Here is a 57,671-nt window from a genome sequence, read left to right as displayed (position 1 = left end):
GTCTTCGTGAAGAGGGATAATGCCGATGGGATTGAGTTCTTTTACCTTGGTCAAGCGACATCAGAAGATGCCGAAGAAAAAACCATGGCGGACAAGCGAGGGAACCAACTGCCCGTCGTCCGGATGATGTTGCGCTTCAGTGAACCGGTGCCACGCAGCCTCTACGACTACTTCCACCCCACACTGACCGCTTAGACCCCGCCTAGGACGAGTACGCCGCATCGAAGAAAGCCCGTTCGATCGCGACAATCCGCTTCCACCGTGCGACCAATCGCGCGCCGTCGTCGGACTCCAGCGGCGGGGCCACCCTGTTGAGCTCATCGATCAGGAATTGGGTCCACGCCCGGAAATCCTCGCCCCGGTGCAGGTCGATCCAACCCCGGTGCTTCGCCTCCTCAGGCAGCGGCAGATCGCGCTGGCCCCAGTCCAGATACAGCCACTCCGCGATCACCAGCACCACCAGCAGGTCCGCGTAGTCCCGGGACCGTGCCACCTCCCACATCTGCGCGATGAACTCCGCCGTGGGAGCGGCAAGCTCCGGACTGTCGACATCTGACGCGGGCACTCCGAGCTCGGCGAAGCTCTGCTGGAAGTACCCGTCCTCATCGGCGGCGAGCATGCCGAGCTGCGCGGCGAAGCGCAGACGGGCCGGCTTGGAATCAGTGGTGGCCACGCAGGCGCCCAGCATCGCTACGAAGGCGTCGAAGAACTGATAGTCCTGCACCAGGTATCGAGCCAACACCTCATCGCTGAGCATCCCGGCGAACAGCTCGTCGATGAACCGATGATGCACCGAGGCATCCCAGTGCTCAGCCGTGGCCAGCCGCAGCTGTCCTGCGAAGCTGTCCGCGGCGACGTCGGCGGTCGTGGAGAACGTGGTGGGGGAGCTCATGGACTCAGCCTACGGGCCTCACGCAGTGGGCTGAGGAGCAGCAAGCGCTCAGATCGCGACGCGCGGGGTCTTCATCTTCCGGGTCAGGTGGATCGCGTAGAGCGCCACGATGACACCCAGCACGGCGGCTCCGGCGCCGACATAGCTCGGGGCGCGGAAGCCCATCTCGGCGGCGATCACCTGGCCGCCCACCAGGGCGCCGAGCGCGTTGGCGGCGTTGAACGCGGAGTGGTGCAGCGAGGCTGCGAGCTGCGGTGCATCCGGGGCGGTGTCTATCAGGTGGGTCTGCATCGACGGGCCCAGCGCGCTGGCCGAGAGGCCGACCAGGAACAGGAAGATCAGCATCAGCACCGGGATGTGCGCGGTGTAGGCGAAGAGCACCATGAACACCGCCACCAGGGCCATTGCGACCACCACGGTGCCCAGCACGGACTTGTCCGCCGCCCAGCCGCCTACGAAGTTGCCGACCACCATGCCGGCACCGAAGAGCCCCACCACCCAGGGCAGCGCGCTCTCTGGGAAGCCGGTGACCTCGGTGCTGACCGGGGCGATGTAGGAATAGAGCGCGAACATCCCGGAGAAGCCGACCACGGCGAGCATGATGCCCACCCAGAGACGCTTGTTCTTCAGGCCCTTGATCTCGGAACGCATCGTGGCCTTCGCCGGAGGCATCTGCCGCGGCGCGTAGCGGGCCACCGCGACCATGGTGATCAGCGCGAGCACGATCACCGAGATGAACATCCAGCGCCAGCCGAACTGCTGACCCAGCGCGGTCACCACGGGTACGCCGAGCACGTTGGAGATCGCCAGACCACCCAGGACGACGGCGATCGCACGGCTGCGCTTGGCAGGGCCCGCCATTTCGGCCGCCATCAGCGCAGCCACGGCGAAGTATGCGCCGTGGGGGAGTCCGGAGAGGAACCGGGCGATCAACATGATCTCGTAGTTCGGTGCGAAGAAGCTCAGCACATGGCCGAACACGAAGACGCCCAGCAGCAGCAGGGCATAGGCCTTCCGCTCCCGTTTGGCGCCCAGGATGGAAAGTATGGGCGCGCCGATGACCACACCTATGGCGTAGGCGCTGATCAACATGCCGGCCTGCGGGATGGTGATGCCGAGATCGGCGACGGCCTCAAGCTGGAGCCCCATGATCGCGAACTCGGTGACACCCACGGCGAACCCGCCGATGGACAGTGCCACGATCGCCAGCGCCACCTGTCTGCGGGTGTACTTGGGCTTCGCGGGGGTCGCGCTCGGAGAGGTCGTGCCTGCTGAGGTCTGTTCCGCCGTGGTCATATCGTCATCCTGTGCTGCAGCCGGTCAATGGTGGGGTGCACCTGTCAGAGCGCGCGTGGAGCCTGCCAAATCCGAGAAGCCGGGAGAAGACACTCATCCGACAACTGCGCCACGGCGGGGATCATTCCCGGGGCGGCGCCGCACCTCGACGTTGAGGGCCTGACGTGCAGGGGTCCTGGACAGGCCTCTCCTCGGCGGTGAGGAGGCCGAACCAGGAGAATCAGGCGGTCGGTGGGCGCAGGCCCGGGTGCCGCTGATAGATCGACTCGTTCCCGCCCTCGGACTCTTCCGGGGAAGGGGCGGAGTCGGCAGACTGTGGTGAGTCCGGGGACTCAGGTGAATCGGGAGATTCGCCTTGCTCCGAGGAGGTTGCTGTTGCCGGCTGCACGGGGGGCATCGGCTGCGCAGCCGGCACAGACTGCGCAGAGGATGTCGACTGTGCCGAGGCGGCGGACTGGGCAGACTCGGCGGAACGTGCCGACTGGGCCGAAGATGCAGACCCCGTGGAGGCCGCCGAAGTCGCCGAGGCGACCGCGGGGAAGAAGTGCTTATCCTTCGCCCGACGCTCCGAGGCCTCATCGGGGTGGATCGGGAGGTCGCCCTCGTCCTCCTCATCGAAGATCACGTCGGGAATGGGCTCCTCGGCAGGGGGCTCGTTCGCGATGACCGGAATGGAGCCGGTGGGCTCATCCCCGGGCAGCGGGCGGGGCGCGAACGCCGGGACCTCGCCGGTGGCGCCGGCGTCCTCGGTGAGGTCTTGGTGGTGGCTGGTCTGGGTGGCGCCGGCGTCGGTGATGACGGCGGGCTCGTCGTCGTCCTCGCCGGAGTCCGCCCACTCGCCGGTGTCGGCCACGGTCGCCGCGGCACCAGCGCGGGCCACAGGACGGGAGTCCTGTTCCTCGGCGGGCGCGGCGGGTTCATCGCCCGCCACCGGGGTCAATGCGATCGGCTGTCCGCCGTAGGTCTCGATGTCTGTCTTGAGCTGTTCCAGGAGACCCCTCGCCTCCGCGATCATCTCCGGGTTCTCACTGGCGTGCCCGCGGACCAGCCACTGGGCCAGCGCGAACTCCGCGGTCAGGGCGGCGCGGCGCATCAGGTGCTCGTCGACCTCGCCGGTGCGGTGGCGGCGGTAGGCGGCGAGGACCTTCTCGGTGAACTCGGCATCCCCGGCAGCGGTGAGCCAGGCGAAGTCATCCGCCGGATCGCCGCTGTGCAGGTCGGTCCAGCCGGTGACGGCCATGACGCGCTTGCCCTCGATCAGCAGTGAATCCTCGTGCAGGTCCCCGTGGGTGACGGCGGGGGTGAAGCCCCAGAGCTCGCGGTCCTCCATGGCGTGCTCCCAGCGGCGCAGCAGCAGGGCCGGGATCTCCCCGGTGGTGGCAGCCTGGTCCAGTTCGTTGAGTCGACGCTGGCGGTATCGCTCGGCGGAGTATCGGGGCAGGTCGGCGTTGTCCACCACGGCCTCGTCGAGGTCATGGATCGCGGCGATGGTGCGCCCGATGTCCTCGATGACGGCCTGCGGCTGCATGGAGAGCTCGCTGAGCTCCAGCGAGGTGCCGGGCAGGTGGTTGTAGACGAAGGTGCGCATCTCCCCGCGGCGCACGGCGCCGGCGACGGAGGGGACCCGGAAGGGCAGCTCGGCGCGGATGCCGGTGGAGAAGCCGCGCAGCACCTGCAGCTCGGTCTCCAGGCGCATCGCCGCTTCCTGGTGCTGCGGAGAGCGGATCCTCCAGCGGTGACCTTCAGAGTCGATGACGACGGCGGACGTGAAGTCGCGGGCGTCGTCGGCCGCCGCGGCCACGCCGGTCGGGGAAAGGCCCGGCACTGCCGCGGTCGCCAGGGCCGCAAGTTCCATCGATGTCCATCGCACGAGGACCAGCGTATGGGGTCAGACCCCATACGCGCGGCCGGGCCACGCTGAATTGATGAAATCACACGGGATTGGCACTCATGCGGTCCTCTCGGTGCGGCGATCCTCACTGTCCACATAGGTCCTGCGGGTGCTCCCCGCGGTCTCGGGCCCGGTACGGTGGAGGATATGCATATGCACCTCCGGGACCCTGGTGAAGGCCTGCTCGTCCTGCCCCAGGACGGGGCCCGGATCGACCGCCTCGACGCCCAGCGCAAACGCCCCGAATGGCTCAGCGAAGTCTGGGCCACCCCCGGCACCCGGGTGCTGCGCCTATACGGCCGTCGCGCCCGGCTCAGTGGGAACCGGCTGGACTACGAAGAGGCGACCGGCCCGCTGCCCGAGGGTGCTGTGGCGCTCGGTGCCGTGGATCCCGCCGAGCTGCCCGACGGAGCTGCCAGCAACGGTGTCTCCGGCAGCCGCGGTGGCGCGGCCGCGCTCGTTCACGTGGTCACGGTGGCGCACCCCAAGCCCGCCGATGAGCACGTCGCCGCCGGGACCACCGGGACCACCTGGGCTGACCTTGCCTTCGCCGGATCTCAGCTGACCCCGCTCGACGCCGCCCTGCTCACCCAGGCGCTGGCGATCACCGCCTGGCATGTCGGCACCCGCTTCTGCGCCTCCTGCGGAACCGCCACCGAGGTGGAGGTCTCGGGCTGGCGCCGGGTGTGCCCCCACTGTGGGGCGCAGACCTTCCCGCGCACCGACCCCGCCGTGATCACCGCAGTGCTGGACTCTGATGACCGGATCCTGCTGGGCTCGGCCCACCGCTGGGACACTTGCCGCTATTCGACCTTCGCCGGGTTCGTCGAGGCCGGGGAGTCGGTGGAAGCGGCACTGGCCCGTGAGATCGAGGAGGAGGCCGGCGTCGTCGTCTCCGATATCCGCTATATGGGGTCACAGTCCTGGCCCTTCCCGCGCTCGCTGATGCTCGGGCATTTCGCCGTGGCCTGTGATCCCTCCGTGGCCCGGCCCGACGGCGACGAGATCCGTGACGTCCGCTGGTTCACCCGCGCAGAGCTCACCGAGGCGGCCGAGGCCGGGGAGGTCACCCTGCCGACCCGCTCCTCGATCTCCCGGGCGCTGATCGAACGCTGGCACGGAACATTGATCAACGCGGTCTCCGATGCCCAGCCGCGCCCGGCCCCCAGCCGCGCGAATACTGGCAGCACAAACGGCCGGCCCGGTCAGCGAGGACAGCAGCCCCGATGAGTCAGCCCGCCTTCTCCTCCAGCTCCTCCACCGGACACACGCTCTCCGCCACCCAGCTGGCCGCCGCACCGCCCGAAGCGATCCTCGACGGACTCGACGAGGAACAGCGCCTGGCCGCCTCCACGCTGAAGGGTCCGCTGTGCATCCTCGCCGGGGCCGGCACCGGCAAGACCCGCGCGATCACGCACCGGATCGCCTACGGCGTCCGCGCCGGGGTCTATGACCCGCACCGGCTGCTCGCCGTGACCTTCACCGCCCGCGCCGCCGCCGAGATGCGCTCGAGGCTCAGCGCGCTGGGCGCCCCCGGGGTCCAGGCGCGCACCTTCCACGCCGCCGCGCTGCGCCAGCTGCAGTACTTCTGGCCGGTCGCCATCGGCGGGACCATGCCGCAGATCCTCGACCACAAGGTCCGGCTGCTCGCCGAGGCCGCGCGCCGGCTGCACGTGACCACCGACCGTGCCGCGCTGCGCGACCTCGCCAGCGAGATCGAATGGGCGAAGGTCTCCACGCTGACCCCGGAGTCCTACCTGGAGGTCGCCACCGCCGAGGGCGCTGGCCGGCCCGCGCCCGGGGGAGTGGACCACCGCACCTTCGCCAAGCTGTATCAGTCCTATGAGGACGTGAAGCTGGACAAGCACCTGATCGACTTCGAGGACGTGCTGCTGCTCAACGTCGGCATCCTGGAGGACGATGAGCGGGTGGCCGCCCAGGTGCGCCAGCAGTACCGCCACTTCGTGGTCGACGAGTACCAGGACGTCTCCCCGCTGCAGCAGCGGATGCTCGACCTCTGGCTCGGTGGACGCGACGAGATCTGCGTGGTCGGCGACGCCGCCCAGACTATCTACTCCTTCACCGGCGCCACCCCGGACTACCTGCTCGGCTTCAAGCGCCGCCACCCCGAGGCGAACCTGGTCAAGCTGGTCCGTGACTACCGCTCCACCCCCGAGGTGGTGAAGCTGGCGAACTCGCTGCTGGCCGACCGCACCCGAGAGACGGTTCGCCTCACCGATCCGGCGCCCTGGCCCGAGCCGCTGCAGCTGATCTCGCAGCGCGAGCGCGGCCCGGTCCCGAAGCTGATCCAGCACGCCGATGACGACACCGAGGCCGGGTGGATCGCCTCCGAGATTAAGGCGCTGCAGGAACAAGGGGTGCCGCTCTCCGAGGTGGCCATCCTCTACCGCACCAACGGACAGTCCCAGGCCTTCGAGCAGAGCCTGGCCACTGCCGGGATCTCGTACCAGCTGCGCGGCTCCGAGCGGTTCTTCTCCCGCCGGGAGGTCCGCGAGGCGCTCGCCGCCCTGCGCACCTCCTCACTGGTCGACGACGCCGGGGACACGGTGTCCAAGAGCGTGCGCGACATCCTCTCCTCCCACGGCTACTCCGCGAAGGCCCCCGAGGCCACCGGCGCGGTCCGCGAACGCTGGGAGTCCATGGCGGCTCTGGTGGGGCTCGCGGACCAGCTCTCCACCGAGCGCGAAGACTTCACCATGCGCAGCTTCATCACCGAGCTCGAGGAGCGCTCCGCCGCGCAGCATGCTCCCACAGTGGAGGGCGTCACGCTGGCCTCGCTGCACTCGGCCAAGGGCCTGGAATGGGAGGCGGTGTTCCTCGCCGGACTCTCCGAAGGGCTGATGCCGATCACCTTCGCCAAGACCCAGAAGGAGGTCGACGAGGAGCGCCGGCTGCTCTACGTGGGCATCACCCGCGCACGGAAGTTCCTCTTCCTCTCCTCCGCGGCCTCCCGGCACACCGGCGGCCGCGGCCGCCGCACCCCCTCGCGCTTCCTGCGCCCGCTGCGCAAGGAGATGGGCATCGAGGAGCCGGGCCGGAAGATCATCCCCTCGGCGGGCGGGCTGAGCCCCAACGCCGCGGCGCGCAAGAAGAAGGCCTCCACCTGCTCGACCTGCGGGAAGATCCTCACGGTGGCCACCGAGGTCAAGCGGCGCCGCTGCGAGAGCTGCCCCGCCCGCTACGACGAGGCGCTCTTCGAGAAGCTGCGCGCCTGGCGCAGCGACTACGCCAAGGAGCTCGAGGTGCCCGCCTTCGTGATCTTCACCGACGCCACCCTGGAGGTCATCGCCGAGCTGAAGCCCACCTCGGACGCGGAGCTGCTGAAGGTCCCCGGCATCGGCGAGCGCAAGCTCGAGAAGCACGGCGACCGGCTCCGCGAGATCCTCAAAGAGGTCTGATCAGGGCTCAGTCGGCGTGGTGGTCGGCCCAGCTGACGCCGGCAAGGAACGCATCGGCCTCGCCGGTGCGCGGATACTTCGCGACCAGTGCCTTGAAGCTCGGCCCGTGCCCGGGCTCGATCAGATGCGCCAGCTCGTGGACCAGCACCGAGTCCTGCACCCAGACCGGCATCTCACGCAGCCGCGAGGAGAGTCGGATGGTCCCGGTGGTCGATGTCGTGGAGCCCCAGCGCTGGTGCTGCTGGGTGGACCAGCTCACCGCCTCCGGCTGCGGGACGCCGTCCAGATAGCGGGCCGAGAGCGCGGATGCCCGTGCCAGCAGCTCCTCATCGCTGCGCGGTCGCCGTGCCGCGCGGCGGCTGAGCTTCTTCTGAAAGGCTCGGGCGTGGTCTTCGATCTCGCGCTGACTCAGCCGCACGGGAACCCGGAGGCGCAGAGTCCCCGCCACCTGATCAGCCGAGATGGTCCGGGTGCGCCGAGCCGAGCGGACCACCAGCACCTGCTGGCCGTCCACCGTGATCTGCTGCTGAAGCTGCCTCGACGCCATGAGAAGGAGCCTAGCCCGGCCCAAGACTGTGGAAAACTCAGCCCGACCATCCCGGCCTTGGCACGATAGGGAGATGGATCCTGGGACACTGCCCGCGGAATGGAAAGACGTCTTCGTGCTCGATGCGCGCACCATCCAGCTCGGCGCCGGTGACCGCGCCGTGCGGATCATCGGCCCTGCCCGGCAGACCCTGAAACGCCTGCAGGAACCGGTCAGCGTCACCCGCGGCCAAGAAGCTGCCGACGACGGAGACTCCTGTCCCGAGCAGGGCTGCCCGCGCCCCGCCGAGGGCTGCCCGCCCACCGCCGCAGCGGCGATCCGGGTGCAGGCGCGACGCCAGCTGGCGGCGGTGCTGATCGATGGGCTGCCCCGCCCGGCTGCGCTTCTCGCCGAGCAGCTGACCCGCCTGCCCCTGGGCCTGCTGCTGCTGCGCGACGATCATCTCGTCGACCGGGCCGACGTGGCGGCCGGGTATCCCGCGGCCGCGGTGGGCCTCACCCGCGCCGTCGCGGTGCGCCGGTCCTGCCTGCGGCAGGACCCCGAAGCAGCAGTCATCACCTGCTCGGCGCCCGCCCTGCAGACCTCGGCGTCCGCCGCGAACACCTCGCTCCCGATCCCGCACATCCCGCCCGCGCTGCCGCAGGAGCCGGTGGACATCCAGGTGATCTTCGCCTGGCGCGCCGTCGCCCCGGCGCGACTCTCCGCTGCAGCCACCCGGGCCCAGCTGGTGCTGCCGGTGGTTCGGCACCCGCTGGGCACGGGCCCCGACCAGTGGCAGATCGGTCCGCTGCTCAGCCGCGACCACGGCCCCTGCCCGCAGTGCCTGCAGCTGCACGGCGCCGCAGCAGACCCGCACTGGGACACCGTGCAGACCGCGCTCGCAGGACAGCATCCGACCGCGAATCCGCCCCTGGATCAGGAGGACCCGCAGTCTGCGACGGTGGTGGCGAGCCTGCTCGCCCGCGAGGTCCAGCTCGCCATCGATGGCGAGGTCACGCCGCAGACCGCCTCGCGGATGATCGGTCTCTCCGCCTCGACCGGGAAGCTCAGCCTGGAGCAGGTGAGCCCACACCCGGAATGCGCCTGCCGGCTGAACACCCCCGTCTCCGGGTGATGAGGGCAGGGATCAGAACAGGCGAGCAGGACAGCTGAGAAGCGGCAGCCCCACCGTCAACATCACAGCCCGACTTCATCCTGTGGCGAACTGACCGCGCCCATACAGACATCACCGAGCCGCGCTGGATACGCTGGAGTCTCTCAGGCCGAACCAGGATCACCACAGGGAGCGTCCGATGAGCCAGAACAACTCCGGCAGCAACGACCAGGGCAACGGGGAAGACCCACGTGACCCCATGGAGGAGTTCTTCAAACAGCTCTTCGGCGGGCAGATGCCCGGGCAGACCCCCGGTGATGACGCCGACAAGGACGACGCCGCCAAGCGCGGCCCCAGCATCGGCTTCACCGGCACCCCCGGCGCAGGTGGCGGTGCAGGCGCCGGTGATCAGGGCGGAATCCCCGGCCTCCCTCCCGGATTCGACCCCTCGCAGATCCCCGGCATGGCCGATATGAACCCGCAGATGATGCAGCAGATCATGGGACAGGTCCAGTCCATGTTCTCCGCCATGCAGAACCCTGCCGACGAGGACAAGGGCCCGGTCAACTGGTCCATGGCGCGGCAGGCCGCACGCCAGGCCGCCGCCGGCGATGACCCCAGCGTCTCGGCCGCCGAGCGCAAGGAGATCGACGACGCCCTGCGCCTGGCGGACATGTGGCTCGACGGGGCCACCACCTTCGAGACCGCCGGGCAGATCGGCCAGGCCTGGTCCCGCGCCCAGTGGGTCGAGGAGACCTTCGACTCTTGGAAGCGGCTGACCGAACCGGTCGCCGAATCGGTCTCCAAGGCCCTCGGCAGCGCCATCAAGGACCAGCTCGGCGAGGAAGGCTCAGGCCTTCCCCCGGAGCTCGAGTCCATGATGGGCGGAGCCGGCGCACAGCAGATCACCGGCATGATCGAGTCCATGGGCGGCATGGCCTTCGGCATGCAGCTCGGCCAGGCCGTGGGCGCACTCGCCAAGGAGGTCGTCTCCTCCTCGGACACCGGACTGCCGCTGGCCGGCAACACCACCGCGCTGCTGCCCAAGAACGTCCGCGAGTTCAGCAAGGGCCTCAGCGTGGACAAGCGCGAGGTGCTGCTCTACCTGGCGCTGCGTGAAGCCGCCCGGATGCGCCTGTTCAACAACGCCCCCTGGCTCGAGCAGGACCTCTTCAACGCCGTCGGCCAGTACGCCGCCGGGATCCACATCGACATGGACCGGATCGAAGAGGCCGCCAGCCAGATGGACCCGAACAACCCCGAGGCGATGAACTCCATCCTCGGTGAGGGCCTCTTCCCGGAGGAGCGCACCCCCATGCAGGAGGCCGCGCTGAAGCGCATCGAGACCACCCTGGCGCTGGTCGAGGGCTGGGTGGACGACGTCGTCACCCAGGCCGCCGAGCACCTGGAATCGCTGTCCCGGCTGCGCGAGACGATGAACCGCCGTCGGGCCTCCGGGGGACCGGCCGAGGACACCTTCGCCGCACTGGTGGGACTGGAGCTGCGTCCCCGCCGGCTCCGCGACGCCGCCGCCCTCTGGGCGCACCTGCGCGAGACCGAGGGGATGTCCGGACGCGATGACGTCTGGGGCCACCCCGATGTCCAGCCCGACGAGCAGGACCTCGACGATCCGACCGGATTCCAGCAGCGCCGCGCGGAACGTCAGGAAGAGACCGCCAAGATCGACGAGGAGCTGCAGAAGCTTCTCGACGGCGGATACGACGGCAAGTCGCCGGGGGCCTGACGTCATCTTCCGGTGCGGCTGGTCACAGATGAGATGATGAGTGACGATCATCATGACTGAGCACACCCCGAAACCGAAGAGGCTGAGTCTGCGGAGAAGCCTGCAGGCGGCGGCCGGCACGTCAGCGCTCATCATCGGACTGCTCAGCCTGCTGCTTCCCAGCCCCTACCTGGTGGAGAGCCCTGGCCCGATGTTCAACACCATCGGCGAGATCGAGGACCAGGCCGTCATCTCCGTCAACGGAGAACCGACCTACCCGACCGAGGGTTCGCTGAACCTGACCACCGTGTTCGTCGCCGGGGCACCCACCTCCACGGTGCGCGTCCCGGAGGCCGTCACCGGCTGGCTCAGCCCCGGAACCGACATCCAGCCGCACGAGCTGATCTACCCCTCCGGCACCACCGCCGAGCAGGTCCAGCAGCAGAACACCGCCGCGATGACCAGCTCCCAGGATCTTGCGGTGGCTGCGGCCCTGGAGGAGCTCGGCATCGGGTATGACCAGGAGCTCTCCGTCATCGACTTCACCGCCGAGGCGGTCCAGGTCGGCACCAACGAGCAGCTCCAGCCCGGGGACCGGGTCACCGCGGCGGCCGGGAGCTCCATCACCGGACTCGAGGGGCTGCGTGACGCAGTCAACACCGCCGCAGGTCAGCCGGTAGCATTGACAGTGCTTCGCGATGGTGAGGAGCTCGACTACGAGGTCCCCACCTACCAAGAAGCGGATGGCGACTACTACGTGGGAATCATGCTCGAGAACGAGTTCGCGTTCCCGGTGGAGGTCGACATCCAGCTCGACGGTGTCGGCGGTCCCAGCGCGGGGCTGATGTTCACCCTCGGCCTCGTGGATTCCATGACGGAAGAGTCCATGACCGGCGGGGAGAACTGGGCCGGCACGGGCACGGTGGACCCGGACGGCACGGTCGGGCCCATCGGCGGGATCGCCCAGAAGGTCGTCGGTGCACGCTCCCAGGGGATCGAGAACTTCCTCGTCCCGGCAGCGAACTGCGCCGAACTCGACGGGCGGGTGCCCGACGGGCTGTCGACCTACGCGGTCGATGACGTGTCCGAAGGTCGCGCGATCGTCGAGGCGGTCCGCGACGCAGACGAAGACTTCCTCGCGGGGCTCGAGCCCTGCGGAAGCTGAACCGGTGCGCCGGTCCAGCCGGGTCAGCTGCCTGACCCACCAGCAACACCGATGTATCCAAGCACATATATAGAGACGAGGGTTTATCCGTGAGTTTCTCTCAGGGATTCGGGTCCGCGAACCCGTTCGGCGGAGGCCTGTTCGGCTCCGGTTCGGGCGGGGACGACGGCGACAACTCCGGCGGGTCCGGTTCCGACCGGCCAGCTAGGAGTTCCGGGCCGCGGCGGCCGTCAGCACTGGTGCTGACGATCGTCATCATCGCCGCGCTGATCGGCATTTTCGTGGCATCTTCCGGCTTCTACGCCGAGATCCTCTGGTTCAACCAGCTGGGGTATGAGGATGTCTTCTGGACCGAGCGCATCGCGCGCGGTGTGATCTTCCTGATCGCGTTCCTGGTGATGGCAGGCCTGGTCTGGCTCAGCCTGTTCCTGGCCTTCCGCACCCGCCCCAGTTCGGTGCAGAGCCAGATGAACGAATCGGTGATCCGCTACCAGCGCACACTGAACTCGATGCGTCGCCTGTTCATGATCGGCCTGCCCGTGCTGATGGGCCTCTTCGCAGGCACCGCGGCCCAGGGCAGCTGGGAAAACGTGATGCTGTTCCTCAACCAGCAGCCCTTCGGCATGACCGATCCCGAATTCGGGATGGACTTCGCCTTCTTCGTCTTCACCCTGCCGTTCCTCGGATTCATCAACGGCTTCCTGATCTCGGCCGTGCTGGTCGCCGGCATCGCCGGCATCCTGACCCACTACCTCTTCGGCGGCATCCGCATCGAGGCCAACGGCAAGTTCGTGGTCGAGAAGGCAGCCCGCTGGCACATCGCCGTGACCGCGGCTCTGTTCCTGCTGCTCCAAGGTGCCAACTGGTGGCTCGATCGCTACGCCACCCTGCAGAACCAGAGCGGAACCTGGGCCGGCGCGCTCTACACCGACGTCAACGCCGTCATCCCGGCGCAGGCGATCCTCGCCGTCGCCGCGGTGGTGGTGGCCGGCATCTTCATCATCACCGCCGTGACCGCCCGCTGGCGCTTCTCCATCATCGGTTCTGCGATGCTGCTGATCACCGCGATCATCGGTGGCGGCCTGGTCCCGTTCTTCGTCCAGGAGTACCAGGTCCAGCCCTCGGAGCGGACCCTGGAGACGCCTTATATCGAGCGCAACATGGAGCTGACCCGCTACGCCTACGGCCTTCATGAGATCGAGCAGGAGAGCTACGAGGCCGACGCCTCGGCCACCCCGGGCGCACTCGCGGAGGATGCGGCCAACACGCAGAACATCCGCCTGCTGGACCCGAACCTGGTCTCCGCCGCGTTCGGTCAGTTCCAGCAGTTCCGCCAGTACTACTCCTTCCCCGACACGCTGAGCTTCGACCGCTACGAGATCGACGGCGAACGCCGCGACACGGTGATCGCCGCCCGCGAGCTCAACGTGCCCACCGACGCCTCCTGGGTCAACCGTCACCTGATCTACACCCACGGCTACGGCCTGGTCGCGGCCAACGCCAACACCGTGACCCCCGAAGGACGCCCCAGCTTCACGCTGCAGGGCATCCCCACCCGCGGCGAGCTGGCCTCGGATGAGGACTATGAGCCGCGCATCTACTTCGGTGAGAACTCGCCGCAGTACTCGATCGTCGGTGCGCCCGAGGGTGCCGATCCGCTGGAGCTCGACCGTCCGGCGGCAGCAGACTCCGAGACCGAGACCGTCTACACCTTCGAAGGTGAGGGTGGCCCCGCCGTCGGCGGCCTGTTCAACCGGCTCGTCTACGCCATCCAGTTCCAGTCCCCTGAGATCCTGCTCTCCGGGGATATGAACGAAGAGTCGCAGATCCTCTACGACCGCGAGCCGCGTGAACGTGTGCAGCAAGTCGCACCGTTCCTCGACGTCGATCAGAACATCTATCCGGCGATCGTCGACGGCCGGGTGAAGTGGATCGTGGAGGGCTACACCACCTCCAACGACTTCCCCTACTCGGCCCAGCAGCAGCTGGAGCAGGCCACCACGGATGCGCTGACCCAGGGAGCCCCCATGCTCACCGGACAGGTCAACTACATCCGCAACTCGGTGAAGGCCACCGTCGATGCCTATGACGGCTCGGTGGACCTCTACGCCTGGGACACCGAGGATCCGATCCTGCGCGCCTGGCAGGAGGTGTTCCCCGACGCGCTCCAGCCCTACGAGAACATGTCGGCGGAGCTGCTGGATCACGTCCGCTACCCCGAGGACATGTTCCGGGTCCAGCGCGAGCTGCTCGGTCGCTACCACGTGACCGATCCCGGCACGTTCTACGAGAACAACGACGCCTGGTCCGTTCCTGCGGATCCGACCGCCGACGACGAGAACTCCGTGGCGCAGCCGCCGTACTACATGACGCTGCAGATGCCCGACCAGGAGGAGCCTTCCTTCTCGCTGACCGGTACGTTCATCCCACAGATCGCTGAAGGTGCACAGCAGCGCAACGTGCTCTACGGCTTCCTCGCCGCCGCCGGTGACGCCGGCACGGGTGAGGACGGGGTGAAGGCGGAGGACTACGGCCAGCTGAGGCTGCTGGAGCTTCCGCGTGACACCGCCGTGCCTGGCCCCGGCCAGACCCAGGCGAACTTCGACTCGAACTCGCAGATCTCGCAGGAGCTGAACCTGCTGCGTCAGGGCGCTTCCGAAGTGATCAACGGCAACATGATCACCCTTCCCGCCGGTGGGGGCATCCTCTATGTCCAGCCGGTCTACGTGCAGTCCACCGGTACTGCGGCCGCCTACCCGGCGCTGCGCAAGGTGCTGGTGGCCTACGGCGAGGAGGTCGGCTTCGCTGACACCCTCGACGAGGCTCTCGACCAGGTCTTCGGCGGCGACTCCGGAGCCGCAGTGGCTGATGGTGCAGGCGTCACCGGCGACGCTGTGGACTCCGAGCTCGATGTCCCCGAGGGTGACGTCCCCGCTGAGGACGATGCCACCACCGAGGATGAGGCGCCTGCTGAGGAAGAGGCCACCACCGAGGACGAGACCGACGCCGATGAGACCGACGGTCCCACCGCGCCGTCCGGTCCCGCTCAGGAGCGTCTGAACGACGCCCTGGATCGCGCAGGCCAGGCGCTCCAGGATTCAGAGGCGGCACTCGCCGAAGGTGACTTCGCCGCCTACGGCGAAGCCCAGGAGCAGCTGCAGCAGGCCATCGATGATGCCCTGCAGGCCGAGGCTGACCTGGACGAGTGATCACTCGGAGCTGATCTGAGACCCGCAGAATCTCCCCGTCCGGACCCTTGTGGCCCGGACGGGGAGGCGGGTGTCGGAGATCACACTCCGAACAGTTCATTTCGATTTTGCACTCAGGAAATGTGTGCGTAGACTAAACAAGTCGCAACGCGGGGTGGAGCAGTTCGGTAGCTCGCCGGGCTCATAACCCGGAGGTCGCAAGTTCAAATCTTGCCCCCGCAACGAGATAAGGTCCCGGACCTGGGGAACACCAGGTCCGGGGCCTTTTGCTTGCCCTGGGGGAGTCTCAACTCCGCTCTGACTTTGAGATTCCTTCGTTCTGGCCGAGTCATTGGATGAGCCTGCCTGCCGTGCCGCGGAGCCCCCGCTGAGAAAAAGCGGGACGCCGTCGACCTGGGGCAGTGCGGCAGGTTCGTCAGGGTGCCAGATTCCGCGGACCAGGCTCTCCTCGGCGGTCGAGCAACCCCATCGGATATCGCTGGACATCTGTGCCGGTCAAGACCGCAGAAGCCAAGGTCCCGCGGAGGGCCGCCATGGGGTGCTCCCGGTCCGTGAGCGGATCGGACCCTCAGCTGCTGCTCGTAGGGCCGCAGACCCCGGAGGGCACTCGGTCACTGGAGTCCAGCCGAGGCTGGGCTCCGGTGACTCTCACGACGGCGGTTCTTCGCGCTTCGACGACGTTCGGCCCGCCCTCGAGCCTCACCAGTGGGCGGGGCCTGAACGAACGAGAGTCGACCAGGAACGCGCGTCACTCACTGTTCGCCTCATCCTGGAAGAACTTCATTGCCATCCAACCATGCGTCACAGCGCCACCTGCCCGAAGTGCTGCGGAGACCATCACGGCTTCGGACACTTCCTCTTCGGACGCACCAGCCTTATACGCACCCCTGGAGTGAATCTCGACGCAATGTGGGCACTGCGTTGTGGTCGCTACTGCGATCGCAATGAGTTCGCGGAGTTTCTTGGACAACACATGATCGTTTTCGGAGAATACGGCGCCATCAAACGCCGCGAAAGCCTCGAATCCTTTCGGGGATCCCTCCTTTATAGTCTGCATGTGTTTTACGTCAGACGAGTCGTAATGCATCATATTATTGCTCTTCCACGTTTCTATTTTTGTATGCAGTGTTCATCCACGGGATCTTCGACTGGCGACGTGTGTGGCGTCTTCCGTTCCGCGCTTCGTGCGCGACTCGGTCAGCGCTGCGGGGCAGCGCTGTAGTCCACCACCACACGCCCCTCGATCTTGGCGTGCTGCATCTCGTCGAGGATCGCGTTGATGTCCTCGAGTGGACGGCGACTGCAGGTGGGACGGATCTTCCCCTGGGCGTAGAATTCCAGGGCTTCCACCATGTCCTGGCGGGTGCCAACGATCGATCCGCGGATGGTCAGCCCCTTCAGCACGATGTCGAAGATCGGGGCGGGAAAGTCTCCCGGAGGCAGGCCGTTGAACACGATGGTGCCGCCGCGGCGGGTCATGGCGATGGCCTGACCGAAGGCCTTGGGGTGCACGGCGGTGACCAGGACGCCGTGGGTCCCGCCGGTCTTCTCCTGTATCTCGATGGCCGGATCCGTCATCATGGCGTTGACCACGATCTCGGCACCGTGCTGCTTGGCCAGGGCCAGCTTGTCGTCGGCGACGTCAACCGCCACGACCCGCATGCCCATGGCCACTGCGTATTGGACAGCGATGTGGCCCAGCCCGCCGATGCCAGAGATGACCACCCACTGGCCCGGGCGGACCTCCGTCTGCTTCAGCCCCTTGTAGACGGTCACACCGGCGCAGAGTACCGGTCCGACCTCGTAGGGGTCTGAACCATCAGGGATGAGGGGGGCGTACTTGGCGTCCACGATCATGTATTCGCCGAACGATCCGTTCACGCTATAGCCACCGTTGTTCTGAGACTCGCACAGAGTTTCCCATCCGGTACGGCAGTATTCGCAGGTTCCGCAGGCACTCCAAAGCCAGGCATTGCCCACCAGCTGGCCCACGGAAAGCTCGGTGACGCCTTCCCCCAGCTTCTCCACGGTCCCCACGCCTTCGTGGCCGGGGATGAACGGCGGACTGGGCTTGACCGGCCAGTCGCCCTCGGCGGCATGCAGGTCGGTGTGGCAGACGCCGGAGGAGATGAGCTTGACCAGGGCCTGGCCCGGCCCTGGCTCGGGAATGGCGACCTCTTTGATGACGAGGTCCTGCCCGAAGGCCTCAACGACTGCTGCCCTCATCGTGCCTTGGTGGGCCTGTTGGGTGTCCGAGTCCGTACTAGTGGAGGAAGCGGTGACATTGCTCATGATGGCTCCTTGATCGTGGCGGGTCTTCTCTTTGAGGTCCGGGTCGAGATGGAGGCCGCCTGCTGACGCCTGTTCCCGGACCAACGTCCAAGTACCAGTCGGGTCTGCGTCTGGACCATGCCGACTCCACGGAGCGGGCTGTTGTTCACGCGGCCTCTTAGCGTGACTCTAGTCACATTCGAGTTGCATCCACGTTGCATCCGCAGGGGCGCTCGCGTCTGCTCGGCCGTGGAGGGAGATCATCCTGATCGCGCTCCCACCTCTGTTCTTCCACGCGCCTGACGATGCAGCGGCTGTGATCAGAGGTCACCAGGTCGACGGGACCGCAGGAGGCTTTCCTTGCGCCAGGGTTCAGATCAGCGGATCACATTGACTTGACCAACGTCCCTGGTCAGTCCAGCTAGTGGGACCAACGGCCCTATCTGCCGTCGTTTCCGGACCACATAGTGGATTCGGGCTCGGGAGACCGGGGATGGGATCGGCGAAAACAGGCGGAGGCAGGGCATGCGGGTGGCCGTTTACAGTGCAAAGCCGTATGACGAGCAGTTCCTGACGGCCGCCAATGTCGCCCATGGGCATGAGCTCTCCTTCCTGGAGACCCGTTTGTCGCCTGAGACCCTTCCGCTGGCTGCAGGCGCTCAGGCGGTATGTGTCTTCGTCAACGACGACGTGGGCGGGCCCGTGCTCGATGGCCTCAGCCGGCTAGGTGTCCGCAACGTGATGCTGCGGTCTGCGGGTTTCAACAATGTGGATCTGAAGGCGGCAGCGAAGCTCGGAATCTCGGTCTCCCGCGTCCCGGGATACTCCCCGCACGCCGTGGCGGAGCACTGCGTGGCCCTGGTGATGTCGTTGAATCGCCAGATCCACCGGGCCTACAACCGGGTCCGGGAAGGCAACTTCGCGTTGAACGGTCTGATGGGATTCGATCTCCACGGCAGGACGGTGGGAGTCGTGGGCGCTGGCCGGATCGGGACCTGTTTCGCGCGGATCATGCTCGGCTTCGGCTGCCGGGTGGTAGTGAGTGATCCCCACCCCAGCGAGGAGTGCCGGAGGATGGGAGTGGAGTACCTGCCTCTGGAAGAAGTGCTGGCACACAGTGACATCGTCTCGCTGCACCTGCCGCTGACACCGCAGACCCACCATTTCATTCAGGCTGAACGTCTTGCCAGCATGCGTGACGGTGTCATGCTCATCAATACCAGCCGAGGTGCGCTGATCGACACGAGCGCGGTGATCGATGCCCTCAAACAGGGGAAGATCGGTTACCTGGGTCTGGACGTGTACGAAGAAGAGGAAGATCTGTTCTTCGAAGACCTTTCGGACGAGGTCCTGCACGATGACGAGTTCTCGCGACTGCTCACCTTCCCCAACGTGCTGATCACCGGCCATCAGGCGTTCTTCACCCGTGACGCGATGACGCACATCGTGACCACCACGATGGAGAATCTCACGGCGGCGGCGCGCGGCGAAGTCCTGAACCAGATCACCGTTGACGACCTCGCAGAGTAGCGGGGCAGGAGATGCTGGCATTCCTGGCAGCTGTACCGGTCCTGTTGGTCCTGGTGCTCATGACTGTCGCCAACTGGTCGGCAGCCAGGGCAGGGCTGGTGACGGCCGCGCTCACCCTGGTGCTGGCCGTGGCGGCCTTCGGCTTCGGGGGTCCGGCGGATCCGTTCAGCGTGGTCTCGGGCACGGCCGGCGTGGTGGCCGAGGCTTCATTCATCGCCGCGACGGTGGCGGGAATCATCGGTCCCGCGTTGGGGATCCACTACCTCCAGCAACGCACCGGCGCTGCCGAGCGGCTGCACGCCGGCTTGGCCCGCCTCCACCCGGACCCCCGGATGGGGGCGCTCCTGGTGGCTTGGTTCTTTGCGCTGTTCCTTGAGGGCGCCGCTGGGTTCGGTACGCCGGTGGCGCTGGCCGCACCCTTCCTGGTTGCCGCAGGTCTCCCGCCGGTGCGTGCCGTGGCGGCGGCCCTCATGGGCCACGCCGCCGGAGTCTCCTTCGGTGCCATCGGCACGCCGGTGCTGGCGCAGAGTGCGCTGGTGGATTTCTCAGGGACGGAGCTGGCAAGGGCCACGGCTCCTTACCACGTCATCCTCGGCGGGATCCTGACAGCCGCAGTCGTCCTGACCATCGACCGCGCTATGCCCGGTACCAGGAGGTTATGGACCTGGGGTGTCCTGGCCGCCGTCTCCTTCCTGGTGCCCTATGGCCTGATCGCCGCTTTTGTCGGTCCTGAGCTGCCCACGCTAGGAGGTGCCATCGCCGGTGTCGCCATCTTCGCCGCCCTCCTTGTACGACGGCGGCGCCTGGAGAACGCCATCTCCGGCGGTGGACCTGCGGAGGCCGATGACCCAGGAGGGCTGCTGCGCGCAGCAGCCCCGTACCTGGTCCTGGTGCTTCTCGTCCTCGCGACTCGCCTGATTACTCCGGTCCGAGACCAGCTTGAGGGCGTCACGATCGAGTGGGTGACCGGTACCGGGTTCACCGGCAGCGTCCAGCCGCTGTTCCACCCGGCGGCATTGCTGACCGTGGCCTTTGTCTCCGGAGCGGTCCTGCAACGGGCCTCGCGACGCGATGTCCGTGGGGCATTCATCACTGCGACCAGGCAGCTCGGCCCGGTGCTGGTGGCGCTGATCGCGATGATCTCTATCGCCCGCACCATGTCCTATGCCGGGATGACCGACGAGCTGGCCTACGCGGCGGCCGGCATCGGGATAGCGTGGCCTCTGCTGTCCCCAGCCGTCGGAGCGTTCGGGACGTTCGTCACCGGCTCCGCCACCGCGTCCAACGTGCTTTTCACGGAACTCCAGACCACTGCCGCCCACGCTGCAGACCTTCCGGCGCTGCCCCTCCTCGGGGCACAGGGATTCGGAGCCGCGGTAGGCAATATCGTCTGCCCGCACAATATCGTGGCCGCCGTCGCCACCGTGGGCCTCACCGGGAAAGAGGGAAAGGTGCTGCGCTCCACGTTCCCCATCGCCATGCTCTACGTCGCGCTCGGAGGTCTCCTGGCCTTTGCCTTCACGCGCTGACCTGAGGTCGAACCTCCCAACACCTGGCAGAGGTCGAAGACGAGTCACACGGTGGGCAGTTCAGCTTCGAACCGCGTGACGTCTTCGGCGCGGCAGAGCTCGGTTCCGGGCAACATCGCGGTCGCGCTTCCTGCCGCGACGGCCGTCCGGAAGGCCTCAGCGAGGGGTCTGCCCTCGGCCAGGCGCAGCACGAGACCGCCGAGGAAGGCATCACCGGCTCCGACCGGGCTCGCCACCTGCACCTTCGGCGTCGGCAGGCGCAGCGCCCCCGCCGCGGAGACGAGCAGGGCGCCCGCCGATCCCATGGTGAGCGCGATGACTTCCGCGCGATCGTGGTCGATGAGGTCACGAACAGCGTCGAGCTGCTCTTCAGGACTCAATTCGTGGTCAGCCCCGACAAGTTCGGCGAGCTCGTCCCGGCTCGGTTTGATCAGGAACACTCCTTCGGCCAGGGCCGCGTGGAGCGGGCTGCCTGCAGCGTCGACCACGAGGTGAACGCCCTGTTCGGCCACGGAGCGGGCAAGTATGGCGTAGAAGTCTTCGGGCACCCCGGGTGGGAGACTTCCGCTGGCAACAAGGTATCCACCGTGCGGGAGATGGGCGGTGACGGTTGAGAGGCAGTCGTGCCACTCCGCTTCGCTCAGGGCCGGCCCCGGCAGGACGAACCGGTACTGATCGCCCGTCGACGTCTCGTCGACGGTGAAGCTCTCCCGAGTGTCACCCGCGATCGCGATCACCGTGCCGTCGATCCCTTCATCCGCGGCGAACCTCCGGTACTTCGCGCCAGTGGGACCGCCGAGTGGGTATATCGGCGTGGAGCTGCCGTTCAGGTTGCGTATCGCGCGGGACACATTCACCCCGCCGCCACCGGGATCGACGCGAGCCGGTCCGCAGCGCAGCTTGTGCTCGGCGCGCACCCGATCCACCGAGCTCGACACGTCGAGGGCGGGATTCATCGTCAGCGTCACGATCGGTGAGTGCATTGGTTCTCTGCCTTTCCTCGACCACACAAGCCCAAGAAGACGGGCAACGATTCGGTGCGCGGCACCGCCCGGAGACAAGCCCAACATCGATCGGCGGCGGACGTTCATCGCCCTCCGCTGCCTTCACCATCCAGTGGCGCGTGCGCCTCGAGTAGGGCCGGAGGTCCCCTCGGCAAGTCCATCGGCCCTGCTGGGATGAGTGTCCTGATGGACAGGGCAGGAGGGGAGCGCCGGAAGCCCTCAGGGGATGCCCGGGCGGACTGCCAAGCAGAGAGTCGCGTCAAGCGTGAAAGGCCGCAGGCGTCCCGTGTTTGTGTCGCTGCCCAGCAGTGATGTAAATCACATATACCCTCATGGTTGGCCCCGGGCACCGACGGTCGGGGCTGCCGCCAGCTCGTATAGCGCGGTGGCATCAGCAGCACCTCTAGGAGAGCAATGCAACCCACTAAGCCGACAAGTCGTCGTCGCCGCCGCCTCGCGGCCGTCGTGACCGCCGCGTCACTCATGCTCGCAGCACCAGCCGGTGTTGCGCCCGCCATGGCAGGGGCCAACTTCCCCTCGCCGAATGGCCAGACCAACATCTCCAGCATCCTGACCTACGCGGATGTGCAGAAGGAGCTGCAGAAACTCGAGAAGACCTCCCGCTTCAACGTCGATGTCTTCACCCTGGCCGAGGCCGGCACCTCAGTGAACACCTCCGAACAGGGCCGTGACCTCTATGTCGCCACCGTGGGGACGGGCCCGGAAGAGGTCTGGCTCCAGGGACGCATTCACGGGAATGAGCCCTACGGCACCGAGTCCCTGCTGACTCTGCTCAAGGACCTGGGCACGAACGGCTCGGCGGATTACAACCTGCTGCGTGAGAAGTACACCTTCCACATCATCCCGATGTACAACCCGGACGGTTCCGAGGCGAATATCCGTCAGACGATCCTCTGGAACGACTTGACCGGTTCCCCCGAACTCAATGAGAACGGCAGTGAACGGCGAGTAGACCTCAACCGTGACTGGACCGAAGCAGGGTTCGCGGCCAAAGAGTCCTTGGCGTTCTACGAATACTGGACCATGGTGAAACCTGACTTCGGTGTGGACATCCACCACCAAGGCTTGAAGCAGCAATGGGGAACAGGTGATGACGTCACGTTGTCCCTCGGAATTTCCCTGGCCCCGGGTGGACCTACTCTGCCGGGTCTTGCAGATGGTACCTACGACGTTCTGACCCGGCAGATGATGGTCCATGTCTTCGACGAACTCTCGAAGTACGGCTCCATCAATATCGATCGCTACCAGGTGGGCAACGGCCTGGAGATCGATATCAAGGGTGGCGTCGTCTCAGCGATGATGCTGGGCCTGGACTACCAGGGACTGAATCCGGAAGGTCACAGCAACCCGGTCGTCTTCCTTGAGACGAGTGGAAACACCTCCGATGGGAGCCTGGGCCAGAAAGCCCGTGGCAAGTCGGTCCGGCAGAATGTGCTGGCACTGGAGGAGCTTCTGATCGGAATGGCGACGGGAGAGATCCAGCAGGAGGATCCGGAGCGGTGGGATGAGATCCCTCATCAGCCGACGACTGGATACCTGACTGACTACGCAGGCACGATTCCGGCTCAGTAGGCGGAGCTGGACACGGGGGATTCTCCCTGCCGGCTGGCGGGAGAATCCCCCGTGTTCAAGGGATGGGGTTTCGCCGTGCTGCCTCAGGGACGGCCTCGCCGTCGACCTCAACGGAGGGTGGCCGTTGCAGCAGTTCGAGCAGCAGGATGGCGATGAGCGCGCCGATCGCGGTCCAGAGGGTCACCTCCGGCGTCAGCGGCCTCACGAGCAGCACGATCGCCGCGCCGATGACGGCGATCGCGATCCGGATGTACCGGCGGGCGCGGTAGAGGAACGCGCCGAACCGGCCGGTCGTCGCCCCGGCGCTCTCCGCCGCAGCACGTGTTCGCCTGGCCGTGTCGACGGTCAGGCGGCGGACCGCGATGGCGCCACGGAATGGCCCGGCGAGGTAGGCGACGACGGCGGTGGTCACGCCAGCCACCCCGACGGCGAGCACCGTCGAGCAGAGCAGGGGCACCAGGGCGTCGTAGACCGCCTCGGCGGCACTCGACGGCAGGTGCTGCGGCGAGATCGAGGCGACCGTGGCGATGCGTCCGACGGCCACGCCGAGCGCGAGGAACGCCATCGCGAACGTCAGGCCGACGCCGGCCCAGATCAACGCCCTCGCCTTCCTCCTCGCGACGAGGACTCCGCCCGCGAGCAGGCCGATGCTCACCCAGGGGAGCACGAAGCCGAGCACGTCGAGCGCCTGGTAGGCCGTGCGTGCCTGGACGAGCTCATCGGACTGGGCGACGTCGACCGTCCGGTCGACGTCGGGGATGCGGTCGGCCAGCGCGAACCCCTGCGCGGTCAGCTGCTCCTTGACGGAGGCGATGATGGGTCCGATCTGGATGCCCACTTCGCCCGTGTCGCTGATCACGACGGCGCCGGAGGCGTCCCCGCTGAGGACGGCGGTCAGCCGGGCATGGCTGATCCGGAGCGACTGGTCCCACACCTGCTCGAACTCGTCCGAGGCGATGAGCCGCTCGGTCGTGGAGCGGATCTGCGACTGGGCGCCCTCCGCCGCGGGCTGCTCGAGGAGCTGGAGCGCGGCGGCGGCCCCGGGCGGGAGGTCGAGGGTCGCGATTCCGTCGAAGAGGTCGGACGTGATCGTCTCGATGTCGATCTCCTCATTGATGGCCGCGGTGATCTCGTCGACCAGGAAGGCCTGGAAGGCCGGGTCCTCGAGGATCGGCGACACGGTGGCGACGAACTGGTCGGTGTTGGTGACTTCGGTCTTCGTCCATGCTGCGACGACGGCGAGCGGGGCGAGGAACACCCCGAGCGCGAGCAGCAGCGCGGCGAGGAACGCGCGTCCACGTCCGGTCCGGCGCGTGGGGGCGGGCGGTGGCGTCTCCACCGGCTCGGTCCGCAGCTTCGACTGCAGCCGGGCGACCTCCGCCGACAGCCTTGCAATCTCCTGGTCCCGGGTTTCAGCGACACCCATGTGCACCGCGCCTCTCGATCTGGAGGGAGGCTTCGGAGAACGCCTCGGATTCGCACCAGCATGCTCCCGGACATGGGCGCGAACAAGGTACGTCGGCCCGCCATCGCCACCACCGGGATCGACGCGAGCTGGTCCTCTGCGCGGCGGCGCCCCCTCGGAGAAGAGCACCACATCGCTCGGCCGCGGACGTTCATCGCCCTCCGCCGCCTTCACCATCCAGTGGGGCGCGCGCCTCGAGCAGGGCCGGAAGTCCCACAGGCAGGACCATCGGCCCTATTCGATGAGTGTCCCGCCCGGCACGGTAGGAGAGAGCGCCGGGACGGCTCGGGAGACACTGGCGAGGGCTATCGACGTCGCGATGCGAGTGGGTGCCCCCAGATCTCAACGATCGAGGGTAACGAGTGGAGGGCGCGATGTCCGCTGTGAATCTGGGGGAGTCGCACCCGCGAGGTGAGCGACGGCAACGTTCGCCGGCCGACCTCACCCACCACCCGGCCGCCGCTTCGGGTTCACCGAACAAGCCTCACGCCCATTCCGCCGCTCGCGTGCTCGAGGGCCTCGCCACCACTCGCTCTGGACTTGAGTCGGACGAGGTGCACCGGCGCCATACGCACTTCGGGCCGAACAGTCTCCCCGAGCCTTCGCGCACCCACCCGGTACTGCGCTTCCTGGCGCAGTTCAACAACGCCATCATCTACGTCCTCCTCGTGGCAGCGGTGATCAAGCTCGTTTCGCGCGACTACATCGACGCGTCCGTGATCTTCGCGGTCGCCCTGATCAACGCCATGATCGGATTCATCCAGGAGGGACAGGCCGAAAAGGCGCTGCGTGGGATCCGCCGAATGCTCTCTCCGCGCGCGACGGTGAGACGCGATGGCGGATGGCACGACATCCAAGCAACCACGCTTGTACCAGGGGACATCATTCGCGTCCATGCCGGTGACCGCGCCGCGGTCGACGCGAGGCTGGTCGAAGCACGTGACGTCAGGGCCGATGAGGCGGCGCTGACGGGCGAGGCGGTGCCCGCAGCGAAGCACACCAGGCCAGTCGAACACGAAGCGCTCCTCGGTGACCGGCGCAACATGCTCCACGCCGGGTCGGTCGTAGTAGCGGGACGTGCCGAGGCGGTCGTCACCGCCACGGGAACCCGCACAGAACTCGGGCGCATACAGAAGCTGGTGCGCGACGTGGAGCGCACCGACACCCCACTGATCCGTTCGATCAACCGGCTCGGGCGCCAGATCACTGCCACCGCGCTCGTGCTGATGTCCGTCATGGTGGCCCTCGGGTTCGTGTTGCACGGTGACTCGTTCGAAGAGCTGGTGCCCTCGGCCATCGCTTTCGCGGTAGCTGCGGTGCCGGAAGGTCTGCCCGCCGTCGTGACGATCACCCTCGCACTGGGCGTGCAGCAGATGGCCGCACAACGAGCGATCATCCGTCGACTCGCCGCAGTAGAGACCCTCGGTTCGGTCACCGTCATCTGCTCGGACAAGACCGGAACCCTGACCAAGAACGAGATGACCGTGCGGGCTGCCGCGACAGCTGTTTCCCAGTTCACGGTCACGGGCGAGGGATACAACCCTGATGGGTCGGTGCTGCGAGATGGTGCGGTGGTTGATTCGTCCTGTGCTGACCTTCTTGAACTGGCGCTCGTCATGGCGCTGTGCAACGACGCGCGCCTCGATCACACGGCTGCCGGCGAGTGGCGAGTCGTGGGCGATCCCACCGAAGGTGCGCTGATGAGTTTCGGCCGCAAAGCGGGCGTCGACCTGGCTGGATACGGGCGCCGAGATGAGCTCCCGTTCGACGCCGAGGTGAAGTACATGGCCACCCTTGATCAGTCCGAATCGGGAGAACAGTTCGTCTCAGTGAAGGGCGCACCCGACCGTCTTCTCACCTTCTGCGAGTTTCAGCGTCGGGCCGACGGAGGGCAGGATCCGATAGAGCCCGCTCGGTGGCATGCACTGATCGATGCATACACCGCCCAAGGCATGAGGGTCCTCGCAGCCGCGCGCCGTGATATGCCATCGGATGCGGTGACCGTCGAACATGCTGAGCTTCGAGGCCTGGTGATGCTGGGAATCGTCGCCATCGCCGACCCGCCGCGGCCAGAAGCGACAGCCGCGATCGGCGAGTGCCAGGACGCAGGCGTCCGGGTGAAGATGATCACCGGTGACCACGCACTCACCGCCCACGCGATCGCCACGGAGATGGGACTCGCCGATACCGCCGCGACCACGCTGACCGGGGCGGACATCGACCACATGGACGACGAACAGCTGCGGGCCAGGGTCGGCGACGTCGATGTGTTCGCGCGAACCAGTCCTGAACACAAGATGCGCATCATTGCGGCTCTGCAGTCCCTCGGCGGGGTGGTCGCGATGACGGGCGACGGAGTCAACGACGCTCCCGCGCTGACCCGCGCCGACGTCGGCGTCGCCATGGGCATGAAGGGCACAGAGGCCGCGAAGGATGCTTCCGACGTCGTCCTTGCCGACGACAACTTCGCTACCATCGAGCGAGCCGTGCGTGAGGGTCGGCGCGTGTACGACAACCTGCAGAAGTCCGTGGTGTTCATCCTGGCGACGACCCTCGGACAGGCGCTCGTCGTCTTCACCGCAGTCGCGGTCGGCTATCCGGATCCGCTGCAGCCCACCCAGATTCTCTGGGTGAACCTCGTCACCGCCGTCACTCTGTCGCTCGCATTCGCCTACGAGCCCGTCGAACCTGGAACGATGACGCGACCACCGCGACCGCCCGAAGACTCGATCCTCGCAGGCAGCCTCTTGGCGTTGGCGGGAACGGGTATCGTGGTGGCCGCCGTGACGACCACAGCGTTCTTCGCCGCACTCGCTTCCGGCGCCGACCTGGATGCCGCACGCGCTGCCGCGGTGGCGGTGCTGGTGGTCTCTCAGATCGCCGTTCTGTTCAATGTGCGCCTGCTGCGTCGCTCGAGCATCACCCGCCGTGTCCTCACGGGGAATCGCGCAGTGTGGATCTCCATCGCCGTACTTGCCGTGCTGCAGACTGCGTATACCTATCTGCCACCCCTCCAGGTATGGTTCGGATCCGTCCCACTTTCCCCAGCTCAATGGGTGACCGCGTTCGGTTACGCCCTCGCAAGCTTCCTGTTGGTCGAGGTGGTCAAAGCAACGGGGCGGTACCGTGCGAATCGCACGTCACCGCCGAGGCGCTCACGCCGCTCGCGGCTTGGGCGGGGTGAGTAGATCGCGGTCACGGACCTGTGACAGGAATTGGTCGAGGAATCTGCAGGAGGTGCCCGTGAGGCGAGAGACCCTGGAACGCCACCAGGTGTGGTTCTACCTCGCCGCCGTGACGTGCGGCCTCGGCCTCGGCACGCTCGCCCCACAGCTGGGCGTCACCGCCGATGTGCTGATCTGGCCGACGCTGGGTCTGCTGCTCTACGCGACGTTCACCCAGGTGCCGATGGCAGCGGTGCCTGCGGCCTTCACCGAGGGGCGATTCATGGCGGCCGCGCTTCTCGGAAACTTCGTGCTGCTGCCGGCGGTGGTCTGGGTGCTGATCCAGTTCGTGCCCGAGAACCAGGCGCTGCAGCTGGGACTGCTGCTGGTGCTGCTGGTGCCATGCACCGATTGGTTCATCACCTTCAGTCAGCTCGGGCGAGGCGACGCCACCCGGGCCACTGCGTTGACCCCGGTGCTGCTGGTGCTCCAGCTGCTGCTTCTGCCGCTCTACCTGTGGCTGATGTCAGATGCTGACCTACGCGTGGTGCTTGCGCCCGCGGAGATCTGGCCCGCCTTCCTGGTGGTGCTGCTGCCACTGGGGCTGGCCGCATTGACCGAGGTCTGGGCTGGAGGCCGTCCGGCGGGAGCAGCCGTGGTCGTTCGTCTCGGGTGGTGGCCGGTGCCGCTGCTGGCGGTGGTGGTGCTGCTCATCGCCGTCGCGAACGTCGGCTCCGTCGTCCACGATGCTCACCTGCTGCCCGTGGTGCTGATGGTGGTGAGCCTGTTCCTGGCCATCAGTCTGGTGTTGTCCAGGGTCTTGGCGAGTGTCGCCCGGCTCAACGTCGCCCAGGGGCGCACCCTGGCATTCTCGATGGGCACCCGGAACTCCTTCATCGTGCTGCCCTTCGCGCTTGCCCTTCCCGCGGGCTGGGAGACCGCCGCGATCGTGGTGGTCATGCAGTCCCTCGTCGAACTCTTCGGCATGATCTTCTGCCTCTGGTTCGTTCCCCGCGTGCTCTTTCCCGACGTCCGACCGTCAGCGCCGTGGGGGCCACGAAGCATCGGGTGAGGCGTCCTGCACCGCCCGGTAGGCTCAGGCCATGGAACCGGTCACAGACAGCGTCGAGGACTACCTCATGGCCGCAGGGCGCTCTGCAGAGATGACCGTGTTGGACGGCTGGATCACCGCCGAGCTGCCGGGAATCAGCCGGGTGCTCTGGCGCGGACGCATGTGGGGCGGCACGGAGCAGACGATCATCGGATACGGCAGGCTGCGTCAGCCTAAGCCGCGCGGCGCCGCTGTGGACTGGTTCCTGATCGGGCTCGCGGAGCAGACCAAGCACCTCTCCGTCTACGTCAACGCGGCCGAGGACGGCAATCACCTGATCCAAGAGCGAGCCGATCGGCTCGGCCGGGTGAAGGTCGGCGCCGCTGCGCTGACCTTCACGACGCTGGAGCATCTGGATCATGCAGAGTTCCGCAGCCTCATCGCGCGCGCTCGGGCGCTCAACCCCGAGGTTGTCTGACCCGGCGCAGCCGGAACCCGCTCAGTAGGTCCAGTTCCGGCTCGCCGAGAGGTTGATGCCCTCGCCGGTGAGCTGGTTCCAGCACGACATCTGTGACTGGAAGGACGTGCAGGCGAAGAACTCGTTCGACGCGGTCTGGCCGTAGCCCAGCACGGGCTGACCCTGTTGGGCGACCGGGTTCTCGCAGTCCGGCTCCGCGGTGCGGTCCACGCGGATGGCGTAGGTGACACCCTCGGTGCAGCCCTCGGGGGCGGTGAAGCTGTGCTGCAGCACCCGGCAGCGCAGCGTGTCCGAGAGTTCGCAGAGCACATTGCCATCGGGGGAGACGAAGGAGCTCAGCTGCTGGCCCTGTGCAGGGAAGGACGCCTGGATCCAGGCGGAGCCCATGTCCTGGGCCGTGCCGCGCAGAGCGTTGGCGGTCTCCTCAGACTCGCGCAGGTCCAGGAAGAGCGCCGCTGCGTGAGTGTTGCCGCAGCTCTCCTGCAGCCCGATCAGCGCCTCCTGCACCAGGGTCCCGTCCGACGACTCGATCCAGCTGCCGTCCTCGGAGGCCGCCGACGCGAGCGCGGCGAGGACCTCGCGGTCCTCGGCGGGGGATTCACAGCTGGACTCTTCCGGCAGCGCCGCCACTTCGGCGCGCAGCTCCTCCGGGGTCGGAGGCTCCGGCGTGGGGCTCGGCGCGGGCTCCTCCGCGGAGTCTTCCTCGCCCTCATCCGAGGGCTGCTCCGTCGCGGATGTCTCGGCCGCCGTGGTGTCCTCGGGGGAGTCTCGGTCCAGCAGAGACAGCGCCAGGGCGCTCAGCGCCACCAGCACCAGAACCGGCAGCAGCACGGCCAGCACGAACTTCGGCGCCCTGGACCCGCGCCTCCTGGGTGGCGCAGCAGGCCGTGTCGCCGCATACCGAGCGGGCGAGGCGATCGTGGAGTAGCCGGTGCCAGCTGCCCCGGCGTCGAAGGAACCGGTCGCGAACCAGTCGTCCCCGGTGGTCTTCTGGGGTTCATCTGCGGGCACGGCGTCCAGCTCGCCCGTGGCCTCGACGTCGCCTGGGGGGTCTTCGCCGTCCGGGTCGCCCGTGTCATCCAGGTCGCGCACCGTGGGCGCTGGATCGGACGGGGTGCGGGCCGATGGTGCTGAAGGTGCCGGGGGAGGGGGCGGGCTTGTGTTGTCCGCGGAGGTCGCCAGAGCGTCCTCCCGACGGGACAGGGCCGCGTCGATCTCGGGGTCCCCGATCGAGGCCAACGCTTCGAGCAGCTCCGGGTAGGTGGCGGGATTCTCCGCAACGGTCGCGCGCAGGGACGGGTGGTTCTCTGCGATCCAGTGCAGCGTTTCCCAATCCGTGCGGGGATCGGCGGCGATGCCACCGAGCTCGTGATCGTTCGAAGCCATACGTTCCTTTTCGGTCCCGACGGCGGCGAACCAGGCCAGCCGTGCAGCGTGAACAATGCGGTTCGACCGAAGTTTACCTTCGCCGTCGAGACTGACAGAGTCCGGTCACTGTTGGTGCAGTGGGGTACGGCCCCAGAACTCGACCCCGACGACGGCGTCGATCTTCCGTGCCAGGCACCTCGATCGGCCCCCACACCCAGACAGAGACGGTCCCCGCAGGTGAAGATGTACCCCGCGGGTGCGATTCCAAGCGTTCATACCTGCAGCAGCCATGCCGGTCCGGGCAGCGGCTGTCGATTCAGGCCGGCGGCCCTCTGCGCGCGGCATAGTCCCATCAGACGTCAGGAGAATCCATCGTGGACCTTCCACGTATCTTCGCCATTCGCGAGAGCAGCCACCGCATCCACAACCCGTTCACGCCGCGCAAGCTCGAAGCCCTCGGAGAGGCTCTCCGTCTGGAGACCGGGACCCGCATTCTCGATCTCGCCAGCGGGTCAGGGGAGATGCTGTGCACCTGGGCGCGTGACCACGGGGTCACGGGGGTCGGGGTAGACATCAGCACGGCCTTCACCGCTGGTGCCCGCGCCCGCGCAGTCGCACTCGGCGTCGAAGGCTCAGTCGTCTTTGAACACGATGACGCCACCGGCTACGTCTCTGCCGAAGCCGTAGACGTAGCCGCGTGCGTGGGTGCGACCTGGATAGGAGGCGGCGTGGCCGGAACCATCGAGCTGCTCGAGCGCAGCCTCCGTCCAGGAGGCATGGTGCTCATCGGGGAGCCCTACTGGCGTCGCGAGGTTCCGGACCATGACACCGCCGCAGGGTGCGGCGCCTCGGGCTCGGAGGACTTCCTGCTGCTGCCCGATCTTCTCGGACAGTTCGGGGATCTCGGCTATGACGTCGTAGAGATGGTGTTGGCGGATCAGGACAGTTGGGACCGATATCAGGCTGCCCAGTGGCTCAACCTGCGCCGCTGGCTCGATGAGAACCCCGCAGACGAACTGGCCGCTGAGGTTCGGGACGAACTCACCAGGGAGCCTGTTCGATATACCCGCTATCAACGTGAGTACCTCGGTTGGGGAGTCTTCGCCCTCATCAAGCGCCGCGGGGGCTGATCGACGGGTCAGTTCTGCAGCTGGTAGCCCTCGCGGGACAGGGTGAATCCATTGCCGGTCTCGGTGTTCCAACACTCGAAAGCTGCTTCGGAGGAGACGCAGGCGAACCTGCCGTTGCTGGCGGACTGGCCATACTGCAGGGTCGCCGAGTTGGCGCCCTCGGTGCTGCCACAGTCCAGCTGTGGGTCCTCGGACCCGACGGAGAGCCGCGCGGGTCCGTCACAGCCCTGGGGGGTGTCGAAGCTGTAGTCCAGGATGTTGCATTCAAGCTCGTCCTCGCCGATGGCGCAGTTGATGTTGCCCGAGGGTGCGGTGAACGCGGGAATGTCCTGGGCACCTTCGGGTGCTGGCCGTGCGGCCTGGGCGTCGTCGTCCGCAGCGTCGTCGTCCTCGGTGCCGTCGGCTTCAGCGTCGTCGTCCTGGGTGCCCTCGTCCGAGTCCTGGGCCCCCTCTTCGCCCGTGTCCGGGCCCTGGTCGGTCTGTTCCTCGGAGATCGAGGTCTCGTCGGCCGGGTCCTCGTCGCCGCTGAAGACCCCGTTGAAGATCAGGAAGTAGGCGGCGACCACAGCGGCGGCAGCGACCAGGAGGATCAGCAAGATGATCGCGCAGGTGCCGCCGCCACGACGTCGCGGCTCCGGCTCGTGGTCAGCGTACGACAGCGGCGCGGCCGACGCCTCCCAGGGCGCTGGGCCGGTGGGGGCGGCGGGGTAGTAGCCAGGACGCGGCTGCGCCTGGGCGTGACTCCGGGCATGACCCTGGTCGTTGCTCTGGTCGTAGCTCTGGGGGTGATCCTCGCGCACGGCGGAGAACTCATCGGCCCCGGCGGATCGTCGCACCAGGGCGGCGTCGACCGCTGGGTCGCCCAGCGCACCCAGCCACTGAAGCAGCTCGGGGTAGGTGTTGGGGTTCTCCGCGATCAGCGGACGCAGCTCGGGATGGTCACCGGCGAGCATCTGCAGCTGGACCTGGGGCGTGTTCGGATCGGCCGCCCGCGCGGCCGGCCCGGTGGGGCTCTGCCCGTGGTGTGGTCCGTCAGTCATGTGTTCTCCAGAGTCGAAGGTCCGCGTGCGGCATCTCTGGGACATCATGCCTGAACCGGGGCCACTTTTCAGGTCAGCTGACGGTCTGCTCCGCACTGATCTCGACGAAATACTGGTGCAGGCGGTGATCCGGAGTCAGTTCCGGATGGAAGCTCGCGGCCAGGATCCGTCCCTGCCGAACCGCCACCGGACGGTCCTGCCAGGAGGCGATGACCTCCACGTCGACGCCCAGGGACTCGATGACCGGGGCCCGGATGAACACGGCCTCCAACGGGGTCGGGTCATCTCCGGGGAGCCCGGGCACCTGAAGCGGACCGATGAAGGATTCCAGCTGGCTGCCGTAGCCGTTGCGCCGCACCACGACGTCCAGGCCGCCGATGCGCTCGAAACCGTTGAGCGCCTCGGCGTCGAGGATCTGATCGGCCATCAGGATCATGCCGGCGCAGGTCCCGAACATCGCCATACCCTCGGCGTGCCGCTCCCGGATGGACTCCATGAGTCGCACCGGGGCGGCAAGCCGGGCCATGGTGGTGGATTCACCACCGGGCACGATCAGCCCGTCCAAGCCCTGAAGCTCGGAGGGACGGCGCACGGTGGAGACCTCGGCCCCGGCGGCGCGCAGGGCGCGGGCATGCTCGGCCACGGCTCCCTGCAGCGCCAGGACCCCTATGCGGGGTGTGCTCACCAGCCGCGCTCGGCCAGCCGGTGAGGTGCCGGGAGGTCGGCGACGTTGATTCCGACCATGGCTTCGCCCAGACCCTTGGAGGCCTCGGCGACCACGCCCGCGTCGTCGTAGTAGGTGGTGGCCTTGACGATGGCGGCCGCACGCTCGGCGGGGTTGCCGGACTTGAAGATGCCCGAGCCCACGAACACGCCGTCGGCGCCCATCTGCATCATCATCGCGGCATCGGCGGGAGTGGCCACGCCGCCGGCGACGAAGAGGACCACGGGGAGGCGTCCTTCGCGAGCGATCTGCTTGACCAGCGCGTAGGGCGCCTGCAGCTCCTTCGCGGCCAGGTAGAGCTCGTCCTCGGCCAGGGAGGTCAGCCGGGCGATCTCTCCGTTGATGGTGCGGATGTGCTTCATCGCCTCGGAGACGTCGCCGGTGCCGGCCTCGCCCTTGGAGCGGATCATCGAGGCGCCCTCGGTGATCCGGCGCAGCGCCTCACCGAGGTTGGTGGCGCCGCAGACGAAGGGCACCTTGAACTTGGACTTGTCGATGTGGTGGGTGAAGTCCGCAGGCGAGAGCACCTCGGACTCGTCGATGTAGTCGACCTTGAGGTGCTCGAGGATCTGCGCCTCGACGAAGTGACCGATCCGGGCCTTGGCCATCACGGGGATGGAGACCTCGTCGATGATGCCGGTGATCAGGTCGGGGTCTGACATCCGGGCGACACCGCCGGTGGCGCGGATGTCGGCGGGCACACGCTCGAGGGCCATGACGGCGACGGCACCGGCGTCTTCGGCGATGCGGGCCTGCTCGCGGGTGACCACGTCCATGATCACGCCGCCCTTGAGCATCTGGGCCAGTCCGGTGTTCACCGCGGTCGCGCCGGTGGCGGCAGCAGTGTGTGAAGTGGACTCAGTGGTCACGGAGGTCTCCTGAAGGTTGGGTTGCTGCGATGACAATGGGGAGTGAACATCGCGTTCACTCCCCATTGTTTCATCACTTCAGCGGGACCGCCGAACCGACGTCATACTGCGCTCAGGCGCGGTCGCGTTCCTCAGCTTCGAGCTGCGCGGTGTAGTCCTCGGTGGCCTGGCCATCTGAGGACCCGGCGCCCAGGGCTGCCGGCGCGGAGCTGCCGGACTTCAGCGCCGCGAGCCGGGCGTCGACCTCGGCCTGTTCGCCGAGGTCCTCCAGGGATTCGAACTGCGCGTCCAGCGAGGAGGCGGCCAGCTCGTTCTGCCCGCGCACCTTGGCCTCTTCGCGGCGGATCTTCTCCTCGAAGCGTCCCACCTCGGAGGTCGGGTCCATCACGTCGATGGTCTTCACCGCGTCGTGGACCTGGGACTGGGCGTGCGCGGCGCGGGAACGGGCGATCAGCTCGTCACGCTTGCTCACCAGCTGCTGACGCTTGGTCTTCATCTGCTCGAGGCCGGTCTTGAGCCGGTCCACGATCTCGCGCTGGGAGGTGATGGTCGGCTCGGCGGACTTCGCCGAGGACTCCGCCTCCATCTGACGCTGGATGGCGACCTTGGCCAGGTTGTCGAACTTCTGCGCGTTCTCGGTGTTGCCGCCGTCGCGGAACTCGTCGGCCTTGCGGGACGCGGCGAGTGCCTTCTGGCCCCAGGACCGTGAGTTCTCGAGATCCTCGCTGTAGTCGTCCTCCATCATGCGCAGGTTGCCGATGGTCTGGGCGATCGCCTCTTCGGCCTCTGCGATGTTGTTGGTGAAGTCTCGGACCATCTGGTCGAGCATCTTCTCCGGGTCCTCGGAGCGATCCAGCATGGCGTTGACGTTCGCGCGTACCAGCTGGGACATGCGACCTAAAATGGACTGCTTGCTCACAGTGTTCACCTTTCCTTGTGTATCAATGTCTATCGATTGCTCACGTTGTCGATACTAGTCACGGGTGCTGGTCACGGCCATGGCGCGGCTCCGGTGAAGACCCAGCTGCTCGATATTTCTGCGTCAGAACATCCGCCGACGGCGCCCGAAGCCGCCCCCGCCCATGGGCCTGCGGCCGCCGGGGTAGCCGTAGCCGCCCGGCATGCCGAATCCGCCGAACCCGCCGCCGTAGCCTCCGCCGCCGCTGAGTGCATCCTCGGCCGATTCCTGTCGGGCGATCTGGGCTGCCTGCACGGCCAGCGTCTTGGCCTGGGTGGCCAGCTCCAGGGCCTTGGCAGGCTGGCCGTCTCCGATGGATTCGGCTTCGGCGAGGGTGCGTTCGGCCTCGGCCATCCGGGTCCTTGAGGTGGCGCCGCTGCGCTTGGAGCGCAGGTAGTCCCGGGAGGACTGCACCTGGTGCCGGGCGGTGAGGATCTCGGTCTGCAGCACTTCGCGGGCTCGCCGGTCCCTGGCCTGCTGGTCGCGGACAGCGTTCAGCGGCTCGTCGAGCTCCCGGTGGGCGATCTCCAGCGAGTTCAGCAGCTCCAGCGGGTTGGTCTTCTCCCCGGAGTCCAGGGCGCGCCGGACCTGCTTGACCGCTGCCTCGGCGGCGGCGATGGGTCCGGCCAGCTCTGCCGACTGGCCCGCCTGCATGGTGGCGCGGGCCTGGGCGATGTCCTGCTCGGTCTGGTCCAGTCCGATGCCGAGATTCTGTTCGGCGCTGCGCAGCCGCAGCTGGGTCTCCTCGAGGGAGTCGATCAGCTTTCCGGCCTCCCCGGCGGCTTCTTCTCCAGCGTGGATCGCGACGACCGCGTCCGACGCCGCTGAGCCGGTGAGCGCCTTCTCGGCGTCATCGGCCGAGGTGTCAGCGTGCTGGAGGCTGCGAGCGGAGTGTGTCAGGGCTTCGGTGAAGGAGGTGAGCGCGTCGTCGTCGTATCTGGACTGCAGGTCGGGCAGGCGCTTCGCGGCCTGCTCACGGCGGCTGCGGAACTCACCGATCCGGGTGCGCAGCTGGTCCAGAGCCGGGCGCGGGTCGAGTTCGAGGCTGCGCAGGGACTCGAAGTCCTGGCGGTGCGACTCGAGGGTCTCGTTGACCCGCTGGCAGTTGGCGATGACCTTGCGCAGCAGCTCGCGCGCCTGCTCCTCGTCCTCCGGCGGGTCGCGGTCGACCGTGTGCTGCATCCGGAAGGACTCCTGAAGGTGCTCCCGCGCCTCGTCCACGTCCTTCTGGAACGGGGCGACCTGCTCATCGCCGTAGGCGGCGCTGGCGAAGAGGATCTCCTGCTCGGAGGAGTTCACCGCGTTGTCCGCTGCGATCAGCAGGGAACCGGCTTCGCGGCGGAGCTCCTCGAGGCTCATCTTGGCCAGCCGACGCTCCTCCGCGGAGCCGGCTCGAGAGTTCTGGCCGCCGGAGAGCTGCTGGTTGTTCGCGAAGCCCTGGAGCCGGCGGTCCTGCTTCTTGCCGCCGGAGAGCCACACTGCACCGAGACCGATCAGGCCAAGGATGACTGCACCGATCAGCAGCGGGCCGATGACGAACATCCCGAGGGTGATGGGCGGATTGAGGAGTACGTCGGGCACCATGGGCCGAGTCTATAAGTGGCCTCAGACATCGTCTATCGGGGAACGGTCAGCTCGTCTGTGAGCGTAGGAGGCGGGGTCCGCAGGCCCGAATCCCGGCGTCCTGGCGTCCCAGAGGGCGGAGGTGGGCGGGCCGGCGGGGGTGCGGCGTGCGGATCGCGGGCTTCCGGGTGCGGGTCACCTCGAAAGTCCTTTCCGCCGCACGTCAGGCACTCGGCGTCTCCGGGAATCGTCCAGGAGGCGCCCAGGCCGTTATCGTCATCGATACAGGATGAGCGCTGACAATAGCAGTCGAGCCAGCGAGAGCATGCGTGTCACGCTCCGGCCGCCACACTATTGCACCGCAAGACCACAAAGGCAGGTTCCACCATGAGTTCAGATCCGCACAACGGCCCTCGCCGGGACGACGTCGACCCTCCGGAGGATGCCACCGCGCGGATCGATCCTGTCTTCCCTGCGTCTGCTTCGGCTGGACCAGGGGAGCGGGATTCAGCGGAGCAGACTGCGCCCGGCCCGCAGACGGGTTCGGACGCGGGTTCGGGGGGACCGGCCGGGGTGGAGTCCTATTCCGCCGGATGGCCAGCCTCTCCCTCAGGCGCGCCGGGAGCCCAGCAGTCCCCCTCCGGGGAGGGCGGCTACGGTCAGGGCGGGCACAGCCAGGGCCCGTACGGCCAAGAGCAGTACAGCCAGAGCGCGTATCAGCAGGGTCCGTACGGCCAGGCCCAGTACGGCCAGGCCCAGTACGACCAGGACCCCTCCTATGCCGGGCAGGGCTATGACGCCTATGGCGGGTACGGCTCCGGGGCTGCCTTCGTTGATCCCAGCCAGCAGCCGCGCCCCAAGCGCACGGTGGGCGTCGGCGGCCTGGCGCTCGCGGTGCTGCTCGCCGGACTGCTCGGCGGCGGTGTGGTGGCAGGCAGCCAGGCGGTGCTCGCCGATGGGGGGATCAGCACCTCTTCGACCGGCGGGATCGAGATCAACAACCCCGACTCTGCCACCGTGGTCACCGCCGCGGCGGCGAAGGCCTCTCCTTCGGTGGTGACGTTGGCGGTCAGCGAAGGCGGACAGGGCGGATCGGGCTCGGGCATCATCCTCGATGAGGAAGGCCATGTGCTGACCAACACCCACGTGGTGACCCTCGGCGGAGCCGCTCCCGACCCCGACATCCAAGTCCGGATGAGCGACGGCTCGGTGTCCGACGCCACGCTGGTGGGCACCGACCCGCTGAGCGACCTCGCCGTCGTCCAGCTGGAGGACATCGAGGGGATCCAGCCCGCCGAGCTGGGCTCCTCCGGTGACCTCAACGTCGGGGACCAGTCGATCGCCATCGGCGCCCCGCTCGGCCTCTCCGGCACGGTCACCGACGGCATCGTCTCCACCCTGAACCGCACCATCTCGGTCGCCTCCTCCGCGGTGGAGGACGAGGGTGCCGATGCCCCGGAGGCCCCTGAGGAGGGTGTCGAGGAGGACGGCTTCGAGTTCTACTTCCCGGACATGGAAGGGTCCCCCACCCAGGGCTCGATCCATCTCAACGTGATCCAGACCGACGCCGCGATCAACCGCGGCAACTCCGGCGGCGCCCTGGTCGACGGGGAGGGCCGGGTGATCGGAGTCAACGTCGCCATCGCCTCCTCGGGCGGGGCGGCAGAGACCGACGCCGGATCCATCGGCGTGGGCTTCGCCGTGCCGATCGACTATGCGCAGCGAGTCGCGCAGGAGCTGATCGACACCGGCGAGGTCTCGCACGGGCTGCTCGGGGTCACGGTCGCCGCCGCCGGTTCCCAGGAGGTTCCGGAGGAGGCCGAGCCAGGACTCGCTCCGGTGATGCCCGGCTTCACCGTCGGCGCGCTGATCGATGATGTTCCTGGCAACACCCCGGCCGCCGAGGCCGGCCTGGAGACCGGTGACATCATCACCGCGGTCAACGACCGGCGGATCGAAGACTCCCTCGCGCTGACCGCCACGATCCGTGAATACCCGGCCGGTGAGAGCGTGACGATCAGCTTCGTGCGGGACGGGCAGCAGGAAGAGGCAGAGGTGACCCTTGGCGCGACCTGAGTCTGACGTTCTCGCAGCCAGAGCCTCTGGCTCGGCGCTGACGACCCCCGCTCAGCTCGCTGCCGAGCACGACATCAGCCGGGTGCTGGCCTTCGGCGCCCATCCCGATGACATCGACTTCGGCGCGGCGGGCAGCATCGCAGCCTTCACCGCGGCGGGCGTGCAGGTGACCCTGTGCCTGCTCACCGCAGGCGATGCCGGCGGCTTCGAGCCCGGGCGTGACGGGGCCGAGATGGCCCGGGTGCGTGAGGCTGAACAGCGCCAGGCGGCCGCGGCGCTCGGGGTGGACGAGGTGATCCTGCTCGACGAGCGGGACGGCTTCGTCGCGCCCACTGCCGAGCTGGTCGGGAAGATCGTGCGGATCATGCGTCAGGTCAGGCCCGAAGTGGTCATCTCACCGCATCCGGAGCGCGCCTGGGACCGGCTGCAGAAGGCCCACCCTGATCATCTGGCCTGTGGTGAGGCGGTGGTTCGTGCCTCCTACCCGTATGTGGAGAACCCCTTCGCCTACCCGGAGCTCGCCGCCGCGGGCCTCGAGGCGTTCAAGATCCGGCATCTGCTGCTGACCACCGCCCCGCAGGAGCGGGTGAACCTCCGCCTCGACGTCACCGGCCAGGAGTCAGCGAAGATGACCGCGCTGCGGGCACACTTCAGTCAGCATCCCGACGCCGTGCGGATGGAGGACTTCGTGCTGGAGCAGATGCGCGAGATCCACGGTGCCGGCGGCTTCGCCGAGGAGTTCCACTGGGTCACGGTCAACGCGCCGGACACGATCAGCGGGTTCTGAGGCCCAGCCGAGTTCTGCGGCTCAGGCGGGGGTGACCAGCACGCCGTCGGCGTCGGACCACAGGGTGGCTCCCGGCACGAAGGTGACGCCGCCGAACTGGACCGGCACGTCGACCTCGCCCAGCCCGTCCTTGACCGACTTCCGTGGGTTAGAGCCCAGCGCGCGCACCCCGAGATCCATCTCGGCCAGCTGCTCACGGTCCCTGACGGCGCCGTGGATGACTACTCCGGCCCAGCCGTTCTCGATCGCCGAGGCGGCGATCATATCCCCGAGCAGAGCCGAGTCGAGCGAGCCTGCACCGTCGACGACGAGCACAGCGCCGGCGCCGGGGGAGTTCAGCAGCTCTTTGACCAGGCCGTTGTCCCGGTGGCAGCTGATGGTCCGGATCGGGCCGGTGAAGCGGGCGCGGCCGCCGAGGTTCAGCAGCTGCAGCGAGAGCGACTGCAGAGACTCATCGGCGTCGTAGAGGTCGCAGGTCGCGAAGTCAGAGCCGGTGGGCTCAGGGCCTGCAGCAGGCTCAGGGTCGGTGCTGGGGGTGGGCACGGATTCTGCGCTCATCAGTCCTCTTCCTCATCCTCGTCGGCGGACCCGCCGTACTGCGGGCCATCGGTGACTCGTTCGCGCATCTCGATCTCTCCGACCGTCTCGCCTGTCGGGCGTTCCTCGCCGCGGATCTGCTCGACGGTGATCTGCAGCGCCCGGTTCGACTCGACGCTGCGCAGGGTGACGACCTCCTCCTCGAGCTCGGCGGCGGTGAAGTTGCCCAGCGAACTGGGCTGGCCGTCGTCGCGCGGCATCAGCCAGAGCTGGTAGGTGGCGTCGCCCTCGAGCTCGCCGACCTCGGAGAAGTCCACGTAGCCGACGTTCTCGGCCGCGGAGATCACCGCCCGTGCGGTGCCCCCCTCGGCGAGCTCGATGCCGTCGACGACCCGCGCCTCGGGGTCCCCGTCGGCAGTGGCCTGCACGTCCTGACCCACGGTCAAGCTCCAGATGAGCAGGATCGCGGCAAGCACCACGACGGCGAGTCCGGTCACGATCATCCAGCGCTTCACCAGAGGCTCCCGCTTCGGCGCAACCTCGGTGTGGCTGGAGATGGACTCCACCATCCCCATCCCGACGTCTTGATCGGAGAGGTTGTGCAGCACCTCATCGAGCAGCTGCCCAGGCGGGACGACCGGGTAGGCGGTGAAGACCTCGGCGAGGGTGCGTCGGGCGGAGAGCACCCGGGTGTCCCAGGCGCGCGCGGTGGCTTCGTCCGCGGTCACTGCGGCCGCATCCAGCACGGCGCGTTCCCGGTTGTCGATGGCGTCCAGGGCGTGGATCTCGGCGAGCTCCACGAGCAGCCCGTGCTCCACGTCGGCGGCGATGTCCTCGGTGAAGTTCCGGTTGACCGCGCCGGAGCGTTGCACGTCCTTCTTCGTCACCGCTGCGCGCAGGATCGGATCCAGCTCCGCCTCACGGTTGGTGCGCCGGGCGTGCATCCGGGTCATGCCGTCACGCAGACGTGACTTCACCGCCGGAACGGCGGCCCGCACCGTCGCGGCCACCTCTTGGTGCGTGTAGCCGGCAAGATAGCTCAGCGCCAGCGCCTGGGACTGGGAGTCCGAGAGCACACTGATGTCATCGATGATCTCCTCGGGAAGACCCGCGATGCCACCGCCCTCCTCGGCCGGGACCACGGAGAGCTGGATCGGTGTGGCCAGGCCGTCTCGGAAGCGCTCCACGATGATCCGATGCGCCAGCGGCACCAGCCATTCCAGGACCAGCTCGTACTCGGTGGGCCGGTAGGCGTCGTCGGGGGCCTGTTCGTCGGCGGCATGCTCATCGGTGAGCAGCTCCGAGGCCTGGGACTGCAGCCGGAGATCCTGGGCGCGCTCATCGGCCTGGTCCCAGAGCTGCTGATAGACCGCCAGCGTGGACCTCTGCGCCCCCTCGGGGTCCTCGTGCATGAGCAGCGCCAAGCCGTAGACCACGTCGGAGGTGGCCTCGTAGAAGGTGGCGAAGGAGGGCTGGTATCCGCGGGCTGAAGCGGCGAGGAGTTCGCTCAGCGTCGGGTCGCGGTGCGGATCGGCGGAGTCGGGCTGGTCGACGTCGTCGTACTCGGGACCGTCATGCTCCGCCGCGGTGTGCCCATCCTCGGTGTACCCGGCCTCGGTGCGTTCAGCCGCGTCGAGCTGCGCGTCTTCGGGGGAGGTCTCACGGCTTCCGGAGTCCTCGAGACCAGAGGTCTCATGTGCGGATCCGCGGTCAACTTCTGCGCGGGTCCGGCCGCCGTCGGGACGGTCGTCGGGGCGGTCCGAGGCAGGGCGGTCAGAGGCGGTGTCCATGGTTGGTGAGTGTATCGATCCTCAGCGGCTTCCAGCGTCACCAACACCCTGATGAGCCTCAGACGGCCCCGGTGAAACCGTCCTGACGCCATGCTTCGTAGACGGCGATCGAGACCGAGTTCGCCAGGTTCAGCGACCGGCGGGAGGCGAGCATCGGGATCCGCACCCGCTCGGTGATCCGGGGATCGGCCTTGACCGCATCATCGAGCCCGGTGGATTCTCGGCCGAAGAGCAGCACATCGCCGCTGCGGTAGGTGACCGAGGTGTGCGTGACGCTGCCCTCGCCGGTGAAGGCGAAGATGCGCTCCGGGGCCAGCGCCGCATACGCGGCCTCCAGGCTCGGGTGCACGGTCATCACCGCCAGATCGTGGTAATCGAGTCCGGCTCGGCGCAGCTTGGCGTCGGCGAAGTCGAAGCCGATCGGCTCGGCCAGATGCAGCTCCACCCCGGTGACCGCGGCCAGCCGGATCAGGTTGCCGGTGTTGCCGGGGATCTCAGGCTGGTCCACCAGCACACGAATCGGAGTGTTCACGCCGGTCATCCTACCGGCGCCGGGCGCGGCCGGGTGCGGTGGGGCTCCGGCCGGGCGCCGGCGCAGGGAGGGGCGACGACGCCGGCGGGTCCGCTATTCCTGCGGGTGCTGCAGCTGCCTGCGCAGCGCGGCGAGCAGGTGCCGGTCGATGACGTTGGCCTGCGCGGAGGCGGCGAGCTGTTCGCGGATGCTGCGGAAGGCGCGCGCCGGCGCCAGCGGGGCCCGTCCGGCTCCGGTGCCGCGTGACTCCACGACTGGGCTCTGCATGCCGCCGTCGGGGGAGTGAAGCACGATCTGCTGACCCAGGTTCAGGCTGGTCTCACGGCCGGTCTCGCGCATCGCCGCCTCCAGCGTGGCCCGCAGGAGCCGGGACTCCCCGGTGAGGTCAGGCAGGGCCAGCGAGCGGCCGGCGGCGTGAAGCCTGCGGCCATCCCAGGATGCGGCTGCGGCGGGCACCTCGAGGGAGGAGACCACCACCAGGGTGTCGCCGCAGACCAGGACGTGATCGACGGCTGGTCCGCGCGGGGGCCGGCTGGCTCCGCGGCGATCCTTCCCCGCCGGTTCCAGCGCCACCGCGTTGAACAGCCGTGCGGTGGGCAGCTCGGTCAGGACGTGCTTCTCCAGCAGGGCGCCCATCCGTTCGGCCCGGCGGGCACGCCCTCCGCCGAAGATCCCGCGGGAGGCGAAGCGGCCATGGGTGCGCTGGCTGGTCAGCGGCAGCGAGAGCGGCTCAGGCCGGGAGAGGTCCGGGATGTAGACCGGGGCCAGGTGGGCGGTCCCCGACGGCGTGCGGGCAGAGTCCGCGCTGGACGAGCGCGCCGAGGTGCTGCCCGAGGCGGTGGTCCGAAACGCCGCACCGGATCCGCCGAAGCCGGTGCCGCCGAACCCGGGGCCACGGCCGTAGGTGGGCCCGTCGGTCTCAGCATCCTCATCGGCCTCCGCGCGCTGCGGCTGGCGCAGCCTGCGGTCATAGGCGGCCCGGGCGGATTCATCGCCGAGGACCTCCCAGGCGGACTGGACCTCATGGAACTCCTCGGCCGTGCCGCCGGCGTCGGGATGGGCCCGCCGAGCCTGCTTCCGATAGGCCGCGCGAACAGCCTGGGCGTCGGCGTCGGGGCCGATGCCCAGCACGCTGTAGAGATCTCCGGGGTGACTGCTCATCGAAGATTCACGATAGCCCCAAAAGCGTAGAATCGTGGACACGATGTCATCTGCACCCGACGCCCCGCCCGGCGGATCCTACTTCGACCACGCCGCCACCACCCCGATCAAGCCCACCGCGATGCGTGTGCTCACCGAGGTGATGCCCGCCCTGTCGAACCCCTCCTCGCTCCACGGATCCGGCCGCCGCGCCCGCCTGGCGGTGGACTCCGCCCGTGAGCAGCTCGCCCGCGCTCTCGGAGCCGACCCGTCCGAGGTGATCTTCACCTCAGGAGGCACCGAGGCGGACAACCTCGCGGTCAAGGGGCTCTACTGGCAGCGCCGCGCGCAGGAGCCGGCCCGGCGTCGGATCCTGCTGCCCGGGATCGAACATCACGCGGTGCTCGAGACCGCCGAATGGCTCGAGGCCCACGAAGGTGCCGAGCTCGGGATCATCGCCATCGACGCCCACGGGATCGTGGACCTGCGCGCACTCGAGGCGACCCTCGCGGCCTCGGCGGAGTCCGTCGCGCTGGTCACCGTGATGTGGGCCAATAATGAGACCGGCGCGATCCAGCCGGTGGCGCAGATCGGGGAGCTCTGCGCACGTTTCGGGGTGCCGCTGCACACTGATGCGGTCCAGGCGTTCGGCTCGCTGCCGGCCGGTGTGGCCCCGCTGAGCTTCCGCGACTCCGGTGCGGCGACCCTGGCGATCAGCGGACACAAGATCGGCGCCCCGGTGGGGATCGGCGCGCTGCTGGTCCGCCGGGACGTGGTGCTGACCCCGGTGCTGCACGGCGGAGGCCAGGAGCGCGACATCCGTTCCGGCACCCTCGACGTCGCCGGGATCTGCTCCTTCGCCGCCGTGGCCGAGGAGCTGGTCGCCTCCCAGCCGCAGGAGTCCCAGCGGCTGGCGCGGCTGCGCGATCAGCTGCTGGCCGCCGTCGTCGAACTCGACGGGGTGACGCTGCGCGGACCGGACCCGCGGACTCACCCGGAGCTGCGGCTGCCGAACAACCTGCACATCACCGTGGACGACGCCGAGGGTGATTCGCTGCTGTTCATGCTGGACATGGCCGGCTTCGACACCGCCACCGGCTCGGCCTGCACCGCAGGGGTCCCGCGTCCCTCCCACGTGCTGCTGGCGATGGGCCTCAGCGAGGAACAGTCCCGCGGCGCCCAGCGCTTCACCCTGGGCTGGACGACGACGGAGCGCGACGTCGCCGCGCTGGCCGCCGCGCTGCCCGCGGTGATCGCCCAGGCGCGCAGCGCCGGAATGGCCGCCGCCCGGCGCTGAACCGGGGAGCAAGAAGCGCACTGCGCGGGGCGGTCTGCGACGGAATGCGGGCCCCGGCGGCGTCTGATCCCCCGCAGAGCGCCCAGCGCCCAGCGAACGGGGATGCGGTCGAGGGCTCAGCTCAGGGCAGCACGATGTCGTTGACCTCGCCCGGCGCGCAGGCGATCTCCCAGCGGAACCCGTCCGGATCGGCGAAGTACCCGCTGTAGCCGCCCCATTCGCGGCGCTCGGCCGGCTGGATCGCCGTCGCGCCGGCGTCGCGTGCCTGGTCCAGGACCGCGTCGACCTGCTGACGGGTGGCCACATTATGCGCCAGGGTCAGCGGCGCGACCCCGTCGCCGGTCATGATCGGGCCCACCTCGGCCTCGAACTCGCCGCGATCCCAGAGCGAGAGCAGCAGGTGCGCCCCAGCGCGCAGCATCAGCACCCCCGGGGCCTCCACGCTGGGCGCCCAGCCGAGACCGTCGACGTAGAAGCGCCGGGTTGCGGGCAGATCGCTCACAGCGAGGGTGATCAGGGAGAGTCGCTGCTCCATCGGGGCCTCTCTCAGGTGCTGTGCCCTTTGCGTGGGCGGCTTGCGGCGGCAAGCGGGTCCGCGTACGGGGCCATTCCACCGCAGAGTGCCCACGCGAGGGAAGGGGCGCTTGGACCGGGCGGGGATGAGCCGCTCAGGCCTCGCGGATCTGGTCGCGCAGCGCCTCGGCGGTGTCGCGCACCCGGGTGAGCACCCGCATCGCGGCGGGCTCGGTCAGCGCGGCGAACTGTGAGCGGGCAGGTTCCCCCTGGTGGCGGTCCGCGGAGCCCACCAGGATGAAGCTCTCCAGGCTGTTCAGCGGCATCCCGAGCCGGTCCCAGGGTCCGCGCAGCCGCCGCGCGATGTCGCTGACCGGGGGGAGCTGGGTCTCACCGCGGCGTGCGGCGTCCCGTGAGGCAGGACGCGCGGCCGCGGCGGTCTCGGCGCCGGTCAGCGTGGAGGCGAGCATGGTGGCACCGGATTCCACCAGTTCGGCGGTGCGTTCCCAGCCGGGTGCCTGCATCACGGTGAGATCGACGCTGAAGCCGCTCGCTCGCGGGCCCTGAGCCGCCCGGAAGTCCTGCATGTGTTCAGGCTCCACGCTGCCGCCGAGGTCCAGCACGATCTCCTCCACCCCCGTGCCTCGGAGGGTCTCGATCATGAGGCCGAGGTGGCCGCGTGCCTCTTCACGGTCCAGGGCGCGGATGCTCCGGTAGCCGCTGACCGTGGGGATCAGCCCGCCGCGAGCGCGGGTGTAGTCGGGTTCGGTGATGATCACCGTCAACGACGACGGCGCGCAGGCCCGCCGCACATGGGTCAGGTGTTCGGCGACCCCCGTGGCGAGGGAGGCGGCCAGGTCCCGACGCGCCCCGTGGTCGGTGAGCACCTTCTCCCCGGAGTGCAGCGCGAGCCCCGCCATGAGACTGATCGGTCCCAGCAGCTCGAGCACCAGGGGAGCGGCGAACCCACCGTCGTCGGGGGTGTCCAGTCCGGCCTCGCGGCGCTGCCCGCGGACATCGGCCAAGGTGTCCACATCGGAGCGCAGCCAGCCGCGCGCGCGCTGATCATCGGCGCCGGGACGCTGGGTGAGCCGCCAGCCGTAGGAGGTCAGTTCGGTGGCGAGCTCGGAGAGCTGGGCGAGGCTGCGGCCCAGCAGCTGGGAGTGCAGCCCGCGCCCGGGAAGCTCGGGCAGTCCGGGCAGGTGCGGTGCCGGCAGCTCCGCTGCCTGGAGCTCGGCGCTGCGCAGAAGATTCGTCCCCGGCATCACGCCGGCCGCGGTGGAGCGCAGGGGCATCAGCGCCGGGCCGAATCGTCGGCGGGAGCGGCGGCGGGTGCGGGTTCGGTGACGGCTCCCGACGATGCCGGGTCAGTCGGGGACGGCCCCGGGCCGCCGGTCGCGCCGGAGGAGGCGGAGATCGCCTCGTGGTGGCGGATGACCTCTTCGATGATGAAGTTCAGGAACTTCTCGGCGAACTCAGGGTCGAGCTGGGCCTCATTGGCCAGCCGCTTGAGCCGGGCGATCTGGTTCTTCTCCCGGGCCGGATCCGCCGCAGGGAGCTGGTGCTTGGCCTTGAGCACCCCGACGCGCTGGGTGGCCTTGAACCGCTCGGCCAACAGGTAGACGAGGGTCGCGTCGATGTTGTCGATGCTCGCCCGCATCGAGAGCAGCTCATCGAGGATCTCGGGTTCTACCTGGGCGGCGGCCTCGCCGGCGCGGGGATCTGTGCTCATGCACCCAGCCTACTGGTGCGCCCTGCCTACCGGGCGGCCGAGCTCACCGGCTGGTAGTTCTTCGAACGGGCGGTGTCGATGGTGGCCTGCCCCAGCACCCGGGTGCCCTGGTACATCACCGCGGTCTGTCCGGGGGCCACTCCCTGGAGCGCCTCGTCGAGCTCCACCATCAGCCTCGGGGCACCGGTGGAGGTCTCCGGGTGCTCGGCCTCGACCCGGGCGCGGGCCGGGACGGGGTCGGCGTGGGCGCGGATCTGCAGGTCCAGGGAGAACCACCCACCGGTGGCGGCCTCGGGCACCGGACTTCCGGCCCAGGAGAGCCGGATCCCGGTGAGCCGGTCGATCTCGAGCAGCTCACGCGGCCCGGCGACCACGGTGTTGTCCTTCGGTCGGATCTCCAGCACGAAGCGGGGCTTGCCGTCCGGTGCGGGGTGGCCGAGCTTCAGCCCGCGGCGCTGGCCCACGGTGTAGGCCTCGGAGCCCTCATGCTCGCCGATCTGCTCGCCCTCGGCATCAAGGATCGGGCCGTTGCGCAGCTCGATCTGCTCGGCGAGCCAGCCGCGGGTGTCGCCGTCGGGGATGAAGCAGATGTCATGGGAATCGGGCTTCTTCGCCACCGAGAGTCCGCGTTCTTCCGCCTCGGCGCGGACCAGGTCCTTCGAGGGGGTCTCGCCCAGCGGGAAGATGCAGTGCTCGAGCTGCTCGGTGGTGAGCACGCCGAGCACATAGGACTGATCCTTGGTCCAGGTCGCTGCCCGGTGCAGCTCCGGGCTGCCCTCGGCGTCGCGGAAGACCTTGGCGTAGTGGCCGGTGGCCACCGCGTCGAAGCCCAGCGCGATCGCCTTGTCCAGCAGCGCCTCGAACTTGATCTTCTCGTTGCAGCGCATGCAGGGGTTCGGGGTGCGGCCGGCGGCGTATTCGCTGATGAAGTCATCGACCACGTCGGCCTTGAAGCGTTCGGAGAAGTCCCAGACGTAGAAGGGGATGCCGAGCTTCTCGCAGGCGCGCCAGGCGTCGGAGGAGTCCTCGATGGTGCAGCAGCCGCGGGATCCGGTGCGCAGCGTGCCGGGCATCCGGCTCAGCGCCAGGTGGACCCCGACGACCTCGTGGCCGGCGTCGACGGCGCGGGCCGCGGCCACCGCGGAGTCCACTCCGCCGGACATGGCTGCCAATACCTTCATGAGATGACTTTCCGATCGACGATGATGCGCTCCGTGGAAGTGGAGATGCTGATGCCCAGTATTCAGCAATCCCGGGGGTCGGTGCATTCCCGCCGGTCAGCGGCCGCTCATCCGACTGCCAGCGGTGCCTCGTCAGCCGCCGGCGCTAGAGCCGGCCCGAGGCCTTGAGCCGGATATAGGTGTCGGCGAGCTGCGGGGGCAGCTGGTGCGGGGTGGCCTCGACGACCTCGACCCCGAGCGAGGCCAGCTGGCGGCGCAGCGCCTCCTTCTCGATCAGCGCCCGCTCGGCGGCGGCCGCACGGTAGACCTCCCCGGTGGTCTCCCGGGCTCGCGCTCGCCGGTCCAGCTCGGGGTCGCGCACCGCGGCGAGCACCACGAGGTGGCGCTGGCTCAGCGCCGGCAGCACCGGGAGCAGGCCCTCCTCCAGGGACCCCGAGTCCAGCGAGGTGAGCACCACCAGCAGGCTGCGCTGGGAGCTGATCATGCGGATCTGGCCCGGCAGCTGGGAGAAGTCGGCCTCCACCAGGCGGGGCTCCACCGTGGACATCGCCTCGGCCATCTGGTGCAGCAGATCTCCGCGCATCCCGGAGCGGGCCTGGGAGCTGACCCCGCGGTCGAAGGAGAAGTAGTCCACCCGATCCCCGGCGCCGGCGGCGAGCGCACCGAGCAGCAGGGTCGCCTCCATCCCGGAGTCCAGCCGCGGCTCGTCCTCGATCCGCACCGCGGAGGTGCGGGAGGAGTCCAGCGCCAGGATCACCCGCCGGTCACGTTCAGGCCGCCAGGTGCGCACCACCAGGTGCTGGCCCTGGGAGGACTGCCGCCGGGCCGTGGCGCGCCAGTCGATGGAGCGCACATCGTCGCCGCGCACATAGTCGCGCAGCGAATCGAACTCGTGCCCGGCCCCGCGTATCTGGACCGCGGTGGCGCCGTCGAGCTCGCGCAGCCGCTGCAGCTTCGAGGGCAGATGCCGGCGCGAGTGGAACGGCGGCAGCACCCGCAGGGTGTGCCTGACCTGGTGGGTCACCTGGCGTCCGGCAAGACCCAGCGGACCGATCGAGCGCAGGCTCAGGTGTTCGCTGTGCAGGTCTCCGCGGCGGGTGGGCCGCAGCGCCGTCTCGATCCGCGCCGTCTCGATCCGGGAGCTCGACCCGGGACCCAGCCGGATCGGACTGACCTGCTGGCGCGCGCCGGCGGAGGGCTGCCAGCCGTCCTTGACCTGACCGCGCAGCCGTCGCGACCCGTGGTGATGCACGGTGGTGCTCGCCGTCGTCGGCTGGCCCAGCCGCACGTCGGTGGTGGGCACGCGCTCCACCCGCACGCTGCGCGGGGAGCCGGCGAGGACCATGTCGAGCGCGGCGAGCAGCACCAGCAGCAGCGCGCAGCCGAGCAGCGTGGCCGGGGCCGGGAACACGACGACGACGGCGCTCAGCACCAGCGCCAGGTAGAGGAAGCGTCGGGTCAGGACCATCGGGCGGCTCCCTCTGCGGAGTTCATCGCGGAGTTCATCGCAGCGTCCATCTCAGCTGCCGACTCAGCTGCCGACTCAGCGGCCATCTCAGGGGTGGTCACGTGTCCGGGCCGCCGTTCAGCGCGGGACCGGGACGGTGGCCAGGATGGACTGCAGCACGTCGTCGATGCTGACCCCGTCCATCGCCGCCTCCGGGCGCAGCGAGACGCGGTGCCGCAGACAGGCCGGGGCCAGCGCCTTGACGTCGTCGGGGGTGATGAAGTCGCGTCCGGAGAGCCAGGCCCAGGCACGGGCGGCGTTCATCAGGGCGGTGGCGCCACGGGGGGAGACGCCCAGCTGGAAGCTCGGGGTCTCCCGGGTGGCGCGGGCGAGGTCGACGATATAGGCGAGCACCTCACCGGCGATGGCGACCTGGCGGACCTGGGCGCGGGCGGCGAGGACGTCCTCGGCGCCGGCCACGGCGCGGACTCCGGCGCCGGCGAGGTCGGAGGGGTTGAACCCGGCGGCGTGGCGGCGGATGACCTCGATCTCCTCTCCGCGGTGGGGGAGGTCCAGGTGCACCTTGAGCAGGAACCGGTCCAGCTGGGCCTCCGGCAGCGGGTAGGTGCCCTCATACTCCACCGGGTTCTGGGTGGCGGCGACCAGGAACGGATCGGGCAGCGCCCGGCTGATCCCGTCCACCGAGACCTGGCGTTCCTCCATGGCCTCGAGCAGCGAGGCCTGAGTCTTGGGCGGGGTGCGGTTGATCTCATCGGCGAGCAGCAGGTTGGTGAAGACCGGGCCCTCGCGGAAGCTGAAGTCCCCGGTCTTGGAGTCATAGACGAGCGAGCCGGTGACGTCGCCGGGCATCAGGTCCGGGGTGAACTGCACCCGCGAGGTGTCCAGGCTCAGCGAGGCGGAGATCGCGCGGACCAGCAGCGTCTTGGCCACCCCGGGCACACCTTCGAGGAGCACATGGCCGCGGACCAGCAGCCCGATCAGCACGCTGGTGACGGCGGCGTCCTGACCGACCACCGCCTTGGCCACCTCGCCGCGGACCTGTTGGAACTTGTCGCGCAGCTGGTGCGCCGCCTGGTCTCCGAGCTGGTGCGGGGCCTGATGGTTCTGCGTGGCGGCGATATGCGGTTCAGTCATTGCTGGTGTTCTTCCCTTGCTGGTGGTTCAGGTGTGTGGGGTCTTGTTCGTTGCGCGGCCCGGATCCGCGACCGGTGTCCTGCTGACCGTTGGTGTGGCGACCGCTGGGGTGGTGACTCAGCGCGGCGCGCTGGACCTCGTCCTCCAGCTGCGCCAGCGCCTGGGCGTAGGCGACCAGGTCTGAGTTGCGTCGCGGCTGCCGGGCGAGCAGCGCGCCCAGCTGGGCGGGGTCGCGGCGGACCTGCCGGGCGGCGGCGTCGATGATGCTCGCCTCCCGCGGGGCGGCCCCGAGCCTGAGCAGCCGGGCCAGCCGGATCAGGTGGGCGCTGCGCAGCGTCTGTGCCGAGGCGGTCACTGCGTTGGCGCTCTGATACATCCGGCCGCGCCCCTCGGCGGTCTCGGCCGCGGGGACCTGGACCGGCAGCGGTTCGCCCACCACCGGGCCGGGACGCCGCCCGAGCACGAGCATCATCACCAGCACGCAGAGCAGCAGCCACCAGGCCAGCGGGGTGACCCAGTCGGGGAGGAAGTCCATGGGGGAGGCCCACTGCTGGTCATCGAGGGTGTCCAGGCCCATCGGGGTGTACCAGATCAGGTCGTCCTCGGCGCCGAAGAGCCACAGCGCCAGCGCCGCGTGCCCGGCGTCGGTGATGTTCTGGTTGGTGAACGCCGCCGGCGCCCCGAAGAACACACCGGCTTCGGTCTCGATCAGCATCTGCGCGTCACCGGCGTCATCGGAGAATCCGGTGAAGCAGCCCGGTTCATCGCTGTAGAACAGCGCGCCCGGGGCCTGCACCGTGGCGGCGTTCACCGCGGCGTCCAGCGGGCACTGGGCGCCGGCCTCCAGGGCTGAGCCGGATCCACCGCCCGGGTGCGCTCCGGCGTAGAGCTCCGGACCCTCAGGGTGCAGCGCGCTGAGCAGCTCGGAGCCCTCGCTGAGCAGCACCACGGGGCGGTCCCCGCGTGCGCGCAGGCCCTCGACGAAGGCGTCGTCGGGGACGTCGCCGGTGGAGAGGACCACCAGCGGGGCCCCGGGATGCTCGGTCAGCAGCTCGCGGGCGATCTCCGCGGAGGGGGCCGGGTGGATCTGAACCTCGCGGTCCTCGAGCACCTCGGAAAGCGCGGCGTACCCGTCCAGCGAGGTGTTCCCCAGGCCGAAGCGATCCAGGTCCTCGTCGCTGACCGACCGGACGAGTGCCACCGCGAGGACGCCCAGGACCAGCAGGAGCAGCCAGAACTGCCAGCGCTGGAACCCGCTGCGCAGGGTGGAGCCGAGCGTCGCCGTCGTCGTCATCGCCGCGCCCCCTGAGTCTGCAGGCGCTCAGGCTGCTGAGTTTCGGCCGGAGAGGACCGCAGCCGCTCCTGGAGGGTGAGCAGGGAGTCGTAGTCGGTACGCTGCAGCGCACCGCCGCCGTAGCGGGAATAGTTGAACAGCTCTGCCGCGTGGATCGCCTGCTGCGCCTGGACGGGGTGCGCCCGCGCCAGCGCCGCGCCTGCCTCGGTGGCGGTGCGACCTGCCTGCTCGGTGAGCTCCTGGCACTCCTCCGCGGCCCGGATCACGGCACGGAAGAGCTCCCGGCAGGCCTCGTCGAAGCGTCCGGCCTGGGCGTGGGACTCGGCGCGCCGGCGCAGCTGCTCCGCGGTGACGCCGGCGGGGCTGGTGAGCAGCTCCGCAGAGTCGGTGCCGCGCTGCAGCCGGGGCCGCACCAGCACGATGCACAGGACCACCGCGGCGAGCAGCAGCACCAGCAGCAGCACCGGTCCCAGGGGCAGGTTCAGCGGACCCAGGTTCAGGCTCAGCTGGTCCAGCCAGCCGAAGAAGCGGTCTGCGGCCTCGCGCAGCGGACCGGTCGCGTCGCGCTGATAGCGCGGATCGCTGAGCTCCTGCTCGAGGAGCCGCCGGGCCTCATCGGGTTCGGGCTGCACCGAGGCTCACCTCCGCGAAGTGTTCCTGGAGGTGCTCGATCGACCCGGGGACCAGACGATCGGCGCCGGTCCGGGCAGGCTCCGCCGGCCCCGCCGGCTGCGCCTGCCCCGGCAGCCCCACCTGATGCGGGTCGGCCGGAGCCAGCGGGCCTCGCACCGGATCGGCCGCAGCCAGCAGCGTCACGTCCAGGGCCTCCTGCCGGATCCTGGCATTGAGGTACATCAACGAGATCACCGTGCCCACCACCCCGATGAACAGCGTGGAGAGCACCGTGCCGTAGAGCTCGGTCAGCGCGAAAACCGCGAAGCCGGCCCACTCCCCGCCTGTGGTCAGGCTGTTCTCGATCAGCTCCGAGGCGGCCACGGCGAGGATCAGCGGCATCGAGGCGATCGTGAAGACCAGTCCGAGGATCACGTAGAGCAGCGCGACCAGCCCGATGTTGCGCCACCAGCGTCCACGGTTCAGCCGCCAGGACCGTCCGAGGGCCGCGAAGGGACCCATGCGCTCCACCACCACGGTCAGCGGGGCGTACATCACCGCCGCAGTGACCCAGCACAGCGCCAGAAAGAGCCCGGGCAGGACCACCACGGCCCCGAAGAACAGGGTGATCACCAGCAGCAGCACCGCGACGAAGAACACCGGCAGCGCCACCACGGTGAGGATCAGCCCCAGCACCAGCAGGTTGACCACGGTCGGACCGAGTCGGCCCAGCCGCAGCCGGACGGTCTGGCCCATCCCGGTATGCAGGCCGTAGGCGGCACGCAGCGTGGGCAGCACCATATAGGCAGTGGCCACCGCGATGACCAGGAACGTCACCGCGGAGCTCGCAAAGGTCACCCAGAGGAACGCGGCATCGGTGGCCACGCCCAGCGCCAGGTCCGGGTCCTCGAAGGCGTCCGGGTCGGTGAGCATGCGCATATAGGAGGACGAGGGCAGCACCAGCATCATCACCAGGGTCAGCCCGAAGTTCACCAGCCCGGCGAGGAAGGGGACGCCCAGCACGGCCTTCGGAGATCGACGGATCACGGCCACGGCGGCGCTGAAGAGCTCATCTGCGACCATCCGGCGCAGCGGGAAGACCGAGCCCGGGGTCAGCGGGGGCTCCTGCGTGGCGCGCGAGGGCGCAGAACCGAGGCCCGGCCGCGGCCGAGCATCACGGTGTGTCTCCGCTGTCCGGATCATCGCCCCTCCTCAAGCGCGTCTGCGCGAGTGCCCTCTGCGCCCAGCCTACCGCTCTCATATATCCTGAATGCGGTGCCGCCTGGAAACTGGGCCCAAATCTGCGCGCGCGAGACGCTCTGCGCCGCAGGACCCCTATGGATGGAGAGCAGATGAAAGCCAGAATCCTGGTCGTCGACGACGACGAAGCGCTCGCGGAGATGATCGGCATTGTGCTGCGCAACGAGGGATTCGAGCCCACCTTCTGCTTCAACGGCGAAGACGCCCTGGAGACCTTCCACAGCTCCAAGCCGGACGTGGTCCTGCTCGATCTGATGCTGCCCGGCAAGGACGGCATCGAGGTCTGCCGCGAGATCCGCGAGGAGGCCGACACTCCGGTGATCATGCTGACCGCCAAGTCCGACACCGCCGATGTGGTGCGCGGACTCGAGGCCGGCGCCGATGACTACGTGCCGAAGCCCTTCAAGCCCGCCGAGCTGGTCGCCCGGGTGCGGGCTCGACTGCGTCCGGCTGACCACAATGCGCGCCCGGACGGAGAGAACCTCACCATCGGGGACCTGAGCATCGACGTCGCCGGTCACGAGGTCCGCCGCGGCGAGCACCGGATCTCGCTGACCCCGCTGGAGTTCGACCTGCTCACCGCGCTGGCGAAGAAGCCCTGGCAGGTCTGGAACCGCGAGATGCTGCTGGAGGAGGTCTGGGGCTACCGCCACCAGGCCGACACCCGACTGGTCAATGTCCACGTGCAGCGACTTCGTTCAAAGATCGAGAAGGATCCGGAGAACCCCGAGATCGTGCAGACCGTGCGCGGCGTCGGTTACAAGGCCGGAGGGCAGGGGTAGTCATTCCTGGTGAAGCTGAGCCCTCCGCAGATCAGGCTGCCTCACGGTCCTCGGCGACCTCGACCGGCAGCGTCCCGGTGGTCCGGGACCGTGTCCGGGACCCGCAGGAGGAGATCGACGCGGCCGCGAAGGCGACCGAGGCCGCCGACGGCGAGCAGGTTGCCGTCGAGAAGCGGACCTTCGGCGGAACCGCCCGGAAGATCAGCGGGCTGCCTCGGCTGTGGGCGCGCTCGCTGCTGATCCGCGCGGTCTTCTTCACCGGCCTGCTCACCATGATCAGCACCATGGCCGTGGCGGCCTTCCTGGTGCAGCAGGTCACCTCCGGACTCTTCCAGGAGCGCTTCGATCAGGCCGAGCTGGAGGCCGCCGATGGCCTGGACGCGATCCGGAGCAGCTTCGCGGCACTGAGCACCAGCAGCCGGACCGAGGCCCAGCAGGACATCCAGTCGATCCTCAACGACGTGGACGACTCCACCGCGCAGATCCAGCGCGAGGTCATCCTGCTGCCGCTGGAGGGCGGAGAGAATCTCTACGTCGACGGCATCACCTCCGGGGGCCTCCCACCGGGCCTGATCTCGGATGAGCTCAACGCTGCCGTCGCCGGGGGCACCGGCCAGTACTGGCAGGCGGTCCAGCTCAACGCCAACCGGACCAATGATTCGCCCGGAATCGCGTTCGGCACTCAGGTCGACGTGCAGGGCAACCCCTATGCGCTCTACTTCGTCTACGACTTCTCCCCGGTCCAGGAGAACGTCGCCTTCGTCTTCCGCACCATGCTCGTCGCCGGTGCCGCGATCCTGCTGATCAACATGGCCATCGCCGCCTGGGTCGCCCGCTCGGTGGTGCGTCCGGTCTCGCAGGCCGCCGAGGTCTCGGAACGGATCGCCGACGGTCAGCTGGACCAGCGCCTGGCCGTGCGCGGGGAGGACGAGATCGCCCGACTGGGCCTGTCCTTCAACCGGATGGCCTCGAACCTGCAGGAGCAGATCACGCAGCTGGCGAACCTCTCCAAGATGCAGCAGCGCTTCGTCTCCGATGTCTCCCACGAGCTGCGCACCCCGCTGACCACGGTACGCATGGCCGCCGAGGTGCTGCACGAGTCGCGCGATGACTTCGATCCGATCAACCGACGCTCCACCGAGCTGCTCCACCACCAGGTGGAACGGTTCCAGGCGCTGCTCTCGGACCTGCTGGAGATGTCGCGGTTCGACGCCGGCGCCGCCGAGCTGGCCACTGCTGAGGTCGACCTCCTGGCCCTCGTCCGGGAGGTGCTGATCAGCTCCAAGCCGCTGGCGGAGAGCTCGAACACCCCGCTGGGCCTGGTGGTCCAGGGAGAGAACTTCCTCGCCGAGGTCGACGCCCGACGGATCAGCCGGATCCTGCGCAACCTGATCAACAACGCGATCGAACACGCCGAGGCACGCCCGGTCGATGTGATCGTCTGCTCCAGCCCCACCGCGGTCGGCATCGCGGTGCGCGACCATGGGATCGGCATGAGCCCCTCCGAGGTCGCCCACGTCTTTGACCGCTTCTGGCGCGCCGACCCGGCCCGGGCGCGCACCACCGGAGGCTCCGGGCTCGGCCTCTCGATCGCCACCGAGGACACCCGGCTGCACCAGGGTGCCCTGGACGCGTGGGGTCAGAAGGGTCAGGGCTCCTGCTTCCGGCTGGTGCTGCCGCGCCGACAGTCGGTGCCCTACCGCGCCTCGCCGATGGCGCTGCCTCCGGTCTACCGGGCCACCGACAGGTACCGCATCGAGAACATCCAGGATCTCTCCGAAGAAGAGCCGCAGCATGACCGGATCAACGAACAGGCGCTCTACCAGGCGAGGAAGGGTGAGTCATGATCCGCCGTCGACTGCTCGCGCTGATCACAGGGCTGCTCACGCTGATGCTCTTGCTCAGCGCCTGCTCGCCGCTGCTGCCCACCGACGGGCCGGTGGGGACCTCCGCCCCGGAATCAGGCGAAGACCTCACCTACGCCCCGCAGGCGCAGCCGCCGCAGACCGGCGCGACCGCAGAACAGATCGTCGCGGGATTCATCCGCGCCGGAGCCGGCGCCCAGGACGACTACGCCATCGCACGGCAGTTCATGTCTCCGGCGGCGGCCAGGGACTGGCGACCTGATGCGCGGACCGTCGTCTACTCCTCCGAACCACCGGTGCTGGCCTCCGGAGAGGACACCTGGAGCGCCCCGTTCCAGGTGGACTCCGTGGTGGACGGGGCCGGGATCCTGACCCGGCTGCCCGAGGACTCCACCGAAGTCATGGACTTCACCGTGGAGGAGGTCGAGGGGGAGTGGCGGATCACCGAAGCCCCCGACGGCACCATGCTCATCGACGGCTCGTTCCAGCAGGCCTTCCAGGCCCACACCCTCTACTACTTCGACCCACAGCTGCGCTACGCGGTGCCGGATCAGCGCTGGTTCCTCAACCGGCCGGGCATCTCCTCAGAGATCGTCAGCGCGCTGTTCGCCGGACCGGCGCCCTACCTGGAACCCGCCGTGATCTCAGCCTTCGGCGACGACGTCACGCTGGAGCGCGCCTCGGTGCCGGTCGATGACA

The 57,671-nt window shown here is 68.5% G+C and carries 47 protein-coding genes and 1 tRNA gene (2 of these 48 cut by a window edge); 21 read left to right on the top strand and 27 right to left on the bottom strand.

Features of this window, described 5'->3' with window-relative positions; genetic code table 11:
• Window positions 1-195: the 3' portion of a DUF3427 domain-containing protein gene (locus LTH93_RS04115; protein WP_241470156.1), read on the top strand. Its footprint begins 2,757 nt before the window's first position; the window shows 195 of its 2,952 coding nt (coding positions 2,758-2,952); the start codon falls outside the window, past its left edge; it ends in the stop codon at window positions 193-195.
• Between the two features lie 7 nt (window positions 196-202).
• Here the strand turns inward: LTH93_RS04115 and LTH93_RS04110 are convergent, their stop codons facing one another.
• From LTH93_RS04110 to LTH93_RS04100, 3 genes are all read right to left on the bottom strand, one after another.
• Window positions 203-892 (bottom strand): TenA family protein, encoded by a 690-nt coding sequence (locus tag LTH93_RS04110; RefSeq protein WP_241470155.1) that lies wholly within the window; start codon window positions 890-892, stop codon window positions 203-205.
• A 48-nt stretch (window positions 893-940) separates the two neighbouring features.
• Window positions 941-2,188 (bottom strand): MFS transporter, encoded by a 1,248-nt coding sequence (locus LTH93_RS04105; protein ID WP_241470154.1) that lies wholly within the window; start codon window positions 2,186-2,188, stop codon window positions 941-943.
• Between the two features lie 220 nt (window positions 2,189-2,408).
• The gene (locus tag LTH93_RS04100) at window positions 2,409-4,058 is read right to left on the bottom strand and encodes a phosphotransferase (RefSeq protein ID WP_241470153.1); all 1,650 of its coding nucleotides are present in this window, start codon (window positions 4,056-4,058) and stop codon (window positions 2,409-2,411) included.
• A gap of 168 nt (window positions 4,059-4,226) precedes the next feature.
• Between LTH93_RS04100 and nudC the strand changes: the two genes are divergently transcribed.
• The gene (nudC, locus tag LTH93_RS04095; RefSeq protein ID WP_241470152.1) at window positions 4,227-5,309 is read left to right on the top strand and encodes an NAD(+) diphosphatase; all 1,083 of its coding nucleotides are present in this window, start codon (window positions 4,227-4,229) and stop codon (window positions 5,307-5,309) included.
• Entirely contained in the window at window positions 5,306-7,498 is a 2,193-nt protein-coding gene (locus tag LTH93_RS04090; protein WP_241470151.1) for an ATP-dependent DNA helicase UvrD2, read from the top strand. Before nudC ends, LTH93_RS04090 begins: the two co-directional genes overlap by 4 nt.
• A 7-nt stretch (window positions 7,499-7,505) precedes the next feature.
• On the opposite strand, the gene LTH93_RS04085 is transcribed toward LTH93_RS04090, so the two are convergent.
• Entirely contained in the window at window positions 7,506-8,045 is a 540-nt protein-coding gene (locus LTH93_RS04085; protein WP_241470150.1) for a M48 metallopeptidase family protein, read from the bottom strand.
• Window positions 8,046-8,118: 73 nt separating this feature from the next.
• On the opposite strand from LTH93_RS04085, the gene LTH93_RS04080 reads away from it, so the two are divergent.
• The 5 genes from LTH93_RS04080 (at window position 8,119) to LTH93_RS04060 (ending at window position 15,457) form a co-directional block, all read left to right on the top strand.
• Window positions 8,119-9,159, top strand: a complete 1,041-nt coding sequence (locus LTH93_RS04080; RefSeq protein ID WP_241470149.1) for a hypothetical protein — start codon at window positions 8,119-8,121, stop codon at window positions 9,157-9,159.
• Between the two features lie 178 nt (window positions 9,160-9,337).
• Window positions 9,338-10,882, top strand: a complete 1,545-nt coding sequence (locus LTH93_RS04075; protein ID WP_241463884.1) for a zinc-dependent metalloprotease — start codon at window positions 9,338-9,340, stop codon at window positions 10,880-10,882.
• A gap of 52 nt (window positions 10,883-10,934) precedes the next feature.
• Window positions 10,935-12,026 (top strand): YlbL family protein, encoded by a 1,092-nt coding sequence (locus tag LTH93_RS04070; RefSeq protein ID WP_241470148.1) that lies wholly within the window; start codon window positions 10,935-10,937, stop codon window positions 12,024-12,026.
• 89 nt (window positions 12,027-12,115) lie between these two features.
• Window positions 12,116-15,235, top strand: a complete 3,120-nt coding sequence (locus LTH93_RS04065; RefSeq protein WP_241463888.1) for a UPF0182 family membrane protein — start codon at window positions 12,116-12,118, stop codon at window positions 15,233-15,235.
• A gap of 148 nt (window positions 15,236-15,383) precedes the next feature.
• A tRNA-Met gene (locus LTH93_RS04060) sits at window positions 15,384-15,457 on the top strand.
• Window positions 15,458-15,983: 526 nt separating this feature from the next.
• Here LTH93_RS04060 and LTH93_RS04055 read toward each other — a convergent pair.
• The gene (locus tag LTH93_RS04055; RefSeq protein ID WP_241463890.1) at window positions 15,984-16,325 is read right to left on the bottom strand and encodes a carboxymuconolactone decarboxylase family protein; all 342 of its coding nucleotides are present in this window, start codon (window positions 16,323-16,325) and stop codon (window positions 15,984-15,986) included.
• 107 nt (window positions 16,326-16,432) lie between these two features.
• Window positions 16,433-17,461, bottom strand: coding sequence for an alcohol dehydrogenase AdhP (gene adhP, locus LTH93_RS04050; RefSeq protein ID WP_241470367.1), 1,029 nt, complete (start codon window positions 17,459-17,461; stop codon window positions 16,433-16,435).
• A 570-nt stretch (window positions 17,462-18,031) separates the two neighbouring features.
• On the opposite strand from adhP, the gene LTH93_RS04045 reads away from it, so the two are divergent.
• Together LTH93_RS04045 and LTH93_RS04040 are read left to right on the top strand one after the other, a co-directional pair.
• The gene (locus tag LTH93_RS04045) at window positions 18,032-19,036 is read left to right on the top strand and encodes a 2-hydroxyacid dehydrogenase (protein ID WP_241470147.1); all 1,005 of its coding nucleotides are present in this window, start codon (window positions 18,032-18,034) and stop codon (window positions 19,034-19,036) included.
• An 11-nt stretch (window positions 19,037-19,047) separates the two neighbouring features.
• Entirely contained in the window at window positions 19,048-20,565 is a 1,518-nt protein-coding gene (locus LTH93_RS04040) for an L-lactate permease (protein WP_241470146.1), read from the top strand.
• A gap of 44 nt (window positions 20,566-20,609) precedes the next feature.
• Here LTH93_RS04040 and LTH93_RS04035 read toward each other — a convergent pair whose 3' ends face one another.
• Complete coding sequence (locus tag LTH93_RS04035; RefSeq protein WP_241470145.1) at window positions 20,610-21,533, bottom strand: 1-phosphofructokinase family hexose kinase; 924 nt, start codon at window positions 21,531-21,533, stop codon at window positions 20,610-20,612.
• Window positions 21,534-21,983: 450 nt separating this feature from the next.
• Here LTH93_RS04035 and LTH93_RS04030 point away from each other — a divergent pair, with 450 nt between their 5' ends.
• Entirely contained in the window at window positions 21,984-23,162 is a 1,179-nt protein-coding gene (locus tag LTH93_RS04030; RefSeq protein WP_241470144.1) for a M14 family metallopeptidase, read from the top strand.
• Between the two features lie 55 nt (window positions 23,163-23,217).
• On the opposite strand, the gene LTH93_RS04025 is transcribed toward LTH93_RS04030, so the two are convergent.
• A complete protein-coding gene (locus LTH93_RS04025) occupies window positions 23,218-24,588 on the bottom strand; it encodes a hypothetical protein (RefSeq protein ID WP_241470143.1) in 1,371 nt (456 codons plus the stop codon).
• 413 nt (window positions 24,589-25,001) lie between these two features.
• Between LTH93_RS04025 and LTH93_RS04020 the strand changes: the two genes are divergently transcribed.
• The 3 genes from LTH93_RS04020 to LTH93_RS04010 are packed head-to-tail and all read left to right on the top strand — an operon-like array spanning window position 25,002 to window position 29,320.
• Window positions 25,002-27,815, top strand: coding sequence for a cation-translocating P-type ATPase (locus tag LTH93_RS04020; RefSeq protein WP_241470142.1), 2,814 nt, complete (start codon window positions 25,002-25,004; stop codon window positions 27,813-27,815).
• Window positions 27,816-27,870: 55 nt separating this feature from the next.
• Complete coding sequence (locus LTH93_RS04015) at window positions 27,871-28,863, top strand: arsenic resistance protein (protein ID WP_241470141.1); 993 nt, start codon at window positions 27,871-27,873, stop codon at window positions 28,861-28,863.
• A gap of 31 nt (window positions 28,864-28,894) precedes the next feature.
• Window positions 28,895-29,320 carry a DUF1801 domain-containing protein gene (locus LTH93_RS04010; protein ID WP_241470140.1) on the top strand — a complete coding sequence of 142 codons (426 nt, stop codon included), beginning with the start codon at window positions 28,895-28,897 and terminating at the stop codon, window positions 29,318-29,320.
• Between the two features lie 21 nt (window positions 29,321-29,341).
• On the opposite strand, the gene LTH93_RS04005 is transcribed toward LTH93_RS04010, so the two are convergent.
• Entirely contained in the window at window positions 29,342-30,706 is a 1,365-nt protein-coding gene (locus LTH93_RS04005) for a variant leucine-rich repeat-containing protein (RefSeq protein ID WP_241470139.1), read from the bottom strand.
• A 356-nt stretch (window positions 30,707-31,062) separates the two neighbouring features.
• Between LTH93_RS04005 and LTH93_RS04000 the strand changes: the two genes are divergently transcribed.
• On the top strand, window positions 31,063-31,818 hold the full coding sequence (locus LTH93_RS04000; protein ID WP_241470138.1) for an SAM-dependent methyltransferase: 756 nt from the start codon (window positions 31,063-31,065) through the stop codon (window positions 31,816-31,818).
• An 8-nt stretch (window positions 31,819-31,826) separates the two neighbouring features.
• On the opposite strand, the gene LTH93_RS03995 is transcribed toward LTH93_RS04000, so the two are convergent.
• The 5 genes from LTH93_RS03995 to LTH93_RS03975 form a co-directional block, all read right to left on the bottom strand.
• Window positions 31,827-32,858, bottom strand: a complete 1,032-nt coding sequence (locus LTH93_RS03995; RefSeq protein ID WP_241470137.1) for a variant leucine-rich repeat-containing protein — start codon at window positions 32,856-32,858, stop codon at window positions 31,827-31,829.
• Window positions 32,859-32,931: 73 nt separating this feature from the next.
• A complete protein-coding gene (gene pdxT / locus LTH93_RS03990) occupies window positions 32,932-33,543 on the bottom strand; it encodes a pyridoxal 5'-phosphate synthase glutaminase subunit PdxT (RefSeq protein ID WP_241463919.1) in 612 nt (203 codons plus the stop codon).
• Entirely contained in the window at window positions 33,540-34,451 is a 912-nt protein-coding gene (pdxS, locus tag LTH93_RS03985; protein ID WP_342357709.1) for a pyridoxal 5'-phosphate synthase lyase subunit PdxS, read from the bottom strand. The genes pdxT and pdxS overlap by 4 nt, the downstream gene beginning before the upstream one ends.
• Window positions 34,452-34,563: 112 nt before the next feature.
• A complete protein-coding gene (locus LTH93_RS03980; protein WP_241463920.1) occupies window positions 34,564-35,370 on the bottom strand; it encodes a PspA/IM30 family protein in 807 nt (268 codons plus the stop codon).
• Window positions 35,371-35,493: 123 nt separating this feature from the next.
• Complete coding sequence (locus LTH93_RS03975; protein WP_241463922.1) at window positions 35,494-36,993, bottom strand: hypothetical protein; 1,500 nt, start codon at window positions 36,991-36,993, stop codon at window positions 35,494-35,496.
• Between the two features lie 552 nt (window positions 36,994-37,545).
• Between LTH93_RS03975 and LTH93_RS03970 the strand changes: the two genes are divergently transcribed.
• Both LTH93_RS03970 and LTH93_RS03965 read left to right on the top strand, forming a co-directional pair.
• Window positions 37,546-39,048, top strand: coding sequence for a S1C family serine protease (locus LTH93_RS03970; protein ID WP_241470136.1), 1,503 nt, complete (start codon window positions 37,546-37,548; stop codon window positions 39,046-39,048).
• A 37-nt stretch (window positions 39,049-39,085) separates the two neighbouring features.
• Window positions 39,086-39,835: a PIG-L deacetylase family protein gene (locus LTH93_RS03965; RefSeq protein ID WP_241464431.1), complete on the top strand. Its 750-nt coding sequence runs from the start codon at window positions 39,086-39,088 to the stop codon at window positions 39,833-39,835.
• A gap of 21 nt (window positions 39,836-39,856) precedes the next feature.
• Here LTH93_RS03965 and rraA read toward each other — a convergent pair whose 3' ends face one another.
• The 4 genes from rraA to LTH93_RS03945 all read right to left on the bottom strand — a co-directional run bounded on the left by rraA (window position 39,857) and on the right by LTH93_RS03945 (window position 43,855).
• Window positions 39,857-40,393, bottom strand: a complete 537-nt coding sequence (gene rraA, locus LTH93_RS03960; RefSeq protein ID WP_241463925.1) for a ribonuclease E activity regulator RraA — start codon at window positions 40,391-40,393, stop codon at window positions 39,857-39,859.
• The gene (locus LTH93_RS03955) at window positions 40,393-42,162 is read right to left on the bottom strand and encodes an anti-sigma factor domain-containing protein (protein ID WP_241470135.1); all 1,770 of its coding nucleotides are present in this window, start codon (window positions 42,160-42,162) and stop codon (window positions 40,393-40,395) included. Before LTH93_RS03955 ends, rraA begins: the two co-directional genes overlap by 1 nt.
• Before the next feature lie 58 nt (window positions 42,163-42,220).
• Window positions 42,221-42,703 carry a tRNA (cytidine(34)-2'-O)-methyltransferase gene (locus LTH93_RS03950; protein WP_370642659.1) on the bottom strand — a complete coding sequence of 161 codons (483 nt, stop codon included), beginning with the start codon at window positions 42,701-42,703 and terminating at the stop codon, window positions 42,221-42,223.
• A gap of 84 nt (window positions 42,704-42,787) precedes the next feature.
• Window positions 42,788-43,855, bottom strand: coding sequence for a J domain-containing protein (locus tag LTH93_RS03945; RefSeq protein WP_241470134.1), 1,068 nt, complete (start codon window positions 43,853-43,855; stop codon window positions 42,788-42,790).
• 43 nt (window positions 43,856-43,898) lie between these two features.
• On the opposite strand from LTH93_RS03945, the gene LTH93_RS03940 reads away from it, so the two are divergent.
• On the top strand, window positions 43,899-45,131 hold the full coding sequence (locus LTH93_RS03940; RefSeq protein ID WP_241470133.1) for a cysteine desulfurase family protein: 1,233 nt from the start codon (window positions 43,899-43,901) through the stop codon (window positions 45,129-45,131).
• A gap of 121 nt (window positions 45,132-45,252) precedes the next feature.
• On the opposite strand, the gene LTH93_RS03935 is transcribed toward LTH93_RS03940, so the two are convergent.
• From LTH93_RS03935 to LTH93_RS03895, 9 genes are all read right to left on the bottom strand, one after another.
• The gene (locus tag LTH93_RS03935; protein WP_241463930.1) at window positions 45,253-45,666 is read right to left on the bottom strand and encodes a VOC family protein; all 414 of its coding nucleotides are present in this window, start codon (window positions 45,664-45,666) and stop codon (window positions 45,253-45,255) included.
• 133 nt (window positions 45,667-45,799) lie between these two features.
• Window positions 45,800-46,939 carry a hypothetical protein gene (locus LTH93_RS03930; RefSeq protein WP_241470132.1) on the bottom strand — a complete coding sequence of 380 codons (1,140 nt, stop codon included), beginning with the start codon at window positions 46,937-46,939 and terminating at the stop codon, window positions 45,800-45,802.
• Entirely contained in the window at window positions 46,939-47,376 is a 438-nt protein-coding gene (locus tag LTH93_RS03925; RefSeq protein WP_241463933.1) for a chorismate mutase, read from the bottom strand. The genes LTH93_RS03930 and LTH93_RS03925 overlap by 1 nt, the downstream gene beginning before the upstream one ends.
• 26 nt (window positions 47,377-47,402) lie before the next feature.
• Window positions 47,403-48,557: a tRNA 2-thiouridine(34) synthase MnmA gene (gene mnmA / locus LTH93_RS03920; protein WP_241463935.1), complete on the bottom strand. Its 1,155-nt coding sequence runs from the start codon at window positions 48,555-48,557 to the stop codon at window positions 47,403-47,405.
• Between the two features lie 145 nt (window positions 48,558-48,702).
• On the bottom strand, window positions 48,703-50,025 hold the full coding sequence (locus LTH93_RS03915; RefSeq protein WP_241470131.1) for a DUF58 domain-containing protein: 1,323 nt from the start codon (window positions 50,023-50,025) through the stop codon (window positions 48,703-48,705).
• A 117-nt stretch (window positions 50,026-50,142) separates the two neighbouring features.
• A complete protein-coding gene (locus tag LTH93_RS03910; protein WP_241470130.1) occupies window positions 50,143-51,159 on the bottom strand; it encodes an AAA family ATPase in 1,017 nt (338 codons plus the stop codon).
• Window positions 51,152-52,453, bottom strand: coding sequence for a DUF4350 domain-containing protein (locus LTH93_RS03905; protein WP_241470129.1), 1,302 nt, complete (start codon window positions 52,451-52,453; stop codon window positions 51,152-51,154). The genes LTH93_RS03910 and LTH93_RS03905 overlap by 8 nt, the downstream gene beginning before the upstream one ends.
• Complete coding sequence (locus LTH93_RS13415) at window positions 52,450-53,085, bottom strand: DUF4129 domain-containing protein (RefSeq protein ID WP_241470128.1); 636 nt, start codon at window positions 53,083-53,085, stop codon at window positions 52,450-52,452. The genes LTH93_RS03905 and LTH93_RS13415 overlap by 4 nt, the downstream gene beginning before the upstream one ends.
• Window positions 53,066-54,268: a hypothetical protein gene (locus tag LTH93_RS03895; protein ID WP_241463942.1), complete on the bottom strand. Its 1,203-nt coding sequence runs from the start codon at window positions 54,266-54,268 to the stop codon at window positions 53,066-53,068. The genes LTH93_RS13415 and LTH93_RS03895 overlap by 20 nt, the downstream gene beginning before the upstream one ends.
• 149 nt (window positions 54,269-54,417) lie before the next feature.
• On the opposite strand from LTH93_RS03895, the gene mtrA reads away from it, so the two are divergent.
• From mtrA to LTH93_RS03880, 3 genes are all read left to right on the top strand, one after another.
• Window positions 54,418-55,107: an MtrAB system response regulator MtrA gene (mtrA, locus tag LTH93_RS03890; RefSeq protein WP_036473691.1), complete on the top strand. Its 690-nt coding sequence runs from the start codon at window positions 54,418-54,420 to the stop codon at window positions 55,105-55,107.
• A 77-nt stretch (window positions 55,108-55,184) separates the two neighbouring features.
• Window positions 55,185-56,954 (top strand): MtrAB system histidine kinase MtrB, encoded by a 1,770-nt coding sequence (mtrB, locus tag LTH93_RS03885; RefSeq protein WP_241470127.1) that lies wholly within the window; start codon window positions 55,185-55,187, stop codon window positions 56,952-56,954.
• On the top strand, window positions 56,951-57,671 hold the start of the coding sequence (locus LTH93_RS03880; protein WP_241470126.1) for an LpqB family beta-propeller domain-containing protein. The gene runs 1,004 nt beyond the window's last position; 721 of the gene's 1,725 nt are visible here — the first part of the coding sequence; its start codon is at window positions 56,951-56,953; its stop codon lies off the right edge, out of view. Before mtrB ends, LTH93_RS03880 begins: the two co-directional genes overlap by 4 nt.

It is taken from the genome of Nesterenkonia sp. DZ6, from assembly GCF_022565835.1.
Lineage (GTDB): Bacteria > Actinomycetota > Actinomycetes > Actinomycetales > Micrococcaceae > Nesterenkonia.
Note: the sequence above shows the minus strand (reverse complement) of the source record. Positions and strands in the feature narration are given on the sequence as shown.

What these genes read in the sequence shown, in the direction of transcription:
- LTH93_RS03940 (WP_241470133.1), top strand. Translation starts at nt 43,899, where the DNA reads ATGTCATCTGCACCCGACGCCCCGCCCGGCGGATCCTACTTCGACCAC.
- LTH93_RS04085 (WP_241470150.1), bottom strand. Translation starts at nt 8,045, where the DNA reads ATGGCGTCGAGGCAGCTTCAGCAGCAGATCACGGTGGACGGCCAGCAG.
- LTH93_RS03995 (WP_241470137.1), bottom strand. Translation starts at nt 32,858, where the DNA reads ATGACTGACGGACCACACCACGGGCAGAGCCCCACCGGGCCGGCCGCG.
- LTH93_RS04020 (WP_241470142.1), top strand. Translation starts at nt 25,002, where the DNA reads ATGTCCGCTGTGAATCTGGGGGAGTCGCACCCGCGAGGTGAGCGACGG.
- LTH93_RS03975 (WP_241463922.1), bottom strand. Translation starts at nt 36,993, where the DNA reads ATGGTGCCCGACGTACTCCTCAATCCGCCCATCACCCTCGGGATGTTC.
- LTH93_RS03925 (WP_241463933.1), bottom strand. Translation starts at nt 47,376, where the DNA reads ATGAGCACAGATCCCCGCGCCGGCGAGGCCGCCGCCCAGGTAGAACCC.
- LTH93_RS03910 (WP_241470130.1), bottom strand. Translation starts at nt 51,159, where the DNA reads ATGACTGAACCGCATATCGCCGCCACGCAGAACCATCAGGCCCCGCAC.
- LTH93_RS03905 (WP_241470129.1), bottom strand. Translation starts at nt 52,453, where the DNA reads ATGACGACGACGGCGACGCTCGGCTCCACCCTGCGCAGCGGGTTCCAG.
- LTH93_RS04090 (WP_241470151.1), top strand. Translation starts at nt 5,306, where the DNA reads ATGAGTCAGCCCGCCTTCTCCTCCAGCTCCTCCACCGGACACACGCTC.
- LTH93_RS04045 (WP_241470147.1), top strand. Translation starts at nt 18,032, where the DNA reads ATGCGGGTGGCCGTTTACAGTGCAAAGCCGTATGACGAGCAGTTCCTG.
- LTH93_RS04030 (WP_241470144.1), top strand. Translation starts at nt 21,984, where the DNA reads ATGCAACCCACTAAGCCGACAAGTCGTCGTCGCCGCCGCCTCGCGGCC.
- adhP (WP_241470367.1), bottom strand. Translation starts at nt 17,461, where the DNA reads ATGAGGGCAGCAGTCGTTGAGGCCTTCGGGCAGGACCTCGTCATCAAA.
- LTH93_RS04010 (WP_241470140.1), top strand. Translation starts at nt 28,895, where the DNA reads ATGGAACCGGTCACAGACAGCGTCGAGGACTACCTCATGGCCGCAGGG.
- LTH93_RS03935 (WP_241463930.1), bottom strand. Translation starts at nt 45,666, where the DNA reads ATGGAGCAGCGACTCTCCCTGATCACCCTCGCTGTGAGCGATCTGCCC.
- LTH93_RS04005 (WP_241470139.1), bottom strand. Translation starts at nt 30,706, where the DNA reads ATGGCTTCGAACGATCACGAGCTCGGTGGCATCGCCGCCGATCCCCGC.
- nudC (WP_241470152.1), top strand. Translation starts at nt 4,227, where the DNA reads ATGCATATGCACCTCCGGGACCCTGGTGAAGGCCTGCTCGTCCTGCCC.
- LTH93_RS04075 (WP_241463884.1), top strand. Translation starts at nt 9,338, where the DNA reads ATGAGCCAGAACAACTCCGGCAGCAACGACCAGGGCAACGGGGAAGAC.
- mnmA (WP_241463935.1), bottom strand. Translation starts at nt 48,557, where the DNA reads ATGAAGGTATTGGCAGCCATGTCCGGCGGAGTGGACTCCGCGGTGGCC.
- LTH93_RS04110 (WP_241470155.1), bottom strand. Translation starts at nt 892, where the DNA reads ATGAGCTCCCCCACCACGTTCTCCACGACCGCCGACGTCGCCGCGGAC.
- LTH93_RS03915 (WP_241470131.1), bottom strand. Translation starts at nt 50,025, where the DNA reads ATGGTCCTGACCCGACGCTTCCTCTACCTGGCGCTGGTGCTGAGCGCC.
- LTH93_RS04025 (WP_241470143.1), bottom strand. Translation starts at nt 24,588, where the DNA reads ATGGGTGTCGCTGAAACCCGGGACCAGGAGATTGCAAGGCTGTCGGCG.
- LTH93_RS04105 (WP_241470154.1), bottom strand. Translation starts at nt 2,188, where the DNA reads ATGACCACGGCGGAACAGACCTCAGCAGGCACGACCTCTCCGAGCGCG.
- LTH93_RS04070 (WP_241470148.1), top strand. Translation starts at nt 10,935, where the DNA reads ATGACTGAGCACACCCCGAAACCGAAGAGGCTGAGTCTGCGGAGAAGC.
- LTH93_RS03955 (WP_241470135.1), bottom strand. Translation starts at nt 42,162, where the DNA reads ATGGACACCGCCTCTGACCGCCCTGCCTCGGACCGCCCCGACGACCGT.
- LTH93_RS04080 (WP_241470149.1), top strand. Translation starts at nt 8,119, where the DNA reads ATGGATCCTGGGACACTGCCCGCGGAATGGAAAGACGTCTTCGTGCTC.
- LTH93_RS04040 (WP_241470146.1), top strand. Translation starts at nt 19,048, where the DNA reads ATGCTGGCATTCCTGGCAGCTGTACCGGTCCTGTTGGTCCTGGTGCTC.
- LTH93_RS03945 (WP_241470134.1), bottom strand. Translation starts at nt 43,855, where the DNA reads ATGAGCAGTCACCCCGGAGATCTCTACAGCGTGCTGGGCATCGGCCCC.
- rraA (WP_241463925.1), bottom strand. Translation starts at nt 40,393, where the DNA reads ATGAGCGCAGAATCCGTGCCCACCCCCAGCACCGACCCTGAGCCTGCT.
- LTH93_RS03930 (WP_241470132.1), bottom strand. Translation starts at nt 46,939, where the DNA reads ATGCCCCTGCGCTCCACCGCGGCCGGCGTGATGCCGGGGACGAATCTT.
- LTH93_RS04055 (WP_241463890.1), bottom strand. Translation starts at nt 16,325, where the DNA reads ATGATGCATTACGACTCGTCTGACGTAAAACACATGCAGACTATAAAG.
- LTH93_RS03895 (WP_241463942.1), bottom strand. Translation starts at nt 54,268, where the DNA reads ATGATCCGGACAGCGGAGACACACCGTGATGCTCGGCCGCGGCCGGGC.
- mtrA (WP_036473691.1), top strand. Translation starts at nt 54,418, where the DNA reads ATGAAAGCCAGAATCCTGGTCGTCGACGACGACGAAGCGCTCGCGGAG.
- LTH93_RS03950 (WP_370642659.1), bottom strand. Translation starts at nt 42,703, where the DNA reads ATGACCGGCGTGAACACTCCGATTCGTGTGCTGGTGGACCAGCCTGAG.